The organism is Achromobacter sp. GbtcB20, assembly GCF_019091095.1.
GTDB classification, from domain to species: Bacteria; Pseudomonadota; Gammaproteobacteria; order Burkholderiales; family Burkholderiaceae_B; genus Achromobacter; species Achromobacter mucicolens.
Genome location: NZ_JAGXJZ010000018.1, coordinates 1 through 54,693, shown reverse-complemented (window position 1 = coordinate 54,693; position 54,693 = coordinate 1). Strand labels below are relative to the sequence as shown.

Here is a 54,693-nt window from a genome sequence, read left to right as displayed (position 1 = left end):
CGCCGGCGGCAGGGTCACTTCCCGTGCTAGTGGCTGCGGTCGGCCAGCGATCCAGGGGAGTTCAACGACCTGACCCTTTGCACGGTCGACGTCGCCGGCTCTGAGTTTGAAGTGGTCCAACGCGATGGTACCGTCGGCCTGGCGCAGCGCTGCGCGGGATTCGACGCGGTCGGTGGCCTGCAGGGCCGAGCAGCCGGCGAGCAAGGCCAGCATGACCGCCGTCAGTACAGTGCGGTAAGAATTCATGGGTTTTCCTGGTCAACGCCGCGGCTAGGATTGCGTGGCGGGGGAGCGATTGCAGCTGCGGGTGAAGGGCAACATGCGCAGGACGCGGTTGCCGTAGAAGCAGGGGCGGATAGGCGATTCGCTCATTGCGACTGCCTGGGACAGCGCCTGGGTGGCCTCTTGGAATGAGTCCGCCTCGAACTCGGCGGGGGCCTGAATCGGTATGTCGAAGTTCAGTTCCCACTGATCAGGCCCGAAGGTCCAGTTGGCATCCGCTGCCCAGCGATTGAGCGCTTGGCGGACCGTCCCGTCTTGAGGACTGACGCGCCAAATCTGTTTCGGCGGGTCCACGACTTGCGGTTCTGCAATGGGCTCCGTCGGCGCAACTTCAACCGTCACGATGGTGCCAGCGGTCGGTGTGACTTGTTGCGGACTCGCGCTCACATCGGTGGTAGGCGCCGTGGCTTCACTTGTCGCTACCGGCGTCGGCGCCGACGCAGAGGTGCCGGCACCCGACGTCACATCAGTAGCGGCCGGCAGCGGTGCGCTGGCGTCAGGTGCAGTGCTTTCTGGCTTGGGCGGCGCTACGGGCACGGGAATGGGCGGAATGTCGGCCGTGGCCAGGACGGTCGGCGATTTACCCGGTAGAACGGTGCGCGGATCCGCATGGTTGATGAGGATGCGTCCGGAGTCCGGAGGTGTCGGCGGGGCGGGCGGTACGAATCCGCAGGCCGAAAGGAGGCAGACGGCCGAGGCAATGGCCGCCAAGAGGGATACTCGCATGGGGGTTCCTAAGATCTACTTGAGGGACCGGGGCGTGACGCCCTGTCGTTCAAGTTCAAGGTGAACGGCGCGCAGATCGCCGGGCGGGCTATGTCGCCGTGTGAGCAGCAGCATTTCCAGCAGGATTGGCAATAGCGACGCGTCCGGCTGTCCACCGACGCCGCTATCCAAAAGGGTGAGACGCAGTTGCGAGACGTGCTCAGCGACCTGGTCGTCGATTTCGAGGCGATCGCGGAGGTAGGCTGACAGCGTCATTCCCCGGTCTGCTGCGGCCTGTTCGTAACGACGACGAGCCGCGTCGGACAGTCGAAACGTAATCGGGCGTTCAAGCAGGGAGCGCATGAAGCCGGGCCTCCTCTACGACGATGTGGCCTATGGCCTGAGCAAACGCCTGTTTGAAGGCGTCCAGCCGGATTCTTCGTTCGAGGGGCGAATCAGCCTTGCCCTTGCAATGCTCGATGAACTTTTGATCGCGATATTTGGCAGGGCTGATATCGGGAGCCGCTTCGAACCAAGTGCGTGCGGCATGACGGGCGTCGCGTGCTGTCGACGGGAATTCAAAAGATGCGGCCCAGGAACGGGCCGCAGGCGGATTGGCCATGCGGAGATCCTTGATTGAAGTGTGTGCAGATGGCGCCCGGCCTGGGCAGAGAAGGTGTTCGCTGGGACGACCAGGGAACACAGAGAGGGTGTGCGCTGCGGCAACCCTCTCGATTGGCGCGATGTTTCGCAACGGCTGGTAGGTCAGCCCGAATACTATTCGCGGTTCAAAGCTGGTGTGCTCTTGGCGAAACGAACCCTTGGCACACCGGCGTTAACTACTCATTTGAGGGCGGACCCTTTCTCGACGTCTTGGAACGACGCGTCCTAGGGGTGGTCAGCCCCGACGGTAAAAGCTGATCCAGATAATGTCCCAGATCTTGCCATGCCTGGCGCTTCTCATCGGCAAATTCATACAGTTGATAATGGCGACGAATCTTGTTCTTGCCAGTGTGCACCACATGCCCTTGGCATCGGTCAATAACATTCTCAGAGGCCCCTAACCGTTGCATGATGGTGGCCCCTGTCCTTCTCAGATCGTGTGGCGTCCAATTGCCGTTGGCCCCTTCAGCCAAGACCAGAGTATTGTCGTTTCGGCGGCCTTTTAGCGGCGTTCGATCCTCCGCCTTGAACTGCGTCTGACGGTCACCTATCTGTTTTGTCACTGATTGACCGGAAAGCGGCCCTCGGCCATCCCGAGCTGGGAACACGTACAACGAATCCGAAAGTTGCATCGCACCTTCGAAGTGGCGCGCGGCGAAGTCCGAGAGATAGACGAGCTGGTCCTGCTTTTGGCGGCGCCGTCCCTTGGAGTTTTCCTTCGGTATGAACCAAGTGCGTTCAGGAAGGTTAATGTGGGCTTTCTCGGCCTTGGTCAACGCCCCGATGCGTGTAAGCGTGCTTAGGCAGATCCAAACCGCGTGTTGAGTAGCGGGTGAGACCGGCAGCTTGGCTACTCGTTTATTGGGCGCTTGTTCGTACTCATCTTCGCCAGATCTGAAGCGATCTGCCAGCTCAATGATCTCGGTGTCATGCAGTACGCGGGTGCGTACATTCTCCGGGTCGTAGTCATCGTCAAGCAGAAGATCGAGGTCGATGAGCTTAGCTGGGTTGCCTTCGATGAGGAGGCGCCGCCAAGGTTGGCGATCTTCTGCCCAACCGAGCATTTGGCCTATCGCGCCGAAGATGATCACTGCCAGGCGATTTGCACCGCGTGCTATTACTGGGCGTAAAACCTTCTTTATGTCATCCTCGGACAACGCCCGCAATGCGGAGTCACCGATCGTAGGCAGTACGTCCTTCCCGAAGATTCGCTTCAGTTCAGCATTCTCGTCGGAACGGCGTACGCCCTCGCTGATCCACGCGTCGTACAGGTCCTTGACGCTCAGATCATGGGCGCGACGCTGGCTTTCCTCGCTGATTACCTGCTCGACTTTAAGTTGCGCCTCTATTTTGTCGGCAACCTTCTGCCGCCGAGGGTCCACACCCTTCGCTACGAGTGCTCGTGCGTTGTCGCGCCTTTCACGGATGGTCACCAAATCGACCGTCGGCCAGTTGCCGCAGTAATACCAAACCTTGCGGCCGTCCCACTTGAAGCTATAGCGGAACGCAACCGCAGCGGTTCCATTTACCACTCGAACTTGGCCAGTCAGACCTCCGCCGTCTGCGATACTGTCCTTCGCCCACGCTGTTGGAATGGACTCCAATTCCCGGACTGTCCATTTGTGACCTCGACCTTTTTTCGGGTAACGCGTCATGCCCTTTTTTCCGTCATATGTACACCCATGGGTACACCCGGCTGCGGATTGCGACGGATGCGGGTGGATGATAATGGAAATTCATGCGGTGTAAGTCGTTGAAAAGGCGCAATAAGTTTTCCGCACCTGTCCACACCCTTCCATGGTCAACCAATTTGGGAGCAGAGGGTCGTGAGTTCGAATCCCACCGCCCCGACCAATATTCATGCGGGTCTCCGGATTTCCGCAGTGCAAGAAAAGACGACAGGTGGCCCTTCCTATGGACCACCAATCGGTAGGACAAAAAAAATGGCCCCAAGCTCACAAAGCCTGGGGCCATTTTGTTGTGTCCCTTCCTCCTACTGCCGCGGGATCTTCGCGTCTTCGATCAGCTTTTGCCATTGCGCATCGCTGCTCGCCACGAACTGCCCAAACGCCGTGGGCGAGGTGGGCGGGCTGACCTTTACGCCCAATTCCTTGAACCGTGCCTGGATCTCCGGCTTGGCCATGACGCGGCTGAACGCGGCGTTCAATGTCTGGACGATGGGTTCCGGCGTATTCGACGGTGCAAAAATTCCGGTCCAGAAGTAATAGTCCATCCCGTTGAGTTCCGGTGTTTCACCCGCCGACGCCAAGTCCGGGTTGCCGATATCGCGGTCGCGGCTCATGACGCCCACGCCCGTCACACGCCCGCTTTTGATCAGTTCAAGCAGGGCGGGCAACCCGGACACCGCGATATCCACATTCCCGCCGATGACATCGGTCGCGATCTTCGAGGCGCTTGCATAGGGAATGAAGGTGATGTCCGTACCGGTGGTGAGCTTGAAGCTCTCCATGGCGATGGCCGGCAGCGAGCCGACGCCCGTGGCGCCGTAGGTCAGCTTGCCCGGGTTGGCCTTGGCGCGCGCAATCAGGTCGCCGAACGATTTCACGCCCAGGTTCGGATTCGCCACCACGCCGACGCCGCTTGTGCCCAGCGGCGCGACGGCGGCCAGGTCGCGGTAGGTGTACTTGGCCGACGATTGCAGAATGGGCGCGATCACGACGTCGGACACGATGCCCATCAGTACCGTGTACCCGTCCGGCTTGGCGTTGACGGCGCGCGTGACGCCGATGATGCCGCCGGCGCCCGCGACGTTCTCGATGACCACGGTCTGGCCCAGTTCGCGGCCCAGTTCGGGGGCGATGATGCGAGCGAACGTGTCCACCGAGCCTGCCGGCGCGTAGCCCACGATGAGCTTGATGGGATGGGCGGGGTAGGCCTGCGCATGCGCCGCGCTGGTGCCTCCCAACACAAGGGCTCCCAGCAGCGCCGCGCTGGAAAGGGTTCGGATATTCATGGTTGTCTCCCGTTGTTGTCGTTTGTGTTGCCTTAGCTTTGCAGCCAGTTCAGGACGCGTTGGAACACCTCGTCGCTATTGCGGTCCATCATCGGCAGGTGCGAATTGCCCGCGATGCCGCTTTCGGGCAGGTCCAGCACCGTTACGTCGGCGCACCCGCGTATGGAATCCAGGTAACGCTCGGCTTGTTGGCGGTAGCCGACCCAGTGCGACCCCGATGGTTCGATGAAGTCGCCCCACACAACAAGATGCGGCGGCAGCGCTTCAATCGGCGCGGCTTGCGGCATGCCGCCGGGCTCCACGCCCACCACCCGGCGCACCGCGCGTGGCCGGCGGCGCGCAATTTCGGCTGCAAAGCCCGCGCCTTGGCTGTGGGCCACGATATGGCAATGTCCCACCCGGTCGATCAACGCTTCGTAGGCCGCCAGGATCATGGACTCGTGGCCCGGCCAGCGCGGCACCCATTGATTGGCGAACGCGTCGAACGCCTCGGTGGGAAACTGTTGCCCTGCATAGGCTTCGCGCCGCGCAGGGTCCGGGTCGTAGACAGGTCCGATGCGAAACGTCGTCCAGGCCTCGCGCTTCGTGCGAAAGACGGGCGCCTCGCGATACACCTGCGGGAACCGTGCCCATGACGAACGGCCCCGTTCCACTGCATCGCTGACCAGTACGTCGTAACCGGCGTCCAGGAATTTCCACAGCCAGCCGTTGCGGCCATCGGGGGTCGTTTCCCAGGTGCAGCCGGTCATGCCCCCGCCATGCCACAGCAGCACCGGATCCGGATGGCGGGGCTGCGCCAGGCGGTACTCCTGGACATACATCTGCCCATAGACCTGTTCTCCGTTCGGGTTGACCTCGCGCGGCGATCCGTTCAGGACCATGCTGCGATATTCGACCGGCAGGCCTTCCAGCACGGCGGTCGCGCCGCCCACGAAGAAGCTGCTCATCGATTTCAGGAAAATGCCCTTGCCTTGTGAATTCATGATGGCTCGTCGAAGTAATGCCGGCATGTTCGGCCAGCGCGTATAGTTACGTCTATCGAAAAAAGTTCAACCATTATTGATCCATGCGAATCAATTACGATCTGGAAGACATCCGCGCGTTCTGCTGCGTGGCGCGCATGGGTCAATACACGTCGGCCGCCGCGTTGCTGTGCGTCACGACGTCGGCCTTGAGCCGGCGCGTCGCGAAGCTGGAATCGGATATTGGCGGGCGTTTGTTCGAACGCACGACGCGCAGCGTGGTGCTGACGTCGGTGGGCCGCGCGCTCTACGAGCGCGTGCTGCCTATCGTGACGCAGATGGATGCCAGCCTGACCGAGGCAGCCCGCCGCGCGCGGGGGCACGAAGGCACACTGATGGTGAGCACGGTGGCCTCGGTAGGCTATTCGGTGCTGCCCAAGGTGCTGCCCGAGTTCTATGCACGGCATCCGCAGGTGTACCTGTCGATCCGCGACGGCAACGCCACCGTCACGACGGGCCTGGTCGAAGAACGCGAGGTGGAATTCGGCATCACCACGCCGGTGTCATTCGGCCCCACCCTGGAGGCTGAGCGCGTCGCCACCTATGGCTTCAACCTGGTGTACGCCGAGCGTTCTGCCCTGGCGCCACGCAGCCGCAAGCTGTCGTGGAAAAAGTTGCCCGGCCTGCCGGTGGTGGGACTGAATCCGGTCAGTTCCACCCGCCTGCAGATCGACAGCGTCCTCAATGCCCGTGGGCTGGAGTTGCCCTGGACCATCGAAGTGGATCAGCTGGCCACCATGATCGGGCTGGTGCAGTCGGGCAATTTCGTGACCATCATGCCGGCATTGTTCGAGGCGCATGGTTATGGCCTGAAGTCGATTCCGGTGCTGGATCCCGACATTACGCGGGATGTGTACATCGTGCGCCGGCGTGACAGCACGCCGACGCCTCAAGGCCAGTATCTGATGGAACTCGTGCGCGCCTACCTTGCGCGTTGAGTCACGCCAATTGATTCGGCGGTTGCCTGCCGGCAAGCTGCAGCGCAAGCGCCGCCATCAGCCCACGGTGAGCTTGTCTTCTACGCTGATGACGCTTGGCGCGCTCCATGCGGCCTGCTCGGCGACGCGCCTGTCGGCCAGGCTATTCACTTTTCCCATCAGCGTGACGTGCCTGTCGTGCACGGCGACTTGAATATCGTGTGCTTCAAGCGCGGCGCTTCGTTTCAACGCGTCCTGAATTCGCTGTTTCACATCGCTGATCTGCGCGTTGTTCGACAACTTGATCTGGTTTGCGACGCCCTTGACGCCGGATAGGCGGCGAATGGCGCTTTCGGCCGCCACGCGTTGGAAGTTCCAACTGACCTCTCCGGTCAAGGTCACCCAGCCGTGTTGCACCTTGACCTTCACCTTGTTGTCGGGGATGGACACATTCCAGCCGATACTGGTGATCGCGCGTTTGGCCAGCTCTTCGTCCGAGTTTCCTTGCTCGTAGCCGGTCCGGACTTCGAGCTCCTGCGCGATGCCTTTGACGCCTTTCACGTGTGCGGCAATCTTCTCTGCGTCGTACTTTTCGCTGAACGTGCTGACATGCCCCGTCAGCGTTACGACCCCTTGGGAAGCCGCGACCCCGATGCCGGTTGCATCGACGCGGGGATCGAACTCCAAGGCGTCCAGCACGTGACGGCGAAGTTCTTCGTCTTTCATGATGGCTCTCCTGTCGGAATAAGGGACGAGTTAAGGGGTACGCGTGTTCCGTCGCGCACCCCGGATTCGGCGCTCTTCGCATCGATTTTCCCGGGGCAGGGCGAGTCAGTATTGACGATCGTCAATGGAAAAATGGGGTGCGTTGTATGCCGGGCGTTCGTGGGACGGCGCGTTCAAGCCAGCCAAGCGGGGCGCGTCTGTGCCCCTGGCAAAGATTCGATGAACGGGTGGTTGGAAAATTCGTGATTTTCGTCAACAAGGCGCGGTGGCGCCGGTTCATGATGGGCTATCCCGCCGCGTCGGGCGGCGAACGTCCAGGAGGACATCATGCAGCAACCCGCCAAAACTCCCCCGCCGAAAGCCAGAAAAGAAGAGGCGCGCCAGAAGGAAGACGCCGTGGCACAGCGGCAGAAGGCCGAAATGGCCGAGTCGCTGGGACGGCACAAAAATACTGGCCAGAAGGATCACAAGGGCGCGCGTTGATATCCGCGCGGGTCACGGCCTGGCAACACAACTGGCTGGGGGCGCAAGAGATCATGAACATTCTCTTCAGAAACCGGCGCGAGGCCGGGCTGTTGCTCGCGCGGCAATTGGCCAGCTATGCGGGACGGCCGGATGTGATCGTGCTGGCGTTGCCGCGAGGCGGCGTGCCGGTGGGATTCGAAGTCGCGGCCGAGCTGGATGCCCCCCTGGACATCAAGGTGGTGCGAAAGATCGGCATGCCGGGGCATCCCGAATACGCCATCGGCGCGATCAGCAGCGATCAGTCACTATTCCAGACCAGGGAAATTGAGGCCTACGGCGTCGATCCAAAAGCGATCGAGTCCATCGTGTCGCGTGAACGGAAAGAAATCGAGCGCCGTGAATCGGTCTATCGCGCGGGGCGGCCACCGCTTCCATTGCAGGGAAAGGTCGTCATCGTGGTGGATGACGGCCTTGCGACGGGTTCGACCATGCGCGTGGCGCTTCAGTCCGTACGCAAGAATAATCCTGCATGGGTTGTTGCCGCCGTGCCGGTTGCCGCAGCCGAAACCAGGCAAGCGCTTGAGGGCGAAGCGGACGAAGTCGCGTGCCTGCATACGCCTACGCCGTTCTATGGCGTCGGGCAATGGTATGCGGATTTTGAACAGACCGCGGACGACGAGGTCCTGCATCTGCTGCACGAAGCGCAGCACCGGCATCCGCCCACCGCGTCGACGACGACTTCTTCGTCGCGCAACGGCTGATGCCCCCTGGTCCAGCCTTTGGAGTGCACATGGAAACCGCCATCGATGCTCACGCCGCCACGCTTGCCCAACTGTCTGCGGCCGCGCGGCCGCTTACGGGAGCAATGACGGACTATGACGCGCTGCTTGAACATATCGGCGGCGCGCGCTTCGTGCTGATCGGCGAAGCCAGTCATGGCACGCACGAATTCTACGAAGAACGGGCTCGCATTACGCAGCGGCTGATCGCCGAAAGGCGATTCTCTGCAGTTGCGGTCGAGGCGGATTGGCCCGATGCCTATCGCGTCAACCGATACCTGCGCGGGCAAGGCGACGACAATGCCGGCGAGCAGGCCTTGGCGGGGTTCAAGCGATTTCCAACGTGGATGTGGCGCAATACCGAGGTCGTCCGGTTCGTGGAGTGGCTTCGGTCTTTCAACCAATCGTTGCCCGCACACGCGGCGCCCGTCGGCTTTTATGGGCTCGATCTATACAGCCTGTTCACGTCCATTGCCGAAGTGCTGAAGTACCTGGATGAGGTCGACCCGGAGGCTGCGCGTGATGCGCGTCAGCGTTACGCCTGCTTCGATCATTTCGGCAGCAGTAGCGAGCGCTATGGCTACTTGGCGCACCATGGCCTGTCGGCGTCGTGCAGAGACGCCGTGATCGCGCAAATGCAGGATCTCAATGCCCGTGCGGCCGAATACATGAGGCGCGATGGCCAGGCGGCAAGCGATGCGCTTTTTTACGTGCAGCAGAACGCTCGCCTGATCGCAAACGCCGAGCAGTATTACCGAACCATGTTCGACCAGCGCGTTTCGTCCTGGAATCTGCGGGATCGGCACATGATGCAAACGCTTGATGCGCTCGCCAGGCACTTGCCTCGGACGGAAGACGGCCTGCCACCTAAGATCGTGGTGTGGGAACACAATTCTCATGTGGGCGACGCGCGCGCCACCCAAGTGGGCCAGGCCGGCGAGTTGACCGTGGGACAGTTGGCGCGTGAATCCTATGGCAAGCAGGCGTTTCTGATCGGACTGACGACCTACCAGGGCAGCGTGACGGCGGCGGCCGATTGGGACTTGCCCGCCGAGCGCATGCGGGTGCGCCCTGGCCTGCCGGGAAGCTACGAATCGCTGTTTCATGAGACGGGCCTTAGCCGCTTCATGTTGCCGCTCAACAGCGATCAAGAGTTGATGCGGGCGCTGTCGACGTCCCGCCTGGAGCGCGCCATTGGGGTCGTCTACCGTCCGGAAACGGAACGAGGCAGCCATTATTTTTACGCCTGCCTGCCACGTCAGTTCGACTGCGTGCTGCATCTTGACGAGACGCGAGCGGTTGAACCTCTTGAATGGGGCGACATCTGGAAATTGGATGAGGCGCCAGAAACCTTCCCGGCAGGTGTTTAGCGGCGCCGGCACGCCAGACGGAGCGGCATTGCGATGCGAGACGGACCAGCATGAACCGGACAGACGAACACGTGGACCCGGACGCGCGGTGCCAGGCCGCCACGCTGGAATTCTTGACCCGTCCTGATGTTCACGGCGTGCCTGCGGGCGACATCGTCACGATACGCACCCATATCTCCGTTATTGTCCTTGCCGGGATTCGCGCCTTCAAACTGAAAAAGGCGGTGCGTTTTCCCTATGCCGATTTTTCCACTGCTGTCCTGCGCTTGGCGGCCTGCTTGCGTGAACTTGAGCTCAACCGGCGAACCGCGCCCGATCTGTATGTGGCGGTGCGGGAAATCAGGCGGGACGACAAGGGCAATCTGAATTTCGACGGCCCCGGAGAATTGATCGACGCCGTCGTGGAAATGCGGCGCTTCCCGGACGATGCGCTGCTGGAAGCCGTTGTGCAGCGGGAAGGGCTGACCGACGCGCTGGCCGAGCGCATTGCGGGAGAGATTGCCAAGTCTCATGACAACGCGCCGATCGTGGGCGGCGTGGATGTGCCTTCCAGGCTGGCCCACGTGCTGGCTGCGGCGGAGAAACTTCTTGCCGCGGCCGGCGTGCTGCCCGGACCGAAGATCGAGGTGCTCTGCGCCGCGATTCGTGACGAGTTGGACAAGCAGGCGCCGCTGCTGGCCGCGCGGGCGGCGGCCGGGCTTGTGCGCCATTGTCACGGGGACCTGCACTTGCGCAATATCTGCGTGATCGATGGGGCGCCGATGCTGTTCGACTGCCTCGAGTTCGATGATGCCCTTGCCACCATCGATGTGCTCTACGACCTGGCATTTCTGATCATGGATCTTTGCTCCCAGGGGTTTTCGCGGCAGGCCAACGTCGTGCTGAACCGATACCTGGATCTCCGCCACGATGACGCGGGCATGGCGCTGATGCCGTTGTTCCTGGCCATCAGAGCCGTCATCCGCGCCCACGTCCTGGTCGCGCAGGCCGAAGAAGCCATCGACACCTCGCGAACCTCTCTGCTGGGAAAGGCCCAGCGCTATATCGATACCGCGCTTGCCTGCCTGTCGCCGCGCGTTGGGCGTCTGGTTGCCATTGGCGGGCTCAGCGGCTCGGGAAAATCATCGTTGGCCGTCGCGATCGCGCATGCGCTTGGCCCGATGCCGGGCGCTCGGATACTGGCCAGCGACCGTATTCGCAAGCAGATGTGGGGAGTGCCCGCCTCATCGAAGCTGCCCGAAACGGCTTATCAAACCGACTTTTCCGAAAACGTCTACGCGGCACAGGCCGATTGCGCGCAGAAACTGGTCCAGGCCGGTTGCGCAGTGATCGCCGATGCAGTGTTTGAACGGGAGGCGTGCCGTCAGCGTATTGAACAGTGCGCGGCGCGCGCAGGGGTTCCCTTCAGCGGATATTGGCTTGATGCGTCACCGGCCGCGTTGTCGGCACGCGTGAATCAGCGCACGAACGACCCTTCGGACGCCACTGAGGACGTGGTGCGCGCCCAATTGGCGCGGCAACGCGACGTCAAAGGCTGGACCCATGTCGATGCGCAACGCCCGCTGGAATGTGTCGCCGCATCCGTCCTTGCACACCTGGACGGGCATCGGGCCTGACACATCGCGTTACTGCGTTCGTGGCGGCCGATGATTGCCGCATGGTAGATATATCGGCGGGAGGTGCCGCGCGGCGCGTCGCCGGGCGCATCCCCCTTTTCCCAAGGAGCCGACCATGAATGCTGTTCACAAGATGAATGCTGTTCAAGTGTCCCTGAAAAGCTTTTCCGCGATTCTTTGCCTGGCGGGTCTGGCGTGGACGGCTGGCGCGGCCCATGCTGCCGACACCAGCGCTACCTCGCAAGCGCAGCATCAGCAGGATGTCGCGACCTGCAAGAGTGGCGCCTCTGGCCAACCGCTGGAGACGTGCCTGCGCGAAGCGGCTGCGGCACGGCAAGAGCGTGATCGTCAGAACCTGAACGCGCAGAGCCCGGAACAGCTCCGCCAGAACGAGCTGGCGCGCTGCAACCGTCTGCCGGAATCCCACCGGCAGACCTGCGTGGCGAAGATGAACTCGCCCACCAGTGTGCAAGGCAGCGTGCAGGGGGGAGGCGTACTGCGCAAGAAAGAGATCCAGGTGCCCGCTACCCCGGCCAACCCCGCCACGCCGGCCGGCAGTGCACCGGCGCCCGCGCGTTGAACGGGTCGCTTCCGAACGTATGAAACGCGGTGTTTCGCTGCCATGCGGCACATGCTTGCGTGGCAGCAGCGTTTTTCCAATGGGCGCCGCTGCCTAAAACCGCTGATCCTTGTCGAACGGCACCTCGGAATCGCTAGGCGCTTCGAACGTCGGCGCTTCGCCATTCAGATCCGCGACGTGAATCTGCGCGAGGCGGGTGGCCTCGGCAATTGCGCCATGGGCGGAATGAAACCGTTCATCGATGGCAATGCGCTCGGACGGCACGCCGGCGATGGGAGAGATCAGCGTATAGCCAATGCGCCAATCATCGCCGTCCTGCTCCGGCTGCGCGATCTGAAAGTCCCATTTTGCGGTCTGCATAATTTCCTCCAGTCGGTCGGTGCATCCTACTGCACTCGCTGCGCTGTTGAAAGTGCGACCACGAAACGCATGCAGCCAGCCATGCAGGTCTGGATGTGGGCACAGTAGAACGACGATTCCCGTCTTGCACGATCGTCAAGGCTTCGACGATGGCAGCAGTTGCATACCGGTGCGCCGTGCGAATTCCTCATAGCTGATGGGCGCGCCTGCCGTGGTGCTGGGGCTGTTGGCCTGCCAATGCACCCACGAGCGTCCGGTGGACGCATCGTAGACGACCTTGAACAGATGGCTTGGCACGGCCACGCCCGAGCCGATCTGTTTGGGCTTGTCGCCGTAGTAGGGGCCGGTGAAGACATACACGTCGCCCGAGGCGCGCATGACGTACTTGCGCGTGTCCTGTTCGATCTGGCTCCATGGGCCGCCGTTGTGACGCTGGTCTTGAGGCACCATGTTGGCCAGCGAAAAGCTCTGCGCCATCGCTTCGGGCGTGGACATGTCGCCCGCCGGAGCCATGTGCCCGCGGGAATAGCCCGAGCCGCGGTAGTCCGTCAGTTCGGCACGTTCGGCGCGGGGCACGCGCGCTTCGGCATAGAACTTGTCGGACCGCTGCATGTCCTGCGCCTGCGTCAATATCTTGCGGTTCAGGCGCTCTGCCACGAATACCGGCGTCTTGGTCTGGCCGTTGTGCAAGATGGCGAAGTTGGAAAAGCACAGCTCGCGCAGGGCTTGGCTGGCCGGGACGACCGGCGGGCGTTGCTGCGGGAAGAACTGCGGACACTCGGCAAAGCGCGTGTGCGCCATGCCGCCTGCTGGCACCGCCGCGGGCGCGAACTTTTCGTGGGTCGGCCAGCCGACGCGCGCAAGAATGTCGTCAAGCGAAAACTGAGGGCGCCACTGCGGATTCAGCGCATAGGTGGCTGCGCCGAAGGCGGCCACCGAGGTCAGCGCGAATGTGCGCAGGAACCGGAAGATGCGGCCGCCGCTTGCGGCCTTGCTTCTGCTGGCTGGGGCTTTCTTTCTGGGTGCTGATTTCTTCGCGCGGGTCATGCTGCCTGTTTGTTGCGGGCCGGCGCCACTTCGCGCTCGGCAACTGGCGGCATTGTAGATGACCGCAACATGACAGGCGCAGGCCGGGCAATCGGGCCGACGCCGACCACGGCAAGATCGTTGGCCGGGGTATTCTTATGCTCGTTCCAAATTCATAACCACAACGTCATCACCACAACGGCCGCACATGCCGGCCGTCAGGATTGGGGAAATTCAATGAGATCGTCCGTGCTTTTCGTGGCCGCGCTCGTGGCGGGTTGCGCCTCGCCCGCGCCGGGAGACCTGGTCACGCAATCGAAGGTGCAAGCCATCAAGATCAACGTCACGACGTTCGATGAGATGGTTCGCGATTTTGGCCCGCCCCGCACGCAGAGCGTCAGTAAGCAGGGGCTGCGCACGGCGTCGTGGTTCTACTTCAACAACAGCGAGTTCGGCGCCATGCAGGATCAGCGCACGCTGACCGTGACTTACAACAAGGACGGCACGGTCAAGGAATACGTGAATTCGTCCGCTGGCGAGAAGGACGGCGCGCGGACGCGATAGCGCGCAGTTTCACCCTCTGCGCCGGCCGGCAATACCTCATTGCGCTGGCGCCGCCTTCGAGGCGTTCGCCCGAATCTGTTCCGACCGCTGGCGCTGCTCGGCGCGAATCGGGATGCAGTCGACGACCAGCACTTCTTCGCCTGTGCGCAGGTCGATCACCTTGGTCGCTCGGTACAGGTTGCTGGGCGGGCCGCGATCCAGGCATGCGCGCTTGGCGCCGGAACTGGCGCGAAAGAGCTCGGGCACGCCTTCGTAGTGCGGGTTGGGCACGCTCCACTTGCCGCTCATGTCCTGGGTGCGCACCACATACTGGGCAAAGGCCGGACCGCCGCACAACAGCATGGCCAATGCGCACGCGACGCCAACTGCGGTTCTCATGGCGGACGTTCCTCGATGGACGACGGTAGGGCAGCGTAGCAGCGCACTGCCGCCTTCGCCGTCCGCCAGAAGGATGAGGGATTTGACGCGCTCGCGCGCGCGTTCAACTCGCCGGAGGTCAAGCAGTCGATGGCGACTCAGAACAACCGTATCGTCCTGATGCCGCCTGAGCAGACGGTGGCGTACTTTCGGTCCGAAATGGCGAAGTACGCCGCCGTCGTCAAGGGCGCGGGCCTGGAACTGATGTAGCCCGCATGGGGCGGCAGGTCAGCTGCCGTTGCGCTTGTCGTGACCGTTCTGGTCGGCTGCGCGGAGCAGTCCGTAGAGCTTGTCCTTGAGGTGCAGTTTTTCTTTTTTTAGCACCTCGATCGCGGTGCCCGAGGACGGCGTGATGCCGTCCTCCATGTTCTGGATTTCCTGGTCCAGATCGTTGTGCCGCTGGAACAGCGCCGAAAAGTGAGCGTTTTCGGATTTCAGTTGGGTAATGAGCTCGCGGTATTCAGGGAACATAAAGGCCTCTTGAGGAACCGGTTGACGGGACCGACGATGCGCCTGGCTCGACGCCTTCATCAGCGTCAAGCCCATGACACGCCAACGCCAACGGCTTGTCAACCTCAGGGGCTGCGGCGTGCCTCCCGCCCGTTGATGGGGCGCAAGGGCTCCCTCAAAATGAGTCATTCTGTCGCGTACGTTCACCTTTCATTACAGGACGCCCTGTCCCCGGCGATACACTCGCTTCCCTTTGGACTGTCCCAGAACACCCATGAAAGAGCGCGCCCCGGTCTACCGCAGAGTGATGGACCTTTTCAAACAGGATGGCCGGATCCACCCCGGCACCGGCATGATGAGCGGCGTGATCGCGCTTTTCCTGGCGATCCTTTCGGTGCTGGGCGTGCTGGCGTTCCACTTTCCCGCCTACCTCACCACGCCGGAGCTGCGCAGCTTCTATTCGGTGGAGGCGATGCGCACGCTGCTGTTCAGCGCGCTGCTGGTGTCGGGCTCGATCGCGCTGGCCAATACCGTGCTTGGCCGCCAGCGCTGGCTGAATATCTCGGCCTTCGTGCTGGTCTGCTGCGCGGTGGCCGCGGGCGGCAGCCAAGTCGCCGTCACGGCCTCGAACGCAGGCGGCCATCCGTATCTGGGACTCGATTGGTTCATCCTGGACCTCTTGGCGTCCAGCACCGTCTTTATCATTTTCGAAAAGCTGACACCGCTCTATCCTGGCCAGCCCGTATTCCGGGGCGAGTGGCAGGTGGACATGAAGCACTTCCTCTTCAATCACCTGTCGGTGGGGGCCGTGCTGCTGTGCATCAACTTCTTCATTCACCGCCTGTTCTCCTGGGCGGCCTATGAGCCGCTGCAGCAGGCCATCCAGTCCATGCCGTATCTGCTCGAGCTATTCGTGGCGGTGCTGGTGGCGGACTTGGCGCAGTACGCCGCGCACCGTATCTATCACGAGGTGCCGTTCATGTGGCGCTTCCATGCGGTTCACCACAGCACGCGCACGCTGGATTGGCTGGCCGGCTCGCGGCTGCACATCGTGGAACTGCTGATCACGCGCGTGGCTGTGCTGGGCGTGCTGTTCGTGCTGGGGTTTTCCAAGGCGGTGCTCGACGCCTACATCATCATCGTGGGTTTCCAGGCGGTGCTGATCCATTCCAACGTGAAGCTGCCATGGGGTTGGCTGCGCTACATCATCGTCACGCCGGACTTTCACCACTGGCACCATTCGTCCGATACCGAGGCGATCGACAAGAACTACGCGGCGCACTTTTCCTTCATCGACTACCTGTTCGGCACCGCGGTGCGCGGGGTGGGCAACCGGTTGCCGCAGCACTACGGCATTCTGGACAACGACATGCCAGGAACCTTCCTGGCGCAACAGGCATATCCCTTCGCCCGCAAGGCGAAATGACGAAGGCCCAGGCATATCGCCTGGGCCTTTTTTTCATTGCCGTCTCAGCGGGTTACGGCCGGCAGCCCTGCCGCGCGCCTTACTTGGCCGACTTGAAGGCCGAATACGAAGCCATCAGGTTGCGGTAGTCGGGGATGTGGTTGGCGAACAGGGTGCCCAGGCCTTCCACGTCGTTGCGCCAGTCGCGGTGCAGTTCGCACGCCACGCCGAACCACGACATCAGCTGTGCGCCTGCCTGTTCCATGCGTCGCCACGCCGCGTCGCGGGTGACTTCGTTGAAGGTGCCCGACGCATCAGTCACGACGAACACGTCAAAACCCTCTTCGATGGCCGACAGCACGGGGAAGGCGACGCAGACTTCGGTCACGACGCCGGCGATGATCAATTGCTTCTTGCCGGTTGCCTTGACCGCCTTGACGAAGTCTTCGTTGTCCCAGGCATTGATGTTGCCGGGGCGGGCGATGTACGGCGCGTCGGGAAATTTGTCCTTCAGCTCCTGGACCAGCGGGCCGTTGGGGCCGTCTTCGAAACTGGTCGTCAGGATGGTGGGGAGCTTGAAGTATTCGGCCAGGTCGGCCAAGGCCAGCACGTTGTTCTTGAATTGATCGGGTTGGAAGTCGCGCACCAGGGACAGCAGGCCCGCCTGGTGATCCACCAGCAGAACGGCGGCTTGGGACTTGTCGAGCTTAACGTAGGGCTTGGTCATGGCTGATTCCTTTGGTCGATTCAGTTTTGCGCGGTGGTGCGCGGTGTTGTGAACAACGCTGAGTGCGTAGAAGGAATACTAATTTCAGGACGATACAGCCGGTAGTCAGGTGATTTGCACCTCAGCGTTCTATAAATTGAACGCCGGCGATAGCGCGTTCAGCGTGGGAATGCCGTGGCGCGCCTGCGTTTCAGCCTCTCGGCGCGCATTTTCACGATACTCCGCGCCCATGAAATCCAGCAGTTCGCGCACGGCCGGCAGCAGGCCGCGGCGCGACGGAAAGACGGCATGCACGCTGCCCGGCTCGGGTTGCCAGGGGGCGCCCACGGTCACGAGCGTGCCCGCGTCAAGTTCCTCGCGGATCATCAGAAGGGGCAGGGCCACGACGCCCACACCGCGCAGCGCGGCCTGCTTGAGCGCCAGCATGTCGTCCGTGACCAGCCTGGGCATGAAGGGAACGGCAAGGCGCGCGTTGCCGGGGCCCAGCAGGCGCCATTGGCATTCGCGCTGCTCGGTCCCAAGCGCCAGGGTGGGTTGCCGGCTGATCGTCTGCAAGTCGGCGGGGTCGGGCAACGAGCGGGCCAGCGCGGGGCTGGCGACCAGGCTCTGGCAGCTCATGCCCAGGTTCTTCATCACGAGATCGCTGCTTTCGATGGCGCCAAAGCGCACCCGCACGGCCAGGTCAAAGCCTTCACGCAGCACGTCCACGGGCCGGCTGAAGCTCTTCAGGTAGACGTTCACCTTCGGGCACTTTTCCATGTAACGCGCCACCACGTTGCCCAGGAAGTAGTAGATGAGTGCGGGCGGCGCGGCGATGCGGATGGTGCCTTGCGGTTCAGCGTGGGTGCGGTCGATGACATCCTGCGCCGCTTCGGCGCCCGCCAGCATTGCCAGGCACTGGTCGTAGTATTCCTGTCCAAGTTCGGTCACGGCGAACGTCCGCGTGGACCGCTGGATCAGGCGCACGCCAAGGCGCTCTTCCAGTTGGGCAATGCGCCGGCTCAGGCGCGATTTCGGGATGTTCAGCGCCCGGCCGGCCGGCGCGAATCCGCCATGCTTGACGACCTCCACGAAGAAATAAAGGTCATTCAGGTCGTGCATGCAAAATCCTCTCAGGTCGTCGGTGGGCCGCCGAGCATATTAAGGCGCGCGGCGCCGATTCCCTAGAGATGCGGCATTACGCGGACAAATCGGGGGCGTCTTCTAGGCACGGGGGGAGATCGGCTTGGGACCCGCGGGTCGGGGCAGCGCTCAGGCGGCCAGCGCGGTCTCGTCCTTCCAGCGCTGCTTGTCGCGCAGCGGCGGCGCGCCGAAAAGGCGGCTGTACTCGCGGCTGAACTGCGAGGAACTCTCGTAGCCCACGGCATGCGCGGCCAGCGCCACGCCGGCATCGTCCGTCAGCATCAGCCGCCGCGCTTCCTGCAGCCGCAGGTGCTTCTGATATTGCAACGGGCTCATGGCGGTGGCCTGCTTGAAATGATGATGCAGCGACGACACGCTCATGTGCACGTCGCGCGCAATCTCTTCCACCCGTAACGGTTGCGCGAAATTGTCTCGCAGGATGCGGATCGCCTTGGCCACGCGGTTGAGCTGGCTGTCTTGCAGCACCGTCTGGCGCAGCACGACACCCTGGCCATTCATGAGCAGGCGGTACAGCAGTTCGCGCTTGATCATCGGCGCCAGAATCGGAATGTCCTGGGGTGTGTCCAGCAGCCGCAGCAGACGCAGCACGACGTCCAGCAGGGTGCTGCCCAGCGGGTTGACGCACAGCGCGCGCGAGGCTTCCAAAGAAACCAGCGGCGGCAGGTTTTCATCGCTGATGAGCGCGGTGATCTCCTCGGGGTTCAGGTCTACCCGCAAGCCCAGATAGGGCAGGGTGGGACTGGCGACGGACACCTTGGCCACCACGGGCAGGTCCACCGACGAGATCAGGAAATGGAAGGGATCGTATTCATAGGTCTCCTCGCCGATGAGCAGGCGTTTCGACCCCTGGGCAATGACCGCCAGCGCCGCCTTCTGCAGGACCGGCTTCGCCCCGGACGGTTGCGACAGCCGGTGCAGGTACAAGCCTTCGATCGGCGTGTCCAGTGCGCCTTCCAGATTGCCGGTCATGCGCTCCAGCATGCAAAGCAACTCGGACCGCGCCAGTTCGCAGGCGGTGTCGTGACCGGCGCCGATGGGGGCGAGCGATCGGGCAGGATTCAGGGACATTGACGGGCTCTCGCAGGCGCACCGTTCGTCACCTTGAGAGGCGACGACGGCGGAGGATTGGGTGTCCGCCAGTGTATTGCCATCTCGGGCCTCAGGTGGTGGGTCCCCGTGGGGGAATGGAGAATCAGGCAGGAATCCCGGAGAAAACGACGGGTCGGTCCGGCCTGGCTGCCGTGCCGGAGAATCAGGCAAAAAAAGGGCAGGATCAAGCAGCGCGCGCCGGGCCCGCTGGTCGCATACTGTCCGCACCCCGGCAGGCTGCCGCAGCGGCGTTCCGTCCCGGAACCCAGCGCGCCCGCCAGCCCCTGAAGGAGCAAACATGCGATACAAGAAATTCGGCAGCACGGGCCTGTTCGTCTCGGAGCTGTGCCTGGGCACCATGACCTTTGGCGGCGAAGGCGAGCTCTGGAGCAAGATCGGCAGCCTGCAGCAGGAGGACGCCAACCGGCTGGTGGGACGCGCGCTCGACGCAGGCATCAATTTCATCGACACGGCGGACGTCTACTCCGAAGGACGTTCGGAGATCATCACGGGCCAGGCCCTGCGCGATCTGAACATCCCGCGCGAAGATGTGGTGATTGCCACCAAGGTCTTCGGACCGACCGGCGCGGGCGTGAACGCGCGGGGCAATTCGCGCGTGCACATCCTGGACGGCGTGAAGAAAAGCCTGTCGCGCTTGCAGCTCGACCATATCGACCTCTATCAGATCCACGGCTTTGACCCGGCCACACCCATCGAGGAAACCCTGCGCGCGCTGGACACGCTGGTGCAGCATGGCCATGTGCGCTATATCGGCGTGTCGAACTGGGCCGCCTGGCAGATCATGAAGGCGCTTGGCATTTCCGAACGCCTGGGGCTGGCGCGCTTCGAGTCGCTGCAGGCCTATTACACGGTCGCCGGGCGCGATCTGGAACGCGAGCTCGTGCCCATGCTGCAAAGCGAGGGCGTCGGGCTGATGGTGTGGAGCCCGCTGGCCGGGGGCCTGCTCAGCGGCAAGTACGGCCGGGACGGCGAAGCCGAGGCGGGCAGCCGCCGCGTGGCGTTCGATTTCCCGCCCGTGAACCGCGAACGCGCCTACGACAGCATCGACGCGCTGCGGCTGATTGCGGATGCGCGCGGCGTGTCGGTGGCGCAGGTTGCGCTGGCCTGGCTGCTGCACCAGCCGGTCGTCACCAGCGTCATCATCGGCGCCAAGCGCGTGGATCAGCTCGAGGACAACCTGGCGGCCACGGACATCCGGCTGACCGGGGTGGAACTGGCCGCGCTGGACAAGGTCAGCGCGCTGCCGCCGGAATACCCGGGCTGGATGCATGTGCGGCAGGGCGAATACCGGCGCCAGCAGTTGCGCGAATCGGGCGAGGCCTGACCCGCACCGCGCTAGGGAAATCCTCGCGGACCGGCGTCCTGCCGCCGGTCCGCGCCGGAGGGATGCCGCGCAGCCTCATGGAGAAGGCCCAGGACAAACGCCGTAAATCAACGGCGGTCGGCCATCTTGGCCCGGCGACGATTCACCGCTCGCTAGTAGAATCGGACCAGTCCCTTTTTCCTTGAAGCATCACCATGAGCGAGTTTTTCACGTCGGCCGAACTGCAGGCCTTGCGCGAGCACGGCATCGCGGTGTTCGCGGACCGCCTGCTGATCGATGTGCAGCCGCCATTGCCCGACGCCCGTATCGCCGAGATCCAGGCCCTGTGCGAAGGGCCGCTCCCGCCCGCGCTGCTCGACCTGTGGCGGCTCACCGCCGGGGGCGAACTGGCGTACGACCTGCGCGCCCAGATGGATGGCAATGAAGAGGCCCTGAGCTGGTCCGAACTCTTCTATGACGGCAGCGATCACTATCGTGACGTGCAAGGCTGGATCGAGCACGAACAGGAGTGCGCCCAGGACGCCGCCGCCGAGGACGGCGCTACCTGGAACGGGAAGTTGCGCTATCTGCCTATTGGCGGCTTCGAATACTGCGACCGCATCTACGTCGCCGTGGAGCCAGGCCCGCAGGCCGGCAGTGTGGTCGCGTGGAAGCAGGGCCTGCCGGGCTGGACGCACGCCTTGCAGCAGGACGGCATCGCCACGATCGCCCCGGACCTGCACGCGGCCTTTGCCGCGCTCCGCCTGGAAACCGACCCCGGCGAAGACGAGAACAGCACCGGCCTGCGCGTGCTGGAGTATCTGGATGAACGCGTGTCGGACCATGGGATGCCGCAGGCGCTTGCCGACCGCGTGGCCGCGTTCCACCGGCGGGCACTGGCGGACTGGCGCGGCCCGCTTGAGGCCGGCACGCTGGCCGGCACCCCCAGTCTTGCCACGCTGGCCTTGCAGCACGCGTTGTCGCACGACGACGCCGGGCTCGTGCATCGCCTGGCGGCGCAGGGCATGCGCTTCGATGCGCCGCTGCGCGGCAGCGCCCAACCGCTGGACGTGGCCCTGATGCAGCATGCGTACGCCGCGGCCCAGGCGCTGCTGGACGCGGGCGCGCCGGTCAGCCCGACGGCCCTGCACCGGTTCGACCGGCAGCCGCCCGTCGCGCTGGTCGCCGCGCTGCTGGCGCACGGCGCCGTGCCCGATGCGCTGGGTGTGGCGCGCTGCGTCGCCTGCGGATCCCCGGAAGCCGCGCGTCTGATCGCGCAGGCGTGCGGGGATGGGCTTGCCGACGCCTATGCCCAGGTCCGCGATTCGATGGCCGGCCGCTACCAGGAAGACCTCAAGCGCGTGCGCGCGGGCTCGCTGGGGCACTACCTGGGCGCGGAAGGCTTGGCTGAGCGGGTCGCCAACCTGCGGGAATTTTCCCTATGAATCGCCGTCTGGCCGCGCTGGCGCTGTGCCTCTCGCTGGGCAACGCGGCCGCCTGGGCGGCCGGCACGGCCTCGTTCGATTGCGCCAAGGCGCGCACCGAGGTCGAAAAGGCGATCTGCGCCGATGGCGCGCTAGCCGGGCAGGATGCCAGCATTGCCAGACACTTCGGCAAGGCCAGGATGACCTTCGATGCCGCGACGGGCAAGGCGCTGACGCAAGACCAGCGCTGGTTCGTTCAGGTGCGCGACGAGGCGTTTGCGTCGCCGCCCGGCAACGATCCGCCGCAAAAGGAACTTGCCGACCGCCTGAAGTACCGCGATGCCTTTCTTGCGTCGCTGGTGCTCAAGCGGCGGCAGGGCTTCGAGGGAGACTGGGAGAACCTCGCGGGCGGCGTCTCGATCAAGCGGCAGCCCGATGGCAGCCTGTCGTTCGACGGCTCCGCGGCGCATCCGGAAAACGGCCGTTGGGTGTGCGATGTCCGGGGCACGGGCGCCATCAAGAACAAGGTGCTGGTCGTCGAGACCGCCGATGCCGAGGGCTGGACGCTGACGTTGTCGCGCAAGGGGTACGGCCTTGTGGTGTCGGAAATCCCGCCGGCGGGGGCGGCCGATGCCGCAGGCCGGCCGTACTGCGGTCTGAACGGCGCGCTGGGCGGCGTTTACTATCCCGTATCCCGGCCTTGATCGATCCCGCCCCGGCGCGTCTAGAATGGTTTCCAAATCGCAGTGAATACGCTCTTCTGTTGAAAGGACTGGCGTGACCATCCCGTATCTGCGCCGGTTGACCGCCGTCAGCCGAAGCCCGCAAGCCAACCGCCATCTCGCCTATCTGCTGACCTTTACCGCCGGCGCCGTCAACGCGGGCGGTTTCCTGGCGGTCCAGCAATACACCTCGCACATGTCCGGCATCGTGTCCCTGATGGCGGATCACATGGCGCTCGGCGGCGTGATCGTGGTGCTGCAAGGCTTGGCGGCGCTCTTGTCGTTCATGGCCGGCGCCGCCAGCTCGGCCTTCCTGATCAACTTTGGCCGCAGGTCCCGGCTGGCCAGCGAATATGCGTTGCCGCTGCTGCTCGAGGCCGTGCTGCTGCTCGTCTTCGGCCTGTTGGGCGCCAATCTCGAAACGCTGCGCTGGTTCTACGTGCCCGGCACGGTGATGCTGCTGTGCTACATCATGGGCCTGCAAAACGCGATGATCACCAAGGTGTCGCGGTCCGAGATCCGCACGACGCATGTCACGGGCATGGTGACCGACATCGGCATCGAGCTTGGCAAGCTGTTCTACTGGAACGTCGCCAAAGGCGATCCGCAGACGATGCCGCGGGTGCTGGCCGACCGCGGCAAGCTCATCGTCCTGAGCCTGATGGTGACCCTGTTCTTCGTGGGCGGCGTGACCGGCGCGTATTCGTTCTACAACTTCGGTTTTGGATCGACCTGGCCGCTGGCGCTGTTGCTGATGCTGCTGGCCGCGGTGCCGATCCTGGACGACATCCGCAGCTTCATGCACCGCGCAAAGGGCGCCTAATGCTGCCGCTTCGGCTTGGCGGCAGTGGAATGGCGCAGGAACACCTGCAGCGCGGCAAGCGTTTCGGCATGCAGCCGTGCCAGGCGGGCGTCCTTGGCGGGTTCGGTGACTGCATAGCCCCTGGCATCCAGCGGATAAGGCGCTTTGAGCAACCGCGCCATGTCGATCTGATAGAAGCTCGCGCCGCCGTACGGCCGCTTGCCATCGATGTAGGGCATGGGCCAGAAGCGATCGCCTTCGCGCAGCACGGCCTGTAACGCCGGCCCCTCGGCTTCGCGCCAGTCGGCGGCGCGCAGCAGGATCAGGTGCGCATCGCGCAGTGCAAACGTGCCGTCCGCTCCCACGCCGCTTTCCGGAAAGTCGAAGGCCTCGCGCATTTCGGCCGGCACGTCATAACGGCCCGGCGACAGCTTGCCGATCGCGCGCACATAGCGCGGCACCAGCCGGCAGACTTCGGCCATCCTGCGCACCGCCAGGGCATCGTCGGCGGTATCGAGCGTGCGGCGGACGATGGCCAGCGTATCGTCGCCGCCCAGCAGGGGCTGCTCGAAATCGATGGCGGGCGCCCCGGACTCGACCGGCATCCACTGCACGCGCAACAGGCGCATCAGCGCGGCGTGCTGCGCGGTGTAGGGCAAACCGTCTGCCGGCGCCGAAAACACGCCGCGGATGATGGCGTCTCGGCTGGGCGATGCCAGGGCGTGCAACGGTGCGGCGATCAGGCTGGCCAAGGTCAGGAGCAGGGGGCGGCGTTGCATGAGGCTCGGAGAAGTGAACGCGAGGGGACATAAGATACCCAAAAGCGCGGCGCGCGGGGAAAAGCGCGCGGGTGCCGGCCCGGGAATACAATCCAGCGATCGTCCTGCGCGCAACGTGTGCGACACGGATCCTTTGGAGGAGCAGACAAGTCATGGACGCGGAATTCTGGCTGGAACGGTGGCGCGAAGGGCGCACGCATTTTCATCAGACGCGGGTCACGCCGTTATTGCAGAAATATTGGCCGTCGCTGGACGTGCCAAAGGGCGGCAAGGTGCTCGTGCCGCTTTGCGGCAAGTCGCTGGACATGGTGTGGCTGGCCGCCCAAGGCCATAAGGTGCTGGGCGCGGAATTGTCCAAGCTTGCCGTCGAGCAATTCTTTGACGAGAACGAGCTGCGGCCGGTGATTCACGATTCGGTGTACGGGACCCATTACGTGGCTGGCAACATCGAGATCGTCTGCGGCGACATTTTCAAGCTGGATGCCCAGGTGCTGTCGCATTGCGTGGGCGTCTATGACCGCGCGGCGCTCGTTGCGCTGCCCGACGCGATGCGTGCCGACTACGTGCGGCACGTCTACGGTCAGCTGTCGCCGTCGTACCGGGGCCTGCTCATCACGCTGGACTATCCCCAAGAAGAGATGGCCGGCCCCCCGTTTTCCGTGGTGGACAGCGAGGTGCAGGCGATCTTTTCCGGCGTTTCGCCTGCGGTCATCATCGACCGCCGCGACATCCTCGACAAGGAACCCAAGTTCCAGTCGGCGGGCGTAAGCCGCCTGGACACCGTGGTCTACCGGCTGGGCGTGCAGGCCTGACCCCGTGCGCCCCGGTAAAAGGCCCGTTCGATTCGAACGGGCCTTTTGCTAGGTCATGAGCCAGCCGCCGGCCACGTCCAGCACCTGACCGGTCACAAAACGGGCCTGATCTGACGCGAAGAACAGGCACGCGTCCGCCACTTCCTCGGGCGTGCCCAGCCGCCGCAGCGCGGTCACGGACGCCACCGCGTCATTGATTTCCTGCGGCACGCTTTTCAGCAAGGGCGTGCTGATGCGTCCCGGCGCCAGCGCATTCACCGTCACCTGGTGCTCGCCAAGCTCCGCCGCCCAGTGACGCGTCAGCCCGATCAGACCGGCCTTGGTGGCCGCATAATGCGCCGCCACGATATCGCAATACGCCTTGCCGGCCACCGACGACATGTTGATGACGCGCCCCTGCCGCGCCTGCACCATGTGCGGCGTGGCCAGATGCGTCATGTAGAACACGCTGTTCAGGTTCACCGAGACGACGTTGTTCCACTCTGCCGGCGGCATTTCCCAGACCTTCAGCGCGCGGCCGTTGGTTTTGGGCGAGATGCCGACGTTGTTGACCAGGATGGTGGCGGGGCCCAGATCGCGCGTGATGCGATCATAGGCCGCCTGGCACTGATCGAAATGCGCGACGTCAGCCGGCACGAAGCACACGTCGTGGCCACGCGTCTTGAGTTCCTGCTCGTAAGCCTGGCCCGCCTGCGCGTTGAAGTCGACAAGACCGACACGACCGCCTTCGGCCAGGAACGCCTCGACGATGGCCGAGCCGATGCCTCCCACGGCGCCCGTGACGATGACGGTCTGGTTCGCAAAGCGTGCGCTCATGGCTTCACCTGCAGCATGATCTTGCCGATGTGCTTGCTGCTTTCCATCAGTTCGTGCGCGCGCGCGGCCTCGGCCAGCGGGAAGACTTCGTGGATCAGCGGCAGGCACTGTCCGGCCTCCATGAGCGGCAGCACCTTCTGTATCAGCGATTGCGCGATGGCGGCCTTGTCCTCGTCCGAGCGCGGGCGCAGCGTGGAGCCCGTGAACTGCAGGCGCTTGGTCATGATGGGCAGCGCGTCGATCTCGGCCTTGCTGCCTTCCAGGAAGGCGATCTGCACCAGCCGGCCGTTCAGCGCCAGCAGCCGCAGATTCTTGTTGATGTAGGCGCCGCCCACCATGTCCAGGATCACATCGACGCCGGCGTTGCCGGTGCCCTCGCGCACGGCGGACTCGAAGTCCGTGTCGCGGTACAGCACGGCATGATGCGCCCCGGCCTTGATGCACGCCTGCGCCTTTTGCGCGTTGCCCACGGTGGTCCAGACTTCGGCGCCGAACGCGCGCGCGAGCTGGATGGCGGTCAGGCCGATGCCGCTGGAGCCGCCGTGAACCAGGAACTTCTCGCCCTGCGCCAGGCGCGCCCGGTCGAACACGTTGGTCCAGACGGTGAAATAGTTCTCCGGAATGGCCGCGGCTGTCAGCAGGTCGATGCCGCGCGGCACCGGCAGGCAGTGCCGCTCGTCGGCCAGGCAGAACTGCGCATAGCCGCCGCCCGGCGTCAGTGCGCAGACCTGGTCGCCCACCTTCCAGTCACGCGCCTCGGGCCCGGTCGCGACGATGGTGCCGGACACTTCCAGGCCAAGATACGGAGAAGCGCCCGGGGGCGGGGGATAGGATCCGGAGCGTTGCAACACGTCGGGGCGGTTCACGCCCGCGTAGGCGACTTCGATCAGCACCTGGCGTCCCGTGGGCGCTTCCATGTCGCGTTCGGCGACGCGCATGCAATCGGGCGCGCCGCCCTTGCCATGGTCGATGAATGTGCAGCGTTGTGACATGAGACGATGGTCCTTGGATTTCAGTGGCCCAGATAGGCCTTCTTGACGTGGGGATCGCTGAGCAGTTCGGCACCGGTGCCCGTGCGCACGATCGCGCCGTTCTCAAGCACGTAGCCGCGATCGGCCAGGCGCAGTGTGCGAAACACGTTCTGCTCCACCAGCAGCACCGTGACGCCATGCGAGGTGACATCGCGGATGATGTCGAACATCTGCTGCACCAGCAGCGGCGACAGGCCCAGCGACGGCTCGTCGAACACCAGCAGTTTCGGATCGGCCATCATGCCGCGCGCGATGGCGACCATCTGCTGCTCGCCGCCCGACAGCGATCCGGCGTACTGGCTCAGCCGTTCCTTCACGCGCGGGAAGATGCGCAGCACTTCCTCCAGCTTGCGCTCGACGATCGGGCGGGCGGCCCGCTTGTACGAGCCCATCAGCAGGTTGTCGCGCACCGTGAAGTGCGGAAAGAGCTGGCGCCCTTCGGGAATCATCGTGATCCCGGCATCCACGATGTCGTAGGGCTGGAGGTTGGTCAGATCCTGGCCTTCGAATTCCACCTTGCCCTGGGTGGCGGCGATCACCCCGCACAGCGTTTTGAGCGTGGTAGTCTTGCCGGCGCCATTGGCGCCAATCAGCGTGACGATCTCGCCCGCGTGCACCTCGAAATTCAAGCCGTTGAGCACCTGGCTCTTGCCATAGCCCGACGTCAGATTCGACACCTTAAGCATCCTGATACTCCTTGCCCAGATAGGCTTCGATGACGGCGGGATTCTCGACCACGTCCTTTGGGGCGCCGCTGACCAGCACGCCGCCTTCGTTAAGGACGATGATGCGGTCGGACAGCGCCATCGTCGCCTGCATCATGTGTTCGATCAGCAGCACCGAAACGCCAGAATCGCGGATGCGCCGGATCATCTGGATCGATTTCTCGATGTCCGTGGGATTCAGGCCCGCCATCACTTCATCCAGCAGCAGGATGCGCGGCTTGATCGCCAGCGCCCGCGCCACCTCCAGCCGCTTCATGCCGCCCACCGTGAGGCTGCGCGCCTCGGTGTTCAGGTACTTCACCAGGTCGGTCTGCTCGGCCACCTTCAGGGCGATTTGCTCGGCTTCGTCGCGGTCGGACGTGTGAATGAAGGCGCCCAGCATGATGTTCTCCAGCACCGTCAATCCCGTGAACGGTTTGGCGATCTGGAACGTGCGGCCCAAACCCTTGTGCGCAAAGGCGTCGGGCGTCTTGCAGCTGACCCAGTTGCCTTGCTCGTCGCGCATCGTGATGTCGCCCTTGTCCGGCGACAGAAAGCCCGACAGCAGGTTGAACACCGTCGTCTTGCCGGCGCCGTTGGGACCGATCATGCCCAGGATCTCGTGCTGGTTGAGGGTCAGCGACACGTCGTTGGTGGCGCGCAGGCCGCCAAAGCTCTTGAACAGGCCCTCCGCTTTCAGCACAGGCTGCTCGCTGCGCGTGGCGTTGCGGATGCGGATCTCGTCGGCGAGCTTGCGCTTGGCCGGGGGCGTGCCCAGGTACGGCAGGCGCGCCAGCATGCGCTCGATGAAGGGCCCGAACGCGCCGGCCAGACCGCGCGGAATCGTCAGCACCACCGCCACCAGGATCAGGCCGTAGATCAACCCGTGCATGCCGTTGCCCACGCTGCTGAGCCAGCCGCGCGCCAGTTCCGCAATGGGCAGCACCAGGAAAGTGCCCGCGATGGGACCGGACACGGTGCCCAGTCCGCCGATCAGCGCAAACATCGCGACCTGGATGGACAGCTCGAGCGAGAACGCCGAGCTGGGGTCGACGAAGGTCAGATACGTGATGTGGAAGGTGCCGATGATGCTGGTCAGCACGGCCGACACGACGGCGGCGATGATCTTCACGCGCACGGTGTGGATGCCAACCGCAAGCGCCGCATCCTCGCGTTCGCGGATTGCGATCAGGTAATGCCCGATGCGTGACTTGCGGATGTACCACGAGACCCAGGTCACCAGTACGAACAGGCCGAACGCGATGATGACGTAGTTGATCTTCTCGCGAAACACGATCCAGGCCCAGCCGATGTTCAAGGGCAGGCTGATGCCGCTGGAACCACCCGTCCAGCTTTCCTCGTGGATGACCAGGAGGCGCACGACTTCCAGGATGGCGATGGTCGCCAGCGCAAAGAAGGGCCCCCGCAGGCGCAGCGTGGGATAGCTGATCAGGATGGCGACGGCGGCGGAAATGGCCGCGCCCGCAAACATGCCTATCCACGGCGAGATGCCGAAGTTCTGCGTCAGCAGCGTGGCCGTGTAGCCGCCGATGCCATAGAACACCGCGTGGCCAAGGGACAACTGGCCGGCATAGCCGCCCACGATGTTCCAGGCAACCGACAGCGCGGAAAACACGAACAGCAGGACAAAGAGATTGGTCCAGAAGGGCGTGCCCATGACGACGGGCACGAGGAACATCGTGATCAGCAGAATGAGGCTGACGTAGGCTTTGGGATGTCGAAAGTCGGGAAACACGTCTTGCTCCTTGTTGTTCTGGTCACTCTGTGCCGATGCCGAACAGACCGTTCGGCTTCAGGACAAGGATCAAGAGGAAGATCCCGAAATAGACGACTTCCTTCAGGTCGGGCGCGATGTAGAAGCCCGCCAGCGTGTCGACGATGCCGATGATCATGGAGCCGGCGACCGCGCCGTACAGGCTGCCCAGGCCGCCCAGCACCACGATGACGAACGCGGTCAGCACGAAGTACGTGCCCACCGTCGGGAACACCGGATATTGCGGCGCGAGCAGACCCGCGGCGATGCCCACGAATGCGGTGCCCAGGCCAAAGGCGATGGCGTACACGTTGTTGACGTTCACGCCCATCAGCGTGGCGGCATAGCGGTGCTGCGCCACGGCGCGCAGCGCGCGGCCAAGATAGGTGCGGTGCATGAACAGGTGCAGCAGCACGGCCAGGGTCAGGCCGATGACGAAGGTGACGAGCTGGCCGGTGACCATCGAGAACGGGCCGACGTCGATGGCATTGGTGCCCAGCTCCACCGGCGCGCGGTACACGTTGGCCCCGAAAATCACGAGCGCCAGATTCAGCAGGATGGTGGACACCCCCACCGTGGCGAAGATCTGGATGTGCTGGTCGGCATGCAGCAACGGCTGGATGATGCCCTTCTGCGTCAGCGCGCCCAGCGCGAACAGGATCACGGCAACAGGAATCAGGCCGGCGTAGGGGTGGATGCCGAACTGCGCCGCGATCAGATAGACCATGTACATGCCGATCATCAGGAACTCGCCGTGCGCGAAGTTCACGACGCGCACGACGCCGAAGATGAGTGTCAGCCCCAGGCTGATGATCGTGTATGCGCCGCCCAGCAACAGGCCATTGATGACCAGTTGAATGAATAATTCCATTGTGCAACCTCTAAGTGCGGGAGGCGCCCCGTCCCCGTCCCGCAGCGTCCAGGGACGGGGCGCTCGAACCCCGGGTAATGCCGGACGCGCACCGGGGCTGCAAGCCCTCGGCGTCCGGCCGCTGGCATCGCGCTTTATTTCTTGAAGATGGGCTTGCCGAGAGCGAGGTTGTCAGGACCGATGGTGACGAGCTTGCCGTCCTGCCACTGCATCACGTAGAAGGTGGACGCGTTGTTCTGTCCGTCTTCGCCGAAGTCGAACCCCCAGCCATTGGCCGTCTGGCCCGCGGGCTTCTTGTAGGCCAGCACCGCGGCGCGGATCTTGTCCTTGTCGGTCGACTTGGCGTTGCCGATCGCTTCAAAGAAGGCCTTGGCGCCGACGTAGTTGGTCAGGCTGTGGCCGGATTGCGGATCGCTCTTGTACGTGTCCTTGTAGGCCTTCAGGAACTTGTCCAGCCCCGGCGCGCCGGCCGGATTGATGGATGCTTGCGGGAAGTCCAGGTCGAACACGCCGTTCATGTCGGCGCCCACGGCCTTGGCGGTGTCGGCAAGCGAATAGCCGCCGCCCGCGCCGATCACGACCTTGGGCTTGAAGCCCGCCGCACGCGCCTGGCTGAAGAACAGGATGGCGTCGTTCTGGTAGGCCGTCTGCAGCACCACGTCGGCCTTGGCGCCCTTCAGGCGCAAGATCAGCGAAGACAGGTCAACGGTCTTGGCCGAGTAGGGCAGAACTTCGACGACGTTGTAGCCAAGTTCCTGCGCGCGTTTCTTTTCGGTGGCCGCCACGTCGGTCCCATACGGGCCGTCTTCGTGGATGATGCCAATCTTGATGTCCTTGGGGTTCAGGCCCATGCCGGGCGCGATGGTCTCGTGCAGCGCATTCACGACCGACACGCCGTACAGCGCGGTGTTGGGATTGCTGCGGAACAGGTACTTGTAGCCGCGCGTGGTGATCTTGTGCGCGGTGGCGCCCAACTCGAAGTAGGGCACGCCGGCCAGCTCGGTCACGGGCGAGGCGGCGTACGAAATGCCCGACGCGTAGCTGCCGAAGACGCCGACCACGTTGGCCGAGATCAGACGCTTGGTTTCCGACACGGCCTGCGTGGGATCCACGGCGTCGGCCTTGATGATTTCGATCTTTTCGCCGTTCACTCCCCCCGCGGCGTTGATCTCGTTCACGGCCAGTTCCAGTCCGCGATAGCTTTCCTGTCCAAGCAGCGCAAGCGCGCCGCTGAACGGGAACAGGGCGCCTACCTTCATGTCGGCCGCTGCGGTGCCGCTTGCCAGCGCGCCGCACACACCCAGCGCCAAAACAATTTTGTTGAACTTGAACACTGTCTACGCTCCTTTGTCGGTATGGGATGCGGACTGGATCCTGAGGTCCGTCCGTCTTTTGATATATATGATATATGTGCCGGCGGGGCGTGAAACCCTCGCCTTGGATTCTAGTGGCGGTCGCGGCATGCCGAATCAGGGAATTCCCTGAAACCGCATGAATAAAGCCTCAGCGGCCGATATACAAGACAAAACCACACTTGATTCCGCCTGGCGGACCACGCCTTTTGCACGAGGTGAGGGCCGCTTGGCGGATCACAGCATAGCCGGTTTTATCATATATCGTATATGATGATTCGCGCTCATAAGAACGATCCGAGGAGACAAGAGCATGTTCGAGGAAGTCGATTTCAACGGCAAGAAAGTGCTTATCACCGCCGGCGCCGATGGACTGGGTCTGGAAATGGCCAAGGTCTTTCATCATGCCGGCGCCACCGTGTTCGTGTGCGACGTCAATGGAGCGCGGCTGGCAGCCTTGCCCACCGAATTGCCCGGCGTGCACGTGGCGCATGCCGATGTGTCTGACGAGGCCAGCGTCGAGCAGCTCTTCGCGGCGGTCCGCCAGACGCTGGGCGGCCTGGACATCCTGATCAACAACGCCGGCGTCGCCGGTCCCACGGGCTTTGTGGAAACGCTTTCCAAAGCGGACTGGGATCGCACCCTTGCCGTCAACATCACGGGCCAGTTTCTGTGCGCGCGCCAGGCCATTGCGCTGCTCAAGGAATCGAAGGCGGGCGTGATGATCAATCTGTCGTCGGCGGCGGGGCATCTTGGGTTCGCCGGCCGGTCGGTGTATTCGGCATCCAAGTGGGCGGTGATCGGTTTCACCAAGTCGCTCGCCATCGAGCTGGGTCCCCATAACATCCGCGTCAACGCCATTCTGCCCGGCGCGGTCGAAGGTCCCCGCATTCGCGCGGTGATCGCCGCCAAGGCCGGCACACTGGGCCGGCCGGTTCAAGAGATCGCGGCCCAATACGAAAACCAGGCCGTGCTTGGCCGCATGGTCACCGCGCGCGATATCGCCAACATGGTCCTGTTCAACGCAAGCGAAGCCGCCCGCAGCGTCACCGGGCAGGCCATCGTGGTGGACGGCTTTACCCAGAAGCTCTACTGATGGGCACGGAGAACGCCGTGCGGCGCGCCGCCATCATTGGAACGGGATTGATCGGGCAGGGGTGGGCCATTGTCTTTGCGCGCATGGGCTGGGAAGTGCGGCTTCACGACGTCAATGCCGCCATGCTCGCCGAGGCGCGCACCCTGATCCTGCAGCAGCTGCGCGTGCTGCAAGCGCAGGGCTTGCTGGACGACGCCGATGCCATCGTCGATCGTGTGCAGGTGTCTTCCAGCCTGCAGGAAGCCCTGGCCGGCGCCAGCTACGTCCAGGAGAACTCACCGGAAAAAGTGGAGATCAAGCGTGCGCTCTTTTCCGAACTGGATGCCTTGGCCGAACCGCACGCCATCATCGGCAGTTCCACGTCCAGCATCCCGGCAAGCCAGTTCACCGAGCATCTTGCCGGCAGGCGCCGGTGCCTGGTCGCTCATCCCGTCAATCCGCCTTATCTGATTCCTGTGGTCGAACTGTGTCCGGCGCCCTGGACCAGTCCTGAAGCGTTGGCGGGTGCGCGCGAAATCATGACGGGCATCGGCCAGAAGCCCGTGCTGGTGCGGCGCGAAATCGAAGGCTTCATCCTGAACCGCCTGCAGGGCGCGTTGCTGCAAGAGGCCTTCCGTCTAGCAAGCCAGGGCATCGCCAGCGCGCAAGACATCGACACCACGGTCAAGGACGGACTTGGCCTGCGCTGGTCCTTCATGGGCCCCTTTGAAACCATCGATCTGAATGCGCCGGGCGGCATCGCGGATTACTGCCGGCGTTACGGCGTCCTGTACCAATCCATCGGGGCCACGCAAGGCGACTGCGTGGCCTGGGAAGGCGCGCTGGTCGACTCACTGTCCGACGAGCGGCGCGCCTTGCTGCCCGAAGAGGATCTTGCCGCACGCCGCTTTTGGCGTGACGAAAAGCTGATGCGCCTCATGCGTCACAAACAATGCAACGGAGACAACAATGGCTAAGCCCAAATCGAAAGTCGTCATCACCTGCGCCGTGACGGGCGCCATCCACACGCCTAGCATGTCGCCGCATCTGCCGGTCACGGCCGACGAGATCGCCGAGGCCGCCATTGGCGCCGCCAAGGCCGGCGCTGCAGTGCTGCACCTGCATGCGCGCGATCCCCAGACCGGCAAGCCTTCCCAGGATCCGGCGCTGTTCAAGCCCTTCCTGGAACGCATCAAGCGCGAGACCGACGCCATCATCAACATCACCACGGGCGGCAGCCCGCATATGACGGTAGAAGAGCGCATGCGGCCCGCCACCACGTTCCAGCCGGAGCTGGCGTCGTTGAACATGGGTTCCATGAATTTCGGCCTCTTTCCCATGCTGGACCGCTTCTCGGAGTTCAAGCACGACTGGGAGCGCGAGCATCTGGAAAACAGCCGCTCGCTGATCTTTCGCAACACGTACCAGGACATCGAATCCATCCTGACGCTGGGCAATGCCAACGGCACGCGGTTCGAATTCGAGTGCTATGACATCAGCCATCTCTACAACCTGGCCCATTTCGTGGACCGCGGTCTGGTCAAGTCGCCGCCTTTCATCCAGTCCGTGTTCGGCATCCTGGGCGGCATCGGTCCGCATCCGGAAGATCTGATGCACATGAAGCGCACGGCGGACCGCCTGTTTGGCAACGACTACGAGTGGTCGATCCTGGGCGCCGGACGCAACCAGATGCCGCTGGCGACCATCGGCGCGGCCATGGGCTCGAACGTGCGGGTGGGGCTGGAGGATTCGCTATGGATCGGGCCGGGTCAGCTGGCCGAATCCAACCGCGTTCAGGTCGAACGCATTCGCGGCATTCTCGAAGCCTTGAACCTCGATGTCGCCACGCCGGACGAGGCGCGGGCCAAGCTGGGATTGAAAGGAAAGGACAACGTCGCGTTCTGACCGGGCAAGCGGCGCGGATCGGCGGTCAGCGCCGCCCGCTTTTTTGCGCTAAGCCGGATCAGGCGTGGCGCCGCAAGGTCTCAGCCAGCGTGCTCACATCCAGCGTGCGATCGAAGTTGGCGGCATGCCTGGCTTTCAGGCTGAGGTCCGCGGCCAACGTCAATTCCGCGTCGGTCGGCTGGCCGGGCGCGCCGAGTTCGCGCAGCGTGGTCGGCAGGCCGACCTGGGCGTACCACTGTTGCAGATCGGCCAACATCCCATCGCCGCGGTTTTCCAGGTCCAGCTGCACCAGCAGGCCCACCGCGACCTGCAGGCCATGCAGCGCCGTCGCGATGCCGTTGATCTTAGGCAGCCCGCGCGTCAGGGCGTGGGCAATGGACAGGCCGCCGCTTTCGAAACCGAGACCGCTCATGAGGATCATCGCTTCCACCACGCGCTCGAATGCGGGCGTGGGCTGGCCGGTTCCCGCCACGGCCACGGCGTCAGCGCCGTCCGCCATCAGCGTGCGCAGGCAGCCGTCCGCGATGAGCTGGGCCGTGAGCAGCGGCGCCGCGTCATACATGTTCTTGCCGCCATTGCGCTGGCATTGCTCGGCTTCGAACTTCTTGGAAATCGCATCGCCCAGTCCGGCGCGAAAGAAATGCACCGGCGCGGTCGCGATGATCGCGGTGTCGACCAGCACGATGGTGGGATTGAACAGCATGTGCTCGACGGCAAGGAGATTGTGATGCGCGTCGTAAAGCACGTAGTTCTTGCTGGTGGGCGCGTCGTTGGACGCCACCGTGGGAACGGTGATCAGGTGACAGTGGGACGACTTCGCAACGGCCTTGCCCGCATCCAGCGACTTGCCGCCGCCCACCGCAATGACCATGTCGATGCCCGCGGGCGCGGCCAGGGCGCGCAAGCCGTCAATGACCTCGGGCGTCAGGTCGCCTTCCACGATCAGCGGCACAAGCGTCACGCCGTGCCCGGCGCACAACGCCTCGATTCTTGGACCCAGCACGCCATGGACATAGCTGTCGATGACGAGCGCGGCGCGTCTTCCGAACAGCGCCGCATATTGTCCCAACGTTTCCAGGGCGCCCGATCCCTGGATGTAGCGGCTGGGCGCTCCAAAAATCTTCAGCATGGCGTCTTCCTATTTGCGGGCCCCGGGGGGGCGGTAGTCGAGTTCTTTTTCCCGTTCGACCAGCCAGTCGATCATGATCTTTCCGCCCCATACAAGGTCGGCCTGAATCGCTTCCCGCGCCGCTTCCGAGTCGCGCGCCTCAAGGGCCTCGATCACGGCCTCGTGGCGATGTTCGTTCTGCGAGTAATCCAGCCCCGCCGTCTTGACGTGAAACACCTTGAGGATGGGGCCGGTGATGACCCAGAACGACTCGACCGTGCTGCGCAGGATGGGCTTGTTGCTGGCTTCCAGGATGGCGAAGTGGAACTTGCGGTTCAGGTAGCTGGCGCGTTTGGGATCGGTGGAGGTGCACGAGATGAAATCGCGCTGCAGCGCGATCAGGTTGTCGAGCTGCTTGCGCGTGATGTGCTGCGCGGCTTCGGCGGCGCCCATGCCTTCCAGGTGAAAGCGGATCTGCTGGATTTCGCGCAGCTTTTCCGAGTTGACGTACGGAACATACACCGCGGTGGCCGCCTGCATCTCCAGGCCCTGCTCGCTGATGAGCCGGAAGATGGCTTCGCGAACCGGCGTGATGGACACGCCCATTTCCTGCGCCAGTTCGCCAATGATCAGGCGCTCGCCAGGTTCGTACTGCCCATTGATCAGGGCATTGCGGATTTCGTTGTAGACCCTGACGGAAAGGTTCTCTTTTTTGACCGGTTTGAGGCTGGGCATGGCGTTTCTGGCTTGCTGTATAGGGGATGCGGGACGAACCCAGGAGCGATTCTAGCCCGGCGTAGCCAATTCGAGCGCAATGGGTATATTATATATCATATATCCATACGACACGAGGAGGCGCGATGCGCAACGAGCAGGGGACCCCTACCGCGGGGGAAATCGCGATGCTGCGGGAGAAGGCCCGCCATATCAGGCTTGAGACGATCCGCCTCATTGAAATTGCCAAGGTCGGTCATTACAGTTCCGTGTTCTCGTGCGCCGAGATATTCGCGGCGCTCTACTACGATGTGATGCGCCTGCGACACGGCGAGCCGCAATGGCCGGATCGCGATCGCTTCCTCATGGGCAAGGGCCACGCCGCGGTGGGCTTGTTCCCGGTACTGGCCGATCTGGGCTTCATCGACCGTGAGCTGCTCGACGGCTACACGCGGCTGGGCAGTCCCCTGGGCGACCACCCCGACATGAGCAAGGTGCCCGGCGTGGACTTTAGCTCCGGTTCCATCGGCCACGCCCTGTCCAACGGCGTGGGCATGGCGGTGGGCGGGCGCATGAACGGACGCGGCTTCAACGTATTCGTGATGCTGGGCGACGGCGAAATGCAGGAAGGGCAGGTCTGGGAAGCCGCGCTCTTCGCGGCGCACAATCGCTTGTCCCGCCTGATTGCCATCGTCGATCGCAACGGCTATCAGCTCGACGGCAAGGTCGACGACGTCATGGGCGTGGAATCGCTGAAGGAGAAATGGCAGGCGTTCGGCTGGGAGGTCCACGAGGTCGACGGCCACAATCTTGCCGAACTGACGGCGTTGCTGCGCCGTCTGCGCGACGACGACTCGCGCGCCCGGCCGGCCTGCGTGATCGCCCGCACCGTCAAGGGCAAGGGCGTGTCCTACATGGAAACCGAACCGGGCTGGCACCTGGGCTACCTGGCTCCTCAAGATGCGCAAAGCGCTGTCGAAGAAATCCTCTCCCGCGAGATCTGAATGGCACAGGCACAAGTCCTCTCTCCCGATTCCTGGCAGTACCGCGCCCTCAATGCGGTAAACCCCGGACTGTCTTATCTTTCTGACGCGCTGATCGATCTGGCGAAGGCGGGGCATCCGGTCGTGGCCGGGTCGGCCGACCTGCAGTACTCGAACGGCTTGAACCGTTTCGCCCAGGCCTACCCCGATCGCTATGTGCAGTTCGGCATCTCCGAGCAGAACATGGTGTCGGCGGCGGCCGGGCTTGCGACGACCGGCATGATGCCGTTCGTCGCCACCTTTGCCTCGTTCCTCGGCCTGTTGTGCTGCGAGCAGATCCGGATGGATGTCGCCTACACGCGGCTGCCGGTGCGCCTGATAGGCCATCACACCGGAATCAGCCTGGGCTTCTATGGCACCTCACACCACGCCACCGAAGACATCTCCACCATGCGCGCGCTCGCGGGACTGACGGTGGTGTCGCCTGCCGACGGGCCGCAACTCGCGTCCGCCATCAGGGCATCCGCGGACTGGCCCGAGCCCATCTACTTCCGTATCGGACGCGGGCGCGATCCGCAGGTCTATGAAGACGGCACGCCGTTCCAGTTTGGTCGTGCGATTGTCCACGATGTTGGTAGCGACCTGACGCTGATCGCGTGCGGCATCACGCTGCACGGCGCGCTGGCCGCCGCCCGGCAGTTGCGCGAAGAGGGCCTGTCGGTGGGCGTGATCGACATGCCCACGATCAAGCCGCTGGACCGCGACGCCATCCTGAAGGCTGCGGGCCAATCCCGCCTGATGATGACGGTCGAAGAGCACAATGTGCTGGGCGGCCTCGGATCGGCGGTCGCCGAGGTGCTGGCCGACGCAGGCACCGGTACCCGGCTGCGCCGTCATGGCATCTATGACGAATACAGCCTCATTGCGCCGCCCACCACCCTGTACGCCCATTACAAGCTCGACGCCGAAGGCATTGCCGGCGTCGCGCGGGAATTCATCAAGCTTTGATCCGGAGACACCCATGAACGAAATCAGTGGCAACACGCGCCTGTTCGGCATCCTGGCCGACCCCATTCACCATGTGAAGACGCCGCAGCGCATGAACGAGCATTTCGCCAAGATCGGCTATGACGGGGTTTGCGTGCCGTTTCACGCGCGGCCGGACAACCTTGCTGCCGTGGTTGAAGGCCTGCGCCGGCTGGAAAACCTGGGAGGCGTGATCGTCACGGTGCCGCACAAGACGGCCATCCTGGAATTGGCCGACGACGCCACGCCTGTCGCGCGCAAGATCGGCGCGGCCAACGTCCTGCGGCGCGAGGCCGATGGGCGTCTGGTGGCCCATATGCTGGACGGCGAAGGTTTTGTCCGTGGTCTGCGCAGTTGCGGCGTCTCGCCGGAAGGCAAGAGCGTCTATCTGGCCGGCGCGGGCGGCGCGGCCAACGCGATCGGCTTTGCACTCGTGCAGGCTGGCGTGTCGCGCCTGACCATCGCCAACCGCACGCCGGCCAAGGCCGAGGACCTCAAGGCCCGCATCCTGTCGCTGCATCCGGACGCGCAGATTTCAGTGGGCAACGCCGATCCGTCCGGCCATGACCTGGTCGTCAACGGCACGTCGTTGGGCATGAAGGAAGGCGATCCGCTGCCGCTGGACGCCAGCCGCCTGACGGCGGATCAACTGGTCTGCGAGGTCATCATGCAGCCCAAGGACACCGCGTTGCTCGTCGCAGCGCAGGCGCGAGGCTGCAAGGTCCATTACGGCGCGCCGATGCTGGCCTGCCAGATCGAACTGATGGTGGAAACGCTGGGCGTGACGGCCGCGCGCTAGGCGCGCGGCGCATATCCGGAACCCGGTGGAAAAAGATGGGCGACTACGATTTCATCATCGCGGGCGGCGGAACGGCCGGCTGCATCCTGGCCAACCGCCTCAGTGCGGATGGCAGGTATCGCGTATTGCTGCTGGAAGCCGGCCACGAGGCGCGCAGCATGTGGATTCCGATTCCAGCGGGCTTTTCCAAGCTGCTGGTCGATCCGCAATACAACTGGCGCTTTGCGACCGAGCCCGAGGACAACGTCCACGGCCGGGTCATCGCCGTGCCGCGCGGCAAGGGCTTGGGTGGATCGACGCTCATCAACGGCATGATCTACGTGCGTGGCCAGCCCCAGGATTACGACGGCTGGGTGGCGGCCGGCGCGGCAGGTTGGGGCCGCGACGTGGCCGAGCGCATCTACCGCAAGATCGAGAACTACGCGCCGGGGGGCGAGCACCGCGGCAAGGACGGGCCGATGCACCTCGAAGAGGTCGCCGAACGCTTCCCCGTGTCGGATGCCTTCCTGCAGGCCGCGCGCGAAGACGGCCAGCCGTTCAACCCGGATTACAACAGTGGCGACCAGGAAGGCGTGGGCTATTACCAGGTGCTCCAGCACCGTGGCCGGCGCTGGAGCGTCGTGGACGGCTACCTGAAACCGGCGGCCGGCCGTCGCAATCTCAGCGTCGAATGCGGCGCCCACGTCACGAGGCTGGTATTCGAAGGAAAGCGCTGCGTCGGCGTGGCCTATCGCAAGAACGGTCAGGAGCACACGGTGCGCGCGCGCCGCGAAACGTTGCTCTGCATGGGCGCGGTGCAGTCGCCGCAATTGCTCGAATTGTCCGGCGTGGGCAATCCGGCCCTGTTGAAGACGCATGGCATCGACCTCGTGCACGCGCAGCCGTCGGTGGGCGAAAACTACATCGACCACTTCGCCACGCGCATGAACTGGCGCGTCAAGAACACGGTGACCTTGAACGAGATGTCGCGCGGCTGGCGGCTGGCGCAGCAGGTGGCGCGCTATTACCTGAGCCGCAAAGGCATCCTGACGCTCGGCACGGGGTTGGTGCATGGCTTCGTGAAAAGCCGTCCCGGCCTGCCCACGCCGGACGTGCAGTTTTTCTTTGTGCACGCCAGTTACGCCAACGCGGCCGAACGCATTCTGGATCGCCACCCGGGTATGACCATCGGCGTGGCCCAGCTGCGTCCCGAGTCGGTCGGGTCCATTCACATCAAGTCGCCCGACCCCATGGCCGGACCTGCCATCCGGCCCAACTTCCTGTCCGCGCAGGTCGACCGCGATAGCCTGGTGGGCGGCATGCAGGTGGCCCGGCGCATCGTGGGCCGGCCCGCCATGCAGCGCTATGTGCAAGCGGAAATCAGCCCGGGGCCGGATGTGGACACCGACGACGAATGGCTGGATTTCGCCCGGCGCAACGGTCAGACCATCTATCACCCCATCGGCACCTGCCGCATGGGGACGGATGCGGCGGCCGTCACCGACGTGCGTTTGCGGGTCAATGGGCTGACGGGCCTGCGCGTGGTGGATGCGTCGGTCATGCCGAAAATGGTTTCCGGCAACACGCAGGCCGCTGTCATGATGGTGGCCGAACGTGGCGCCGAATTGATTCTCGAAGACGCGGCGCAGGGGTAAGCACACGCCCCTCCCACGAAAACGCGCAGGCCCGCCGTCTGCGCGTTTTTTTATCGCCGCGTTTTTTCGCGTCTGCGGCATGCGTCTTGCTAACAGCCGGCTGCGGCTGCAGACTGCAGATTCGGCTGCGCCAACTGAAAGGAGACCGTATGACTTACGACCTTTGGTATTGGGATGGCATTCCCGGACGGGGAGAATTCGTGCGCCTGGCGCTGGAAGCGGGCGGCATTCCTTATCGGGAGCGGGCGCGTGATCCGGGCGCCGACGAAGGCACGTTGATCGAGGACATGCGATCCGCCCGCAAGCATCCGCCGTTTGCCCCGCCTTATCTGGTGGCCGGAAAAATGACGCTGGGGCAGACGGCCAACATCCTGCTTTTCCTTGGCGAGAAACATGGCCTTGCCCCTGAATCGCTCGAAGGACGATTGTGGGTAAATCAGCTGCAACTCACGATCGCCGACATGGTGGCCGAAGCGCACGACACCCATCACCCCATTTCCGCCAGCGATTATTACGAAGACCAGAAGGAAGAGGCTGCTCGTCGCGCCCGGGTCTTTCGCGAAGAGCGTATTCCGAAGTTTTTGGGATACTTCGAGCGGCTGCTGGACGGGACGGATGCCTGGCTGGCGGGTGGCGGCAAATGGACATATGTCGACCTGTCCTTGTATCACCTGGTCGACGGGCTGTTGTACGCCTTTCCCAAACGCATGGCCACGGTGGCGGCGGATTATCCCAATGTGTTTGCGCTGCACGAACGCGTGACTGCGCTGCCCGAATTGCAGGCGTATTTTGCAAGCGGACGCCGTCTTCCATTTGGCGAAGGGATTTTCCGTCAATATCGCGAGCTGGATGCGGCTTGAACCCGGGATTACCCGGGTGTGCGTCATGACGACGATTTGGATTTATTTTGGACCGATCCCAAAAAACGCGATGAGTCGTGATAATTTGGGATTAATAGTATCTATTAGATACACGTGTACCAGGCACGCCGGCAAACTCACCCCTGGAGGTCACCATGCTTTGGCATACTCTTGGCCGCTTCATCCGTGGATACCGCAGTACCGACAAAGCAGATCTGCTCGGACAAATCGACGCGATCCATAAATCGCAGGCGGTCATCGAGTTTGATCTGAACGGCCACATCCTGACGGCCAACCAGAATTTCCTGGACACCATGGGCTATGTGCTCGACGAGATCCAGGGACAACACCATCGCATGTTCATCGCGCCGCAAGAGCGCGGGTCGGCGCAGTATGCGGCCTTCTGGGAAAGGCTGGGGCAGGGCGCCCATGATTCCGGCCGCTACCGGCGAATTCGCAAAGACGGATCGGATGTCTGGCTGCAGGCGTCCTACAACCCCATCTTTGACAAGCGCGGGCAGCCACTGAAGGTCATCAAGTACGCCACGGACATCACCGAGCAGCAACACCGGCAGGCGGATTCCGAAGGCCAGCTCGCAGCGATCTCCAAGGTCCAGGCGATCATCGAGTTCGAACTGGACGGCACCATCATGCGCGCCAACGACTTGTTCCTCAATGCGGTGGGCTATCGCGCGGACGAGGTGCTGGGCCGGCACCACAGCATGTTCGTACCTGCCGACGAGGCAAGAAGCACGGCCTACAAGGATTTCTGGCGCAGACTGCGCAATGGCGAACATGACACGGGTCAGTACATGCGCCTGGGCAAGGGCGGCCGCCAGGTGTGGATCGAAGCCAGCTACAACCCGATCTTCGACGCGCAGGGCTGGCCCTTCAAGGTCGTGAAATTTGCCACCGACATTACCAAGCGGTTTACGGCGGCGCAGACGTTGCAGGTCGCCGTGCAAGGCCTGACGGAGAACGCCGAACGGGCGCGGCAGGCCAACAGCCTTGCGCAGGACGCAAGCCGCGTCGCGGAAACCGGTGGCGACACGATGCGCGAGGTGGTGGCCACGATGGAAGCCATCACCGGCAGTTCGCGCCGAATTTCCGGAGTCATCGGGGTCATGGACGGCATCGCATTCCAGACCAACATCCTGGCGCTGAACGCCGCGGTCGAAGCGGCGCGCGCGGGCGAACACGGCAAGGGGTTCGCGGTCGTCGCGTCCGAAGTCCGCAACCTGGCGCAGAGCAGCGCCGCCGCCGCCAAGGAAATCAAGGCGCTCATCACGACGTCGGTCGCGCAGGTCGAAGGCGGCGCGGTGCACGTCCAGTCAGCAGGAGGAACAATGGAGGGAATAGTCGCCTCATCGCGCCGCGTCACCGAAATCATGGGTCAGGTCGTTGATGTGTCGCTCGCGCAATCGGCCAAGCTGGCCGGCGTCACCGAAGACCTGACCGAAACCCGCGTCGAGGCCACGGCACGTCTGCGCGCCGCGTGACGAGGCCGCGCCCGCGCGAAGCGGGTCCCGATTGCGCTATAAAGACGGCATTGCCGATCCTCCGGGGCCCGCGCGGGCAGTTTCCGCCGCGGGCCACGCCATTTGCCGCCGATGTCCATGACCGAATCCGAAGCCCTGGCACTTGCCACGCACCGCCACTACAAGGGCGGCCTGTATCGCTATGTTGGCACTGCCCGCCATTCCGAGACCGAGGAATCGATGGTGGTGTACGAACATCTTTGGCCGCATGCGCGCGGTCTGTGGGTGCGACCGGCCGAGCTGTTCTTTGGCAAGCTTGCCGACGGTTCGGACCGCTTCGCCGCGCTGCACCCCGCGGAGTAGGCCCGTGAGCTTTTTCTATCGGCGCGCGCCTTCGAGCGGCGCATCACCGGCACGCCCCTCCCGGCCGGCGGCCCGAGCTCAGGCCGCGGTCACGCAAGCCCTTGACGCGTTGGGCGGCCCGTTCATCGTGGCCGACCTTGAAACGACCGGCCTGTCCACTGCCAGTTGCGAAATCCTTGAATTCGCGGCGGTCAGGGTTGGCGAGGGCGGCGCCGTGGTGAACGAGTACACACAGGTCGTGCGGACCTGCGCACGCGTGCCCTCCTTCATTTCGCGCCTTACCGGCATCACGCAGGCCGAAGTCGATCGCGACGGCATACCGGTCGCGCAGGCCTTTTCTTCGTTCCTGGCGTTTGTCGAGGACCTGCCGGTGTTTTTCCACAATGCCTCGTTCGATCGGCGCTTCCTCAGCGCGGCGGCAGACCAGACGGGGATGCCTTTCTCGAACGCCACCCACTGCACGTTGGCGCTGGCGCGCCGCGCGTGGCCCGAGCTGACGTCGCACAAGCTCGACATCCTGGCGCGGCACGTGGGCGCTTCGCAGCCCACCCACCGGGCGTTGGCCGACGTGCGCACGACGGTTGCGGTTGCGCTGGCGGCCAGCGCTCGCCTGGCATCGGTGTAGCAAGGCGCCATTCCTGGGGGAGTGCTCATGTCAGACCTGGAAAAGATCCGGCTTGCCTTGCGCCAGTTCACGGCCGAACGCGAATGGGAGCAATTCCATTCGCCCAAGAATCTGGCCATGGCCCTGGCGGGCGAAACCGGCGAGCTGGTTTCGCTGTTTCAGTGGCTAAGTGAAGACGAGTCCCGAAATCTGCCTGCTGCCCGACTTGCGGATGCCGCTGACGAGATCGCCGATGTGCAGATGTACCTGGTGGCGTTGGCGGATCAACTGGGCATCGATATCTCGCAGGCGGTTGCCGGCAAGATGGTGAAGAACGCCAGCAAGTACCCTGCCGACGCGTTCCGGCGCAGCGCGCGAAAATACGACGAGCCGCCGCAAGATTAGCGCCGGGCGGTGCTGCCGCCCGGCCCGCCGCAGAGGCGTTCAGATCACTTTCTGTTCGTGGTGCACCTGGGGCGGCTCGACGAAAAAGCCGCCCACCAGCTTGCGCCATTCCTGGAAATCGGGCGACTCGCGGAAATCCACCATGTGGTTTTCGACCGTTTCCCAGTCCACCACCAGCGTGTAACGCTGCGGCTGCTCGATGCTGCGGTACAGTTCCATGCCATGGCAACCCTTGGCGCGCAGAAAAAGCGGCTTCGCCTGAGTCACACCGGCTTCGAACAGCGCTTCCTGTCCTTCGCGGACGTGGATGCTGGCAATCTCCTGAATCATGGTTTTGTCTCCAATTGAAGGGGGAGGGGGGGCAAGGCCGGGAGTAGTATGGCCGAAATTTCCGCTTCCAGTCCGATTGATGAATCACCGAGCCGTTACCTTGACTCGTCTCATTTCCCTTCGCCTGCTCTGGTATGTGGGCGTCGGCATGATCGTATTGATGTCCCTGTTCCTGCATACCCAGTTCGCGGTCGACGTGCTGCTGTCGGCCATCGCCATTTACATCCCTCTGTCGATGCTGAGCCTGCCGCTGGTGGCGTGGTTGTGCCTGTCGCGCCGCCCGCGAGCCGTCGCGTCCGGGGTGCCGCCCGCTTGGCCCGCATATCTTGCCGGCGTCACCGGCATCGCCCTGCTGGCGACCTATCAAGTTGTCGCCAATCTGAATCTGGCCGAGTGCGGGTTCCTGCTGGCCATGGTGGCCGTGGACCTGATGCTGGCGCGGCGCGAGACCGGCTGGTGGCTGCGCCTGGCGCAAGAGGGGGCTCGCCCTCTTGCGCGCTAGATATCATGCGCGAGCCGCCCGCGCGCACACCCATCCTTTGAGCTGACAGCCGGCCCGACGGCGGGTCTTCGCGCACGCTTGGCGTCATCCATACGCATGGCTGCATGGGGCCGGCATCTCCTCTTTCAGGTTTGTGTAATTCGCGCGTCCATCGGCCAGAAAGACCCGATCGTTCGTTTAACCGATACCGACCTGCCTAGGACGGCGCAATCATTCCGTACCAATACGAAAGTCCCACGCCCTGGCCCTGGACGGGCGCAGTACCTGGGGGAGTAACGGTCCGCGCCGGTCGGTCTCCGGCACCTGTGCATCCGTGCAGACGGATCAGGAGGAGCTCAAATGAAAAAGCTCGCAGCAGTCGCCGCGTTGTCATTGTTCGCCGCATCGGCTTACGCCACTGGCCCGGGCCAGGCCGGAGGTTCGGTAACCGGCCACGCCGGCGCCATCAACGGTACCGCGTCATCCATCTCCACCGGCAGTTCGGTGGTCGCCACCCAGATCAACGGTTACGGCTCATCGAGCCAGACGTCGTTCGGCAGCACGGGCGGCATCGCGGAGGTCGGCGGCACGTTCAGCCGCGACGGCACGCAAGTCGTCACCAGCACACGGCAATACGCCAATAGCGAGTCTTACGGGCATGTGTCGGGCAACGCGCCGATCATGGTCGGCGACAGCATCGCGAACGGCGGCGCCACATTCGGCAAGACGGAAACGAGCGCATCGGCGACGGGGACGTTCCATGCAGCGAACATCGGCGCTTTCGGGTCGATACACGGCATCGGCGCGGTGGGCCATGTCGGCGGGTTCAATCGCTGACCGAATTATCCGGACGGCTTCGGCCGTCCGGGCGAGGGGACATCATGAAGACCATAGTTCTAGCCATTTCCCTGTCGCTTGCCGCCATGTCGGCGGGGGCGCAGACCAGCACGTCCAGCTCCTCGACCTCGGCATCGTCCGGGTCGACCAATGCGGGCAACAACCAGGGCATCACGCTCAATTCCAGCAATAGCGGCACCAGCACGTTGCGCAGCGCGCCGCCGGTCGGCGGCCAGAGCTTCTACGGCTCGTTCTCGTCCGACAGCTGCATGGTGTCGGCGGGCGGCGGCGGTTCCGTCGTGGGATTCGGGATGAACGTTGCGATTCCGATCGAAGACCAAAAATGCAGCCTTCGCCGCAACTTCGAGCGCACGATGCAGGCGGCGGCGTCGACCAAGGACGCGGACCGCTCGCGGCGTCTGGAAACGGCAGCCATCGATATCCTGTGCCAGACCGACGACCGCACCAAGGCGGCACTGGTGGCGCAGGGACTGTGCACCAATCCGGCCTTGACGACGGCGGATCACCGGTTCGACAGCGGCGCGGTGGCGCAGGTCGCGCCGCAAACGCCCGTCCAGACCGCGGGCGCCGTGCCCGTCGCGCCCCAGGCGCAGGCGCCGCAAGGCTATCCCGTGATGTCGGCTCGCAGCGCGGCATTTACCGCGCCGCCGCTGCGCAATCCCCGCCTGGAGCGTCAGCAGTTTGCCGACCTGTATTCGCCCGGCTGAGACGGCGGGGCCGAGGCCGGGCGGCCGTGCGGGCAATCAGGGTGAAGCGGGCGGGGCTACCGCGATGGGCGCAGGCGCCTGTGCGGGCTCCGGTGCCGCCGCAATCAGCATCGTCGGCGGCGACGACACTTCGAGCTTGGCCTCGTCCAGCCGCTTGAGCACCGTGAACAGCAGCGCGCTTCGCACGCCGTACGCCGCACGGGGCGAGGACACGTAGCCCCGCGCGTTGAAGACCAGGTGGCCTGCATCGATCCCGTCCAGGAATACGTTGGGCGCAGGCGATTCCAACACGTCCTCGTGATCGGCAAAGGCCTGCAGCATCAGCTCGCGCACCTTTTCGGCATCCGTCGATAGCGGCATGGGCAGCTTGATCTGCACCAGCCCAAGCGGGTTGGACCGCGTCACGTTGCGCACCGTCTTCGTCACGAATTCGGAATTGGGCACGATCACCGTGGACCGGTCGCCCATCTGGATCTCGGTGGCGCGCACGTTGATGCGCAGGATGTCGCCTTCCACGCCGCCGAGCGACACCCAGTCGCCCACCTTCACCGGCCGCTCGGCAAGCAGGATCAGACCCGACACGAAATTCTGCACGACGGCCTGAAGGCCGAAACCGATACCCACCGATAGCGCGCTCGCAATCCACGCGACCCGTTCCAGACCGATCCCGGCCGCGGACAGCGACAACGCCACAGCCAGCACGAAACCGCCGTAGCCGAAGAGCGTCGCGGCAGACAACTGCATGCCGGGATCCAGTTCGGTCGTGGGTAGGTAGCGGTTCGAGAGCCAGCGCTTGAGCATCTTGACGCTCAGCAACGACAGCGCCAGCACGATCAGCGCCTGCAGCACCGCGCCCGGGCGGATCTGTGCCTCACCGATGGCCAGACCTTTACGCAGCTGGTCAAAGCGCTGCACCAGATCCATCGGCGCCTCGCCGAACGGCGCCAGCACCAGAATGATGGCGAGCAGCGCGATCGCCACGCGGCCAAGGCCCGACAGCAGCACCGCGGCCTGATCGCGCATGCTTGGCCCTTCGCCTTCGCCACCCTCGCGGTGCGCCGTCCCCAGCAGTGTGCTGAAACCGTCCTCGATCAGCGTGGAGGCCAGGTAGGCCGAGGCCAGCACGATCAGCACCCACAACACCTGCTTGACCAGGAAGCTGCCAAACGCCACGTAACCCGCCAGCAGGCTGGCAAGGCTGACGATCAGCACCGTCCAGATGGCGGCCAGCATCAGCGAGACCCACAGCGGGATCGGCGCTTCGCTGTCCTGCATGACCTGCCGGCGCAGGCGACGGCTGATCGCCAATACGGCGGCCAGCATCGCCATGCTCAGCACGCCCACGATGCCGGTCAGCGTAATGGTCGTCGTCAGGCTGGCGTCGAGCAGCACGGGCAACCTTTCGGCGAGCCAGATCAGGACCACCAGCACGCCCAGCGTGCCGGGGAGCCAGCGCAGGCGGTTCGCCACGATGTCGCTGACCGGGGGCAGGCGCCAGGAAGGACGCTTGGTTGACAGCAGCGCGAAGCCCAGCCCCGAAACGAACCCGCCAAAACACACGGTCGCCACCAGGTTGGTCAGGAGTGACGCGGTGCGGTCTGAAAGTTGCGACCGCCAGTCCAGGCCGGCCTGGATCAGCAAGGCGATCACGCCGGGCGTCGCGACCGACAGCGCGACGAGGGCCACGGCCAGGAAAGAACGGCGCAACCGGCCAGGCGGCACGCGCGTTGCCGTCAACTGCAGCAGGTAACGGCCAACCCAGACGCGCAGTGCAATCGCCAGACCGGCGACGACGGCGAGCAGCAGCCAGCCCCACTTGGGCGTTTGTCCGACGGCGGTGGTGAGGTCATCGCGCAGGGCTTCCAGCCGCTCCAGATCCCGGGGGAATTCCTGGCGGAATTCGGTCCAGAACTGGCCAGACAGGAAGGAATCGCGACGCTCACCCAGGCGCGCCTGGAACTGCTTGCGCCGCTGGGCCGATATCTGTTCGGCGGTCTGTCCGGCGTCTACCGACAGTAGCCGCGCCAGCTTGAGTTGCGCGTCCAGGGCGCGGCTGTTTTTCTCAAGCTGCGTGCGCTGTGCCGCCACATCGGGCGCTTCCTTGGCGCCGTCCGGCGGCGTGCCCAGTTCGCTCAGGCGCGCGGTCACGCTGGCAAGCTGGGGCGTCAGCGCCTCCGTGGCGGCATCCGCTTTCGATTGAATATCCAGCGCTTCGCCACGCTGTTTGAGCAGCACGGCGTCGTCCGTTTGGTCGGGGATCTGCTTGCGGATCTCGTCGATCTGTTTACGCGCGGCGGCCAGTACGGCTTCGGTGTCGGCTGGGGTGGCGGGCGGCGCCGCAAAGGCGGGCAGCAAGCTGAACACCAGCAGCAGCGCGGCAAGCAGCGCCGCCAGGTTGGGCGCGCGAACGAGGCGGGCGCGCATGAGCAGAGGGTACGTGGTGGGGATCATGTTCTTGGGGCGAGTTGCTCGCGTCGAGGCGGCAGCATAACAAGCCGCCCGGCTGTCCGTTGCAACAAAAATGCTGTTGCGTCCCTAAATTTCAGAGCTCATGCCTGCACGGTGAATATTGCCGTTGGCGGGCATAAAAACGGGGCCGGATTTGCGGCGCTTGGGCGTCGCCCGCGGTCGGCGATGGCCGCCCTCGCAACCCCTGTTTACGAGCCGAACGTTTGGATTCAACTCCCAGATCCTTGGGGCGCGCGCGCCGCCCGGCTCCGAGGCTTGCCCAGCACGGCATCGCACACTTCCAGCCAGGCGCGGGCGGCAAACGACAGATAGCCGGATTGCAGCCAGATATGCCCAACTTCCCACTGCATGCCGGACTTCGCCAGCTTGGCGGTGCTAAGGCCCCGAGTCTTCATCCGCTGCATCAGGGGTTCGGGAAGCAGGGCCACCCCCAGCCCTGCCGACGCCATCGCCACCAGGAAATCCCAGTGAGCGCTCTGCGCCGCGATGCTGGGCTGCAGTCCCGCATCGGCAAACGCCTGGCGCAACCGCCGGGTGATCGCGAAGTCGTCGGTGGGAATCAGCAGCCGCGCGTCGCGCAACGCGCTCAGCGGCAACGAGGTCTTTCCGGACCATGGCGCGTCGGGCGGTCCAATCACCCAAATCGGATAGCTGCCAAACGCTTGTGCAACCAGGCCGCCGTCGGGGGCGACCGGCAGGATGGTGGCTCCGACCTCCAGTTCGCCGCTGGCCACCAGGCCTTCCACGGCCTGGCCGGTCCCTTCGCGAAGTGTCAGATGAATGCCGGGATGCAATTCACGAAACCGCTTGACCACCGGCGTGAACAGCAGATTGATCATCGGAGGAATGCCCACCTCCAGCGCGCCGCGCCTCAGGTCCGCGGTTTGCCGCAGTTCTTCCGACAGCTGGCGCATGGTCTCCAGCACCTGCAGACCGCGCTGGTACATGACCCGGCCTGTATCGGTGGGGCGGGCCGTATGCCCATCGCGAATCAGTAGCGGCGTGCCGGCTTCTTCTTCCAGCTGCCGGATCATCTTGCTCACCGTGGACTGCGTGACGAACAGCGCCTTGGCTGCCTGCGTGAAGCTGGCATGGCGGACGGTTTCCACGAAATACCGCAAAGCGCGCACGTCCATGGGAAAGCTGGCCCCTTCGCGCGATGCGCGACAAAAACGCAAATGATGAAAAAAACGACTGAATGGGATGATTTTAAGTCATTACGAGATTTCCGCCCGCGTTCCTATACTGCCGAAAAATCGTTCCATCGCCCGCATCCGCGGCCCTTGGAACCTCGGGAAACGCCGCGTCAGACGGTGCCCGGGCGCTGAAGATCCTTCGCCGCGCCCGGCCCTAAGCCGCAAGCCTTTGAATTTGGAGACAACATGCCTTTCGACCGGATCCGCAACCCAGAACTGCACGCCCGGATCACCACAGCCGAACAGGCCGCCTTACTGATTCAGGACGGAATGACCGTCGGAATGAGCGGATTTACCCGGGCGGGCGACTGTAAGTCGGTGCCCGCCGCGCTGGCCGCGCGAGCCGAACGCGAGCCGCTCTCCATCACCTTGATCACCGGCGCATCGCTCGGGCACGACACTGACAAGATGCTGGCGCAGGCCAATGCGCTCGCACGGCGCCTGCCGTTCCAGGTCGACACGACCCTGCGCCGCAAGATCAATCAAGGCGAAATCGCCTTCATCGACCAGCACCTGTCCGAAACGGTGGAACAATTGCGGGCCGGTCACCTGGGCCCCATCAACGTGGCCATCATCGAGGCCGCCGCCATCACCGAAACCGGCGCGATCGTGCCGACGATGTCGGTGGGCAATTCGGCGTCGTTCGTGCAACAGGCCGACAAGATCATCGTCGAACTGAACACGAGCGTGCCCGCGGCCATCGAAGGTCTGCACGACATCTACATCCCCGGCGGTCGTCCCGCCCGCCAGCCCATCGGCCTGGTGTCGGCAGACCAGCGCATCGGCCAGCCCTTCATCGAAGTGGATCCTTCCCGCATCGCCGCCATCGTCATCACGCAAGAGCCCGACAGCCCCTCCAACGCGCTGCCGCCCGATGCAGAAACCAGCGCGATCGCGGGCCACATCAACCAATTCCTGCGCGGCGAAGTCAACGCCGGCCGTCTGACCAATTCGCTGCTGCCGCTGCAGGCTGGCATCGGCACCATCGCCAATGCGGTATTGCACGGCTTCGAGTCATCAGACTTCGAGAACCTGGTCATGTACTCCGAGGTGCTGCAGGACAGCGCCATCGAGCTCCTCGACCAGGGCAAGCTCGCATTCGCATCGGCGTCCTCCATCACCGTGTCCAAGCCGGTGTATGAAAAGATCCTCGCCAACATGGAACACTACCGCCAGCGCATCGTGCTGCGCCCGCAAGAGATCAGCAACGCGCCTGAAATCGTGCGGCGCCTTGGCATCATTGCCATCAATACGGCGCTGGAATTCGACATTTACGGCAACGTGAATTCCACGCACGTGGGCGGCACGCACATGATGAACGGCATTGGCGGCTCAGGCGACTTCGCCCGCAACGCGCATATCTCGATCTTCGTGTCCAAGTCGATGGCCAAGAGTGGCGACATCTCCAGCGTGGTCCCGATGGTGTCCCACGTCGATCACACCGAGCACGATGTCGATGTGCTGGTCACGGAATGCGGTCTGGCCGACCTGCGCGGTCTCGCCCCGCGCGAGCGCGCGCGGGCCATCATCCAGAACTGCGTGCATCCGTCTTACCGCGACGCGCTGCAAGACTACTTCGACCGCGCCTGCGAACGCGGCGGCCAGACGCCGCATCTGCTCGAAGAAGCGTTCTCGTGGCACCAGCGGTTCAACGAAACCGACTCGATGCAGCCGGTCGCCGCATCCGCCCGCAAGGTCGCCTGATGCGGGACTGAAGATTGACTGCCGCCGTCGCGGCGTCCGCCTGGGTTTCGAGCGAAGCGAACCCAGGCTGTTTGAGGCTAGGTCCTGCCGGACGCCGTGTTTTGGTCAAGGTAAAGCGGCTGCACGCTGCTTTACCTTTTTTTTACTAGGCCTCGTCCTCGGACTTGGAGGTCACCAGAGTCTGGCGCGAAATTTCCAGTTCGTCGCGCAGCCACTGCTTGAACTCGGCCAGGGGCGCCCAGTCCCGCAAGCTTGGCCGATAGACCAGGTGATAGGTCTGCGCCAATTCGTAGTGCACGCGCACCGGCGACACCTGCACAAGCCGCCCCGCGCACAGCGCATCCGCCGCCAGCAGTTCTCGGCCCAACGTAATTCCCAGCCCCTGCTCAGCTGCTTGCAGCATCATCCCCGCATCGTTGAATGACGCCACAGGCGTGACCTGCGTCGGAAATCCGGCTGCAGCAAACCAATGCTGCCATAGCTCACGTTCGCCCAGCAGCGGTTGGCGCGCCAACGTTTGGGGGGAGTTGTCGGGCAGGGCGGCCATCGTCTCGGGCGAAGCAAGCACGATGAGCGGCAAGGGCACATCGAACAGCGGCTCCGATTCCACCCCGGGCCAGGGCCCTTGCCCGATTCGAAGCGCGGCATGAAAGCCGTCGCGCAACAAGTCGACCAATTGCTGGGACGTCTCGATCTCCAACGCCAGGCCGGGATGCCGTGCGCGCCAACGCGCCATGCGCGGAAGCAACCACCGCTGGGCAAACGAAGGCAGCACGGACACCCGCAGCCTTTGCTCGCTGCCGGACGCAGCCGCGCTCGCAGCCATAAGCCCTTCATCGAGCAGCGCCATGGCGCCTTGCACGCTGCACAGAAGTGCCGCGCCCGCGGAGTTGAGGACGATGCCGCGCCCGCTGCGCTCGAAGAGCGGAAAACCAATCTGCTCTTCCAGCACCTTGATCTGCTGGCTGACCGCGCTATGTGTAAGGTGAAGGCGCTCCGCCGCAGCGCGAAGATTCTGCAATTCCGCGACAACGCGAAACGCAGGAAGCGTATTGAGGGGCAATCGCATGGCAGATCCAGGCTGGAATTCGACTGGTCATCTTAGCTTACCGATCATGCCAAAACAATTCGATTTTCAGGCGGAAATTGGGCGACTACGCTTACCAAAACGGATAAGCAAAAGGAGCCCGTGATGACCGCTCAGCCTTTCATGCCGCCTGTCACCTTGGCCGGTGCACCCCCCAAAGCCAAACTGGCCAACGCCGAACCGGTCGCCGTGCTGGAAAGCGCCCAGGCGCCAGACCGCAGTTTCATGACCCGCCTGTGGAACGCGTACTGTGCTCGCCGCAACGAGCGGCGTATGCGCAACCTCGCACAAGACATGGATACCCACCTGCTCAATGACGTGGGCGCGCCCCAATGGCTGGTGAACGAAGTCGCCCTGAGCCGCGATCTCGCACGGTTGCGCAACAATCATCACCTGCGCTGGTAAGTGGTCCCGCCCGCCGCGTCCGCCGCCTACCACCCACGGGCTTCGCACTGGTTCGCTATATATATAGAGAGAGAGAGACAGCGAATCGCGTTACCCGTGGTCGGCGGCTTCTCGCCACCGACGACACACCCAAAATTTTGCGTCACTGGCATGACAGTCCAAAATTCTGTGCTATAGTCTCGCTCCTTCGCCGCTCAGACAGTTTTGAGACGCGAAGCCAAGCAAGTGCAACAGGTAACGGGGCAACCCACTTTCACCTGCCGCAGCGGCAATCAGTAATGAGCGCCAAGCGGTTATTGCAAGGATCGACGCAAATCAGGCAGAAGCCAGTTGCAAGATCTGCATAAATTGTGCTATAGTTTTGGGCTTGGCAGTTACTGAAAAATTAGGGTTTACCCTGACGTTTCAATAACTGCTAGGGCAGGACGAAAGTCCTGGCGAGACCTGAAGAGGTCGCCGCAAGTAAGTGACGCAACGGCGTAAAGCAAAAGCGAAGCTGACTTGACAAGCGATAAAAACTTCTTCATAATCTCGTTTCTCTGCTGCAACGACAGCGACGACGCGAAAGCGAAGTTGGCCAAAGTTGAGGGCAGAAACCAGTAGTACGGAATTTAGCAGTACCGCTCTTTAACAACTAAACAACCGATAAGTGTGGGCGCTTGATGCGAGTGCAGCGATTGGGTTTCGGCCTTATCGCAAGCACAAGAAATCAAGTGCTCACTAGAAGTGAAGTACCTTAGACGTCAAGTTTAAGAACATACCTCACTTCCTTTGAGTAGCGACGTATGACCTGGTTTGAATTTATTCAGAC

57 protein-coding genes and 1 pseudogene (1 of these 58 only partly in view) are annotated in these 54,693 nt (G+C 63.7%); 30 read left to right on the top strand and 28 right to left on the bottom strand.

Translation table 11 applies throughout. The features are described 5' to 3' along the window. The 7 genes from KVT32_RS20940 to KVT32_RS20910 form a co-directional block, all read right to left on the bottom strand. Positions 1 to 246, bottom strand: the beginning of a protein-coding gene (locus KVT32_RS20940) for a type II secretion system protein GspD (RefSeq protein WP_152385206.1). 1,443 nt of this gene lie to the left of the window's left edge; only the first 246 of its 1,689 coding nucleotides appear in the window; it begins with the start codon at positions 244 to 246; the stop codon falls past the left edge of the window. A gap of 24 nt (positions 247 to 270) precedes the next feature. After that, positions 271 to 1,008, bottom strand: coding sequence for a TcpQ domain-containing protein (locus tag KVT32_RS20935; protein ID WP_152385205.1), 738 nt, complete (start codon positions 1,006 to 1,008; stop codon positions 271 to 273). 15 nt (positions 1,009 to 1,023) lie between these two features. Then, positions 1,024 to 1,350, bottom strand: coding sequence for a hypothetical protein (locus KVT32_RS20930; RefSeq protein WP_152385204.1), 327 nt, complete (start codon positions 1,348 to 1,350; stop codon positions 1,024 to 1,026). After that, positions 1,334 to 1,609: a hypothetical protein gene (locus KVT32_RS20925; RefSeq protein ID WP_152385203.1), complete on the bottom strand. Its 276-nt coding sequence runs from the start codon at positions 1,607 to 1,609 to the stop codon at positions 1,334 to 1,336. The genes KVT32_RS20930 and KVT32_RS20925 overlap by 17 nt, the downstream gene beginning before the upstream one ends. 217 nt (positions 1,610 to 1,826) lie before the next feature. After that, the gene (locus KVT32_RS20920) at positions 1,827 to 3,305 is read right to left on the bottom strand and encodes a site-specific integrase (protein WP_152385202.1); all 1,479 of its coding nucleotides are present in this window, start codon (positions 3,303 to 3,305) and stop codon (positions 1,827 to 1,829) included. Positions 3,306 to 3,643: 338 nt separating this feature from the next. Then, a complete protein-coding gene (locus KVT32_RS20915; protein ID WP_056326855.1) occupies positions 3,644 to 4,624 on the bottom strand; it encodes a tripartite tricarboxylate transporter substrate binding protein in 981 nt (326 codons plus the stop codon). Positions 4,625 to 4,656: 32 nt separating this feature from the next. Next, positions 4,657 to 5,607: an esterase gene (locus KVT32_RS20910; RefSeq protein WP_175155037.1), complete on the bottom strand. Its 951-nt coding sequence runs from the start codon at positions 5,605 to 5,607 to the stop codon at positions 4,657 to 4,659. Positions 5,608 to 5,690: 83 nt separating this feature from the next. Here KVT32_RS20910 and KVT32_RS20905 point away from each other — a divergent pair, with 83 nt between their 5' ends. Next, entirely contained in the window at positions 5,691 to 6,584 is an 894-nt protein-coding gene (locus KVT32_RS20905; protein WP_175155036.1) for a LysR family transcriptional regulator, read from the top strand. Between the two features lie 57 nt (positions 6,585 to 6,641). Here the strand turns inward: KVT32_RS20905 and KVT32_RS20900 are convergent, their stop codons facing one another. Beyond that, on the bottom strand, positions 6,642 to 7,289 hold the full coding sequence (locus KVT32_RS20900; RefSeq protein ID WP_254636968.1) for a BON domain-containing protein: 648 nt from the start codon (positions 7,287 to 7,289) through the stop codon (positions 6,642 to 6,644). Positions 7,290 to 7,616: 327 nt separating this feature from the next. Here KVT32_RS20900 and KVT32_RS20895 point away from each other — a divergent pair, with 327 nt between their 5' ends. From KVT32_RS20895 to KVT32_RS20875, 5 genes are all read left to right on the top strand, one after another. Continuing rightward, positions 7,617 to 7,772 carry a hypothetical protein gene (locus KVT32_RS20895; protein WP_155739284.1) on the top strand — a complete coding sequence of 52 codons (156 nt, stop codon included), beginning with the start codon at positions 7,617 to 7,619 and terminating at the stop codon, positions 7,770 to 7,772. A 53-nt stretch (positions 7,773 to 7,825) separates the two neighbouring features. After that, a complete protein-coding gene (locus KVT32_RS20890) occupies positions 7,826 to 8,515 on the top strand; it encodes a phosphoribosyltransferase (protein ID WP_217618823.1) in 690 nt (229 codons plus the stop codon). Positions 8,516 to 8,544: 29 nt separating this feature from the next. Next, positions 8,545 to 9,903 (top strand): erythromycin esterase family protein, encoded by a 1,359-nt coding sequence (locus KVT32_RS20885; RefSeq protein WP_217618822.1) that lies wholly within the window; start codon positions 8,545 to 8,547, stop codon positions 9,901 to 9,903. Positions 9,904 to 9,953: 50 nt separating this feature from the next. Beyond that, entirely contained in the window at positions 9,954 to 11,519 is a 1,566-nt protein-coding gene (locus tag KVT32_RS20880) for an AAA family ATPase (RefSeq protein ID WP_217618821.1), read from the top strand. Between the two features lie 115 nt (positions 11,520 to 11,634). After that, on the top strand, positions 11,635 to 12,099 hold the full coding sequence (locus KVT32_RS20875; protein ID WP_254636967.1) for a hypothetical protein: 465 nt from the start codon (positions 11,635 to 11,637) through the stop codon (positions 12,097 to 12,099). Positions 12,100 to 12,192: 93 nt separating this feature from the next. On the opposite strand, the gene KVT32_RS20870 is transcribed toward KVT32_RS20875, so the two are convergent. Beyond that, on the bottom strand, positions 12,193 to 12,459 hold the full coding sequence (locus tag KVT32_RS20870; RefSeq protein WP_056326865.1) for a hypothetical protein: 267 nt from the start codon (positions 12,457 to 12,459) through the stop codon (positions 12,193 to 12,195). 135 nt (positions 12,460 to 12,594) lie between these two features. Then, complete coding sequence (locus KVT32_RS20865; protein WP_217618820.1) at positions 12,595 to 13,506, bottom strand: DNA/RNA non-specific endonuclease; 912 nt, start codon at positions 13,504 to 13,506, stop codon at positions 12,595 to 12,597. A gap of 216 nt (positions 13,507 to 13,722) precedes the next feature. Here KVT32_RS20865 and KVT32_RS20860 point away from each other — a divergent pair, with 216 nt between their 5' ends. After that, entirely contained in the window at positions 13,723 to 14,049 is a 327-nt protein-coding gene (locus KVT32_RS20860; protein ID WP_056326870.1) for a hypothetical protein, read from the top strand. A gap of 36 nt (positions 14,050 to 14,085) precedes the next feature. On the opposite strand, the gene KVT32_RS20855 is transcribed toward KVT32_RS20860, so the two are convergent. Both KVT32_RS20855 and KVT32_RS20850 read right to left on the bottom strand, forming a co-directional pair. After that, entirely contained in the window at positions 14,086 to 14,427 is a 342-nt protein-coding gene (locus tag KVT32_RS20855; protein ID WP_128827374.1) for a hypothetical protein, read from the bottom strand. Between the two features lie 267 nt (positions 14,428 to 14,694). Beyond that, positions 14,695 to 14,937, bottom strand: a complete 243-nt coding sequence (locus KVT32_RS20850; RefSeq protein WP_056326879.1) for a YdcH family protein — start codon at positions 14,935 to 14,937, stop codon at positions 14,695 to 14,697. 253 nt (positions 14,938 to 15,190) lie between these two features. Between KVT32_RS20850 and KVT32_RS20845 the strand changes: the two genes are divergently transcribed. Beyond that, positions 15,191 to 16,342, top strand: a complete 1,152-nt coding sequence (locus KVT32_RS20845) for a sterol desaturase family protein (RefSeq protein ID WP_056326880.1) — start codon at positions 15,191 to 15,193, stop codon at positions 16,340 to 16,342. Positions 16,343 to 16,421: 79 nt separating this feature from the next. On the opposite strand, the gene ycaC is transcribed toward KVT32_RS20845, so the two are convergent. From ycaC to KVT32_RS20830, 3 genes are all read right to left on the bottom strand, one after another. Then, entirely contained in the window at positions 16,422 to 17,048 is a 627-nt protein-coding gene (gene ycaC, locus KVT32_RS20840) for an isochorismate family cysteine hydrolase YcaC (RefSeq protein ID WP_128827375.1), read from the bottom strand. A 129-nt stretch (positions 17,049 to 17,177) separates the two neighbouring features. Then, positions 17,178 to 18,149 carry a LysR substrate-binding domain-containing protein gene (locus tag KVT32_RS20835; RefSeq protein WP_062841754.1) on the bottom strand — a complete coding sequence of 324 codons (972 nt, stop codon included), beginning with the start codon at positions 18,147 to 18,149 and terminating at the stop codon, positions 17,178 to 17,180. Positions 18,150 to 18,299: 150 nt separating this feature from the next. Continuing rightward, a complete protein-coding gene (locus KVT32_RS20830; protein ID WP_254636966.1) occupies positions 18,300 to 19,259 on the bottom strand; it encodes an AraC family transcriptional regulator in 960 nt (319 codons plus the stop codon). A 319-nt stretch (positions 19,260 to 19,578) separates the two neighbouring features. On the opposite strand from KVT32_RS20830, the gene KVT32_RS20825 reads away from it, so the two are divergent. The 4 genes and pseudogenes from KVT32_RS20825 to KVT32_RS20810 all read left to right on the top strand — a co-directional run. After that, positions 19,579 to 20,625: an aldo/keto reductase gene (locus KVT32_RS20825; RefSeq protein ID WP_056326889.1), complete on the top strand. Its 1,047-nt coding sequence runs from the start codon at positions 19,579 to 19,581 to the stop codon at positions 20,623 to 20,625. A gap of 194 nt (positions 20,626 to 20,819) precedes the next feature. Next, positions 20,820 to 22,049 carry an SMI1/KNR4 family protein gene (locus tag KVT32_RS20820; protein WP_217618819.1) on the top strand — a complete coding sequence of 410 codons (1,230 nt, stop codon included), beginning with the start codon at positions 20,820 to 20,822 and terminating at the stop codon, positions 22,047 to 22,049. Further along, positions 22,046 to 22,732, top strand: coding sequence for a lysozyme inhibitor LprI family protein (locus tag KVT32_RS20815; protein ID WP_175155025.1), 687 nt, complete (start codon positions 22,046 to 22,048; stop codon positions 22,730 to 22,732). Before KVT32_RS20820 ends, KVT32_RS20815 begins: the two co-directional genes overlap by 4 nt. A 73-nt stretch (positions 22,733 to 22,805) precedes the next feature. Next, positions 22,806 to 23,558 (top strand): annotated as a pseudogene (locus tag KVT32_RS20810) (YoaK family protein); the annotation flags it as partial. A gap of 11 nt (positions 23,559 to 23,569) precedes the next feature. Here KVT32_RS20810 and KVT32_RS20805 read toward each other — a convergent pair. Further along, positions 23,570 to 24,331 (bottom strand): hypothetical protein, encoded by a 762-nt coding sequence (locus KVT32_RS20805; RefSeq protein WP_152385183.1) that lies wholly within the window; start codon positions 24,329 to 24,331, stop codon positions 23,570 to 23,572. A 152-nt stretch (positions 24,332 to 24,483) separates the two neighbouring features. Between KVT32_RS20805 and KVT32_RS20800 the strand changes: the two genes are divergently transcribed. Continuing rightward, entirely contained in the window at positions 24,484 to 25,143 is a 660-nt protein-coding gene (locus KVT32_RS20800; protein ID WP_152385182.1) for a thiopurine S-methyltransferase, read from the top strand. A gap of 48 nt (positions 25,144 to 25,191) precedes the next feature. Here KVT32_RS20800 and KVT32_RS20795 read toward each other — a convergent pair whose 3' ends face one another. From KVT32_RS20795 to KVT32_RS20770, 6 genes are all read right to left on the bottom strand, one after another. Continuing rightward, the gene (locus KVT32_RS20795) at positions 25,192 to 25,959 is read right to left on the bottom strand and encodes an SDR family NAD(P)-dependent oxidoreductase (protein ID WP_152385181.1); all 768 of its coding nucleotides are present in this window, start codon (positions 25,957 to 25,959) and stop codon (positions 25,192 to 25,194) included. Continuing rightward, positions 25,956 to 26,951: an NAD(P)H-quinone oxidoreductase gene (locus tag KVT32_RS20790; protein ID WP_152385180.1), complete on the bottom strand. Its 996-nt coding sequence runs from the start codon at positions 26,949 to 26,951 to the stop codon at positions 25,956 to 25,958. The genes KVT32_RS20795 and KVT32_RS20790 overlap by 4 nt, the downstream gene beginning before the upstream one ends. A 20-nt stretch (positions 26,952 to 26,971) precedes the next feature. Next, entirely contained in the window at positions 26,972 to 27,676 is a 705-nt protein-coding gene (locus KVT32_RS20785; RefSeq protein WP_062841762.1) for an ABC transporter ATP-binding protein, read from the bottom strand. Beyond that, complete coding sequence (locus KVT32_RS20780; protein ID WP_062841763.1) at positions 27,669 to 29,450, bottom strand: ATP-binding cassette domain-containing protein; 1,782 nt, start codon at positions 29,448 to 29,450, stop codon at positions 27,669 to 27,671. Before KVT32_RS20780 ends, KVT32_RS20785 begins: the two co-directional genes overlap by 8 nt. Positions 29,451 to 29,472: 22 nt before the next feature. Continuing rightward, the gene (locus KVT32_RS20775; protein ID WP_056326907.1) at positions 29,473 to 30,339 is read right to left on the bottom strand and encodes a branched-chain amino acid ABC transporter permease; all 867 of its coding nucleotides are present in this window, start codon (positions 30,337 to 30,339) and stop codon (positions 29,473 to 29,475) included. Positions 30,340 to 30,473: 134 nt separating this feature from the next. After that, the gene (locus KVT32_RS20770; protein ID WP_056326909.1) at positions 30,474 to 31,673 is read right to left on the bottom strand and encodes an ABC transporter substrate-binding protein; all 1,200 of its coding nucleotides are present in this window, start codon (positions 31,671 to 31,673) and stop codon (positions 30,474 to 30,476) included. A 331-nt stretch (positions 31,674 to 32,004) separates the two neighbouring features. On the opposite strand from KVT32_RS20770, the gene KVT32_RS20765 reads away from it, so the two are divergent. The 3 genes from KVT32_RS20765 to KVT32_RS20755 are packed head-to-tail and all read left to right on the top strand — an operon-like array spanning position 32,005 to position 34,671. Continuing rightward, a complete protein-coding gene (locus tag KVT32_RS20765) occupies positions 32,005 to 32,787 on the top strand; it encodes an SDR family oxidoreductase (protein WP_217618818.1) in 783 nt (260 codons plus the stop codon). Further along, positions 32,787 to 33,743: a 3-hydroxyacyl-CoA dehydrogenase gene (locus tag KVT32_RS20760; RefSeq protein ID WP_175155020.1), complete on the top strand. Its 957-nt coding sequence runs from the start codon at positions 32,787 to 32,789 to the stop codon at positions 33,741 to 33,743. Before KVT32_RS20765 ends, KVT32_RS20760 begins: the two co-directional genes overlap by 1 nt. Beyond that, on the top strand, positions 33,736 to 34,671 hold the full coding sequence (locus KVT32_RS20755; RefSeq protein WP_062841767.1) for a 3-keto-5-aminohexanoate cleavage protein: 936 nt from the start codon (positions 33,736 to 33,738) through the stop codon (positions 34,669 to 34,671). The genes KVT32_RS20760 and KVT32_RS20755 overlap by 8 nt, the downstream gene beginning before the upstream one ends. A 58-nt stretch (positions 34,672 to 34,729) precedes the next feature. Here the strand turns inward: KVT32_RS20755 and KVT32_RS20750 are convergent, their stop codons facing one another. Next, positions 34,730 to 35,800, bottom strand: coding sequence for a glycerol dehydrogenase (locus tag KVT32_RS20750; protein ID WP_217618817.1), 1,071 nt, complete (start codon positions 35,798 to 35,800; stop codon positions 34,730 to 34,732). A 9-nt stretch (positions 35,801 to 35,809) separates the two neighbouring features. Next, entirely contained in the window at positions 35,810 to 36,514 is a 705-nt protein-coding gene (locus tag KVT32_RS20745; protein WP_152385175.1) for a GntR family transcriptional regulator, read from the bottom strand. Positions 36,515 to 36,681: 167 nt separating this feature from the next. On the opposite strand from KVT32_RS20745, the gene KVT32_RS20740 reads away from it, so the two are divergent. From KVT32_RS20740 to KVT32_RS20700, 9 genes are all read left to right on the top strand, one after another. Continuing rightward, on the top strand, positions 36,682 to 37,497 hold the full coding sequence (locus KVT32_RS20740; protein ID WP_254636965.1) for a transketolase: 816 nt from the start codon (positions 36,682 to 36,684) through the stop codon (positions 37,495 to 37,497). Beyond that, positions 37,498 to 38,484, top strand: a complete 987-nt coding sequence (locus KVT32_RS20735; protein WP_217618815.1) for a transketolase family protein — start codon at positions 37,498 to 37,500, stop codon at positions 38,482 to 38,484. It begins immediately after the preceding gene. A 13-nt stretch (positions 38,485 to 38,497) separates the two neighbouring features. Continuing rightward, positions 38,498 to 39,301 (top strand): shikimate dehydrogenase, encoded by an 804-nt coding sequence (locus KVT32_RS20730; RefSeq protein WP_217618814.1) that lies wholly within the window; start codon positions 38,498 to 38,500, stop codon positions 39,299 to 39,301. A 35-nt stretch (positions 39,302 to 39,336) separates the two neighbouring features. Further along, positions 39,337 to 40,935 carry a GMC family oxidoreductase gene (locus KVT32_RS20725; RefSeq protein ID WP_152385172.1) on the top strand — a complete coding sequence of 533 codons (1,599 nt, stop codon included), beginning with the start codon at positions 39,337 to 39,339 and terminating at the stop codon, positions 40,933 to 40,935. 149 nt (positions 40,936 to 41,084) lie between these two features. Then, positions 41,085 to 41,795, top strand: coding sequence for a glutathione S-transferase (locus KVT32_RS20720; protein WP_152385571.1), 711 nt, complete (start codon positions 41,085 to 41,087; stop codon positions 41,793 to 41,795). A 155-nt stretch (positions 41,796 to 41,950) separates the two neighbouring features. Beyond that, positions 41,951 to 43,294, top strand: a complete 1,344-nt coding sequence (locus KVT32_RS20715; RefSeq protein ID WP_152385171.1) for a methyl-accepting chemotaxis protein — start codon at positions 41,951 to 41,953, stop codon at positions 43,292 to 43,294. Between the two features lie 117 nt (positions 43,295 to 43,411). Then, entirely contained in the window at positions 43,412 to 43,636 is a 225-nt protein-coding gene (locus tag KVT32_RS20710) for a DUF1653 domain-containing protein (RefSeq protein ID WP_062841788.1), read from the top strand. A gap of 4 nt (positions 43,637 to 43,640) precedes the next feature. Beyond that, positions 43,641 to 44,261 (top strand): PolC-type DNA polymerase III, encoded by a 621-nt coding sequence (locus KVT32_RS20705; protein ID WP_175155013.1) that lies wholly within the window; start codon positions 43,641 to 43,643, stop codon positions 44,259 to 44,261. A gap of 27 nt (positions 44,262 to 44,288) precedes the next feature. Next, positions 44,289 to 44,645, top strand: a complete 357-nt coding sequence (locus KVT32_RS20700) for a nucleotide pyrophosphohydrolase (RefSeq protein ID WP_152385169.1) — start codon at positions 44,289 to 44,291, stop codon at positions 44,643 to 44,645. Positions 44,646 to 44,684: 39 nt separating this feature from the next. Here KVT32_RS20700 and KVT32_RS20695 read toward each other — a convergent pair whose 3' ends face one another. Then, on the bottom strand, positions 44,685 to 44,975 hold the full coding sequence (locus tag KVT32_RS20695) for an antibiotic biosynthesis monooxygenase (protein ID WP_056326936.1): 291 nt from the start codon (positions 44,973 to 44,975) through the stop codon (positions 44,685 to 44,687). Positions 44,976 to 45,075: 100 nt separating this feature from the next. Here KVT32_RS20695 and KVT32_RS20690 point away from each other — a divergent pair, with 100 nt between their 5' ends. The 3 genes from KVT32_RS20690 to KVT32_RS20680 all read left to right on the top strand — a co-directional run bounded on the left by KVT32_RS20690 (position 45,076) and on the right by KVT32_RS20680 (position 47,021). After that, a complete protein-coding gene (locus KVT32_RS20690) occupies positions 45,076 to 45,477 on the top strand; it encodes a hypothetical protein (RefSeq protein ID WP_254636964.1) in 402 nt (133 codons plus the stop codon). A 339-nt stretch (positions 45,478 to 45,816) separates the two neighbouring features. Then, complete coding sequence (locus tag KVT32_RS20685; protein WP_152385167.1) at positions 45,817 to 46,293, top strand: hypothetical protein; 477 nt, start codon at positions 45,817 to 45,819, stop codon at positions 46,291 to 46,293. 44 nt (positions 46,294 to 46,337) lie between these two features. Continuing rightward, positions 46,338 to 47,021: a hypothetical protein gene (locus KVT32_RS20680; protein WP_175155011.1), complete on the top strand. Its 684-nt coding sequence runs from the start codon at positions 46,338 to 46,340 to the stop codon at positions 47,019 to 47,021. Between the two features lie 36 nt (positions 47,022 to 47,057). Here the strand turns inward: KVT32_RS20680 and KVT32_RS20675 are convergent, their stop codons facing one another. Both KVT32_RS20675 and KVT32_RS20670 read right to left on the bottom strand, forming a co-directional pair. Next, positions 47,058 to 49,472 carry a DUF3772 domain-containing protein gene (locus KVT32_RS20675; RefSeq protein ID WP_152385165.1) on the bottom strand — a complete coding sequence of 805 codons (2,415 nt, stop codon included), beginning with the start codon at positions 49,470 to 49,472 and terminating at the stop codon, positions 47,058 to 47,060. A 227-nt stretch (positions 49,473 to 49,699) separates the two neighbouring features. Continuing rightward, positions 49,700 to 50,626 carry a LysR family transcriptional regulator gene (locus KVT32_RS20670; protein ID WP_217618812.1) on the bottom strand — a complete coding sequence of 309 codons (927 nt, stop codon included), beginning with the start codon at positions 50,624 to 50,626 and terminating at the stop codon, positions 49,700 to 49,702. A gap of 246 nt (positions 50,627 to 50,872) precedes the next feature. Between KVT32_RS20670 and KVT32_RS20665 the strand changes: the two genes are divergently transcribed. Further along, entirely contained in the window at positions 50,873 to 52,390 is a 1,518-nt protein-coding gene (locus KVT32_RS20665) for an acetyl-CoA hydrolase/transferase family protein (RefSeq protein WP_217618811.1), read from the top strand. Positions 52,391 to 52,535: 145 nt separating this feature from the next. On the opposite strand, the gene KVT32_RS20660 is transcribed toward KVT32_RS20665, so the two are convergent. Further along, positions 52,536 to 53,459 carry a LysR substrate-binding domain-containing protein gene (locus tag KVT32_RS20660; RefSeq protein WP_152385162.1) on the bottom strand — a complete coding sequence of 308 codons (924 nt, stop codon included), beginning with the start codon at positions 53,457 to 53,459 and terminating at the stop codon, positions 52,536 to 52,538. Between the two features lie 123 nt (positions 53,460 to 53,582). Between KVT32_RS20660 and KVT32_RS32155 the strand changes: the two genes are divergently transcribed. Beyond that, positions 53,583 to 53,882, top strand: coding sequence for a hypothetical protein (locus KVT32_RS32155; RefSeq protein ID WP_253855184.1), 300 nt, complete (start codon positions 53,583 to 53,585; stop codon positions 53,880 to 53,882). The last annotated feature ends 811 nt before the right edge of the window (positions 53,883 to 54,693 follow it).

What these genes read in the sequence shown, in the direction of transcription:
- KVT32_RS20805 (WP_152385183.1), bottom strand. Translation starts at nt 24,331, where the DNA reads ATGCAACGCCGCCCCCTGCTCCTGACCTTGGCCAGCCTGATCGCCGCA.
- KVT32_RS20720 (WP_152385571.1), top strand. Translation starts at nt 41,085, where the DNA reads ATGACTTACGACCTTTGGTATTGGGATGGCATTCCCGGACGGGGAGAA.
- KVT32_RS20755 (WP_062841767.1), top strand. Translation starts at nt 33,736, where the DNA reads ATGGCTAAGCCCAAATCGAAAGTCGTCATCACCTGCGCCGTGACGGGC.
- KVT32_RS20880 (WP_217618821.1), top strand. Translation starts at nt 9,954, where the DNA reads ATGAACCGGACAGACGAACACGTGGACCCGGACGCGCGGTGCCAGGCC.
- KVT32_RS20935 (WP_152385205.1), bottom strand. Translation starts at nt 1,008, where the DNA reads ATGCGAGTATCCCTCTTGGCGGCCATTGCCTCGGCCGTCTGCCTCCTT.
- KVT32_RS20930 (WP_152385204.1), bottom strand. Translation starts at nt 1,350, where the DNA reads ATGCGCTCCCTGCTTGAACGCCCGATTACGTTTCGACTGTCCGACGCG.
- KVT32_RS20730 (WP_217618814.1), top strand. Translation starts at nt 38,498, where the DNA reads ATGAACGAAATCAGTGGCAACACGCGCCTGTTCGGCATCCTGGCCGAC.
- KVT32_RS20715 (WP_152385171.1), top strand. Translation starts at nt 41,951, where the DNA reads ATGCTTTGGCATACTCTTGGCCGCTTCATCCGTGGATACCGCAGTACC.
- KVT32_RS20900 (WP_254636968.1), bottom strand. Translation starts at nt 7,289, where the DNA reads ATGAAAGACGAAGAACTTCGCCGTCACGTGCTGGACGCCTTGGAGTTC.
- KVT32_RS20790 (WP_152385180.1), bottom strand. Translation starts at nt 26,951, where the DNA reads ATGTCACAACGCTGCACATTCATCGACCATGGCAAGGGCGGCGCGCCC.
- KVT32_RS20845 (WP_056326880.1), top strand. Translation starts at nt 15,191, where the DNA reads ATGAAAGAGCGCGCCCCGGTCTACCGCAGAGTGATGGACCTTTTCAAA.
- KVT32_RS20820 (WP_217618819.1), top strand. Translation starts at nt 20,820, where the DNA reads ATGAGCGAGTTTTTCACGTCGGCCGAACTGCAGGCCTTGCGCGAGCAC.
- KVT32_RS20735 (WP_217618815.1), top strand. Translation starts at nt 37,498, where the DNA reads ATGGCACAGGCACAAGTCCTCTCTCCCGATTCCTGGCAGTACCGCGCC.
- KVT32_RS20745 (WP_152385175.1), bottom strand. Translation starts at nt 36,514, where the DNA reads ATGCCCAGCCTCAAACCGGTCAAAAAAGAGAACCTTTCCGTCAGGGTC.
- KVT32_RS20750 (WP_217618817.1), bottom strand. Translation starts at nt 35,800, where the DNA reads ATGCTGAAGATTTTTGGAGCGCCCAGCCGCTACATCCAGGGATCGGGC.
- KVT32_RS20670 (WP_217618812.1), bottom strand. Translation starts at nt 50,626, where the DNA reads ATGGACGTGCGCGCTTTGCGGTATTTCGTGGAAACCGTCCGCCATGCC.
- KVT32_RS20865 (WP_217618820.1), bottom strand. Translation starts at nt 13,506, where the DNA reads ATGACCCGCGCGAAGAAATCAGCACCCAGAAAGAAAGCCCCAGCCAGC.
- KVT32_RS20830 (WP_254636966.1), bottom strand. Translation starts at nt 19,259, where the DNA reads ATGTCCCTGAATCCTGCCCGATCGCTCGCCCCCATCGGCGCCGGTCAC.
- KVT32_RS20835 (WP_062841754.1), bottom strand. Translation starts at nt 18,149, where the DNA reads ATGCACGACCTGAATGACCTTTATTTCTTCGTGGAGGTCGTCAAGCAT.
- KVT32_RS20890 (WP_217618823.1), top strand. Translation starts at nt 7,826, where the DNA reads ATGAACATTCTCTTCAGAAACCGGCGCGAGGCCGGGCTGTTGCTCGCG.
- KVT32_RS20800 (WP_152385182.1), top strand. Translation starts at nt 24,484, where the DNA reads ATGGACGCGGAATTCTGGCTGGAACGGTGGCGCGAAGGGCGCACGCAT.
- KVT32_RS20815 (WP_175155025.1), top strand. Translation starts at nt 22,046, where the DNA reads ATGAATCGCCGTCTGGCCGCGCTGGCGCTGTGCCTCTCGCTGGGCAAC.
- KVT32_RS20695 (WP_056326936.1), bottom strand. Translation starts at nt 44,975, where the DNA reads ATGATTCAGGAGATTGCCAGCATCCACGTCCGCGAAGGACAGGAAGCG.
- KVT32_RS20725 (WP_152385172.1), top strand. Translation starts at nt 39,337, where the DNA reads ATGGGCGACTACGATTTCATCATCGCGGGCGGCGGAACGGCCGGCTGC.
- KVT32_RS20855 (WP_128827374.1), bottom strand. Translation starts at nt 14,427, where the DNA reads ATGAGAACCGCAGTTGGCGTCGCGTGCGCATTGGCCATGCTGTTGTGC.
- KVT32_RS20775 (WP_056326907.1), bottom strand. Translation starts at nt 30,339, where the DNA reads ATGGAATTATTCATTCAACTGGTCATCAATGGCCTGTTGCTGGGCGGC.
- KVT32_RS20860 (WP_056326870.1), top strand. Translation starts at nt 13,723, where the DNA reads ATGAGATCGTCCGTGCTTTTCGTGGCCGCGCTCGTGGCGGGTTGCGCC.
- KVT32_RS20685 (WP_152385167.1), top strand. Translation starts at nt 45,817, where the DNA reads ATGAAAAAGCTCGCAGCAGTCGCCGCGTTGTCATTGTTCGCCGCATCG.
- KVT32_RS20825 (WP_056326889.1), top strand. Translation starts at nt 19,579, where the DNA reads ATGCGATACAAGAAATTCGGCAGCACGGGCCTGTTCGTCTCGGAGCTG.
- KVT32_RS20915 (WP_056326855.1), bottom strand. Translation starts at nt 4,624, where the DNA reads ATGAATATCCGAACCCTTTCCAGCGCGGCGCTGCTGGGAGCCCTTGTG.
- KVT32_RS20905 (WP_175155036.1), top strand. Translation starts at nt 5,691, where the DNA reads ATGCGAATCAATTACGATCTGGAAGACATCCGCGCGTTCTGCTGCGTG.
- KVT32_RS20760 (WP_175155020.1), top strand. Translation starts at nt 32,787, where the DNA reads ATGGGCACGGAGAACGCCGTGCGGCGCGCCGCCATCATTGGAACGGGA.
- KVT32_RS20885 (WP_217618822.1), top strand. Translation starts at nt 8,545, where the DNA reads ATGGAAACCGCCATCGATGCTCACGCCGCCACGCTTGCCCAACTGTCT.
- KVT32_RS20660 (WP_152385162.1), bottom strand. Translation starts at nt 53,459, where the DNA reads ATGCGATTGCCCCTCAATACGCTTCCTGCGTTTCGCGTTGTCGCGGAA.
- KVT32_RS20925 (WP_152385203.1), bottom strand. Translation starts at nt 1,609, where the DNA reads ATGGCCAATCCGCCTGCGGCCCGTTCCTGGGCCGCATCTTTTGAATTC.
- KVT32_RS20795 (WP_152385181.1), bottom strand. Translation starts at nt 25,959, where the DNA reads ATGAGCGCACGCTTTGCGAACCAGACCGTCATCGTCACGGGCGCCGTG.
- KVT32_RS20910 (WP_175155037.1), bottom strand. Translation starts at nt 5,607, where the DNA reads ATGAATTCACAAGGCAAGGGCATTTTCCTGAAATCGATGAGCAGCTTC.
- KVT32_RS20850 (WP_056326879.1), bottom strand. Translation starts at nt 14,937, where the DNA reads ATGTTCCCTGAATACCGCGAGCTCATTACCCAACTGAAATCCGAAAAC.
- KVT32_RS20870 (WP_056326865.1), bottom strand. Translation starts at nt 12,459, where the DNA reads ATGCAGACCGCAAAATGGGACTTTCAGATCGCGCAGCCGGAGCAGGAC.
- KVT32_RS20875 (WP_254636967.1), top strand. Translation starts at nt 11,635, where the DNA reads ATGAATGCTGTTCACAAGATGAATGCTGTTCAAGTGTCCCTGAAAAGC.
- ycaC (WP_128827375.1), bottom strand. Translation starts at nt 17,048, where the DNA reads ATGACCAAGCCCTACGTTAAGCTCGACAAGTCCCAAGCCGCCGTTCTG.
- KVT32_RS20785 (WP_062841762.1), bottom strand. Translation starts at nt 27,676, where the DNA reads ATGCTTAAGGTGTCGAATCTGACGTCGGGCTATGGCAAGAGCCAGGTG.
- KVT32_RS20740 (WP_254636965.1), top strand. Translation starts at nt 36,682, where the DNA reads ATGCTGCGGGAGAAGGCCCGCCATATCAGGCTTGAGACGATCCGCCTC.
- KVT32_RS20920 (WP_152385202.1), bottom strand. Translation starts at nt 3,305, where the DNA reads ATGACGCGTTACCCGAAAAAAGGTCGAGGTCACAAATGGACAGTCCGG.
- KVT32_RS20680 (WP_175155011.1), top strand. Translation starts at nt 46,338, where the DNA reads ATGAAGACCATAGTTCTAGCCATTTCCCTGTCGCTTGCCGCCATGTCG.
- KVT32_RS20765 (WP_217618818.1), top strand. Translation starts at nt 32,005, where the DNA reads ATGTTCGAGGAAGTCGATTTCAACGGCAAGAAAGTGCTTATCACCGCC.
- KVT32_RS20710 (WP_062841788.1), top strand. Translation starts at nt 43,412, where the DNA reads ATGACCGAATCCGAAGCCCTGGCACTTGCCACGCACCGCCACTACAAG.
- KVT32_RS32155 (WP_253855184.1), top strand. Translation starts at nt 53,583, where the DNA reads ATGACCGCTCAGCCTTTCATGCCGCCTGTCACCTTGGCCGGTGCACCC.
- KVT32_RS20700 (WP_152385169.1), top strand. Translation starts at nt 44,289, where the DNA reads ATGTCAGACCTGGAAAAGATCCGGCTTGCCTTGCGCCAGTTCACGGCC.
- KVT32_RS20675 (WP_152385165.1), bottom strand. Translation starts at nt 49,472, where the DNA reads ATGATCCCCACCACGTACCCTCTGCTCATGCGCGCCCGCCTCGTTCGC.
- KVT32_RS20665 (WP_217618811.1), top strand. Translation starts at nt 50,873, where the DNA reads ATGCCTTTCGACCGGATCCGCAACCCAGAACTGCACGCCCGGATCACC.
- KVT32_RS20895 (WP_155739284.1), top strand. Translation starts at nt 7,617, where the DNA reads ATGCAGCAACCCGCCAAAACTCCCCCGCCGAAAGCCAGAAAAGAAGAG.